58 protein-coding genes (1 of these 58 only partly in view) are annotated in these 55,470 nt (G+C 66.4%); 47 read left to right on the forward strand and 11 right to left on the reverse strand.

Translation table 11 applies throughout. The annotated features are described in order from the left end of the window. From PO605_RS28310 to PO605_RS28330, 5 genes are all read left to right on the forward strand, one after another. Positions 1–678: DUF6973 domain-containing protein (locus tag PO605_RS28310; protein ID WP_272207221.1), on the forward strand; the 678-nt coding region annotated here is incomplete at its 5' end. Next, the gene (locus PO605_RS28315; protein ID WP_156135985.1) at positions 675–992 is read left to right on the forward strand and encodes a hypothetical protein; all 318 of its coding nucleotides are present in this window, start codon (positions 675–677) and stop codon (positions 990–992) included. The genes PO605_RS28310 and PO605_RS28315, both read left to right, overlap by 4 nt. Positions 993–1,358: 366 nt before the next feature. Continuing rightward, complete coding sequence (locus PO605_RS28320; protein WP_272207222.1) at positions 1,359–1,784, forward strand: DUF6896 domain-containing protein; 426 nt, start codon at positions 1,359–1,361, stop codon at positions 1,782–1,784. 126 nt (positions 1,785–1,910) lie between these two features. Beyond that, positions 1,911–2,315 carry an SCO4402 family protein gene (locus PO605_RS28325; protein WP_034400127.1) on the forward strand — a complete coding sequence of 135 codons (405 nt, stop codon included), beginning with the start codon at positions 1,911–1,913 and terminating at the stop codon, positions 2,313–2,315. A gap of 171 nt (positions 2,316–2,486) precedes the next feature. Continuing rightward, positions 2,487–2,888 (forward strand): hypothetical protein, encoded by a 402-nt coding sequence (locus PO605_RS28330; protein WP_047469492.1) that lies wholly within the window; start codon positions 2,487–2,489, stop codon positions 2,886–2,888. 19 nt (positions 2,889–2,907) lie between these two features. On the opposite strand, the gene PO605_RS28335 is transcribed toward PO605_RS28330, so the two are convergent. Together PO605_RS28335 and PO605_RS28340 are read right to left on the reverse strand one after the other, a co-directional pair. Then, the gene (locus PO605_RS28335) at positions 2,908–3,654 is read right to left on the reverse strand and encodes a hypothetical protein (RefSeq protein ID WP_016450628.1); all 747 of its coding nucleotides are present in this window, start codon (positions 3,652–3,654) and stop codon (positions 2,908–2,910) included. A gap of 59 nt (positions 3,655–3,713) precedes the next feature. Further along, positions 3,714–3,932 carry a DUF7661 family protein gene (locus tag PO605_RS28340; protein WP_016450629.1) on the reverse strand — a complete coding sequence of 73 codons (219 nt, stop codon included), beginning with the start codon at positions 3,930–3,932 and terminating at the stop codon, positions 3,714–3,716. Positions 3,933–4,112: 180 nt separating this feature from the next. On the opposite strand from PO605_RS28340, the gene PO605_RS28345 reads away from it, so the two are divergent. The 7 genes from PO605_RS28345 to PO605_RS28375 are packed head-to-tail and all read left to right on the forward strand — an operon-like array spanning position 4,113 to position 11,889. Continuing rightward, the gene (locus PO605_RS28345; RefSeq protein WP_047469495.1) at positions 4,113–6,461 is read left to right on the forward strand and encodes a bifunctional salicylyl-CoA 5-hydroxylase/oxidoreductase; all 2,349 of its coding nucleotides are present in this window, start codon (positions 4,113–4,115) and stop codon (positions 6,459–6,461) included. Further along, positions 6,458–7,261 (forward strand): SDR family NAD(P)-dependent oxidoreductase, encoded by an 804-nt coding sequence (locus PO605_RS28350; RefSeq protein WP_272207223.1) that lies wholly within the window; start codon positions 6,458–6,460, stop codon positions 7,259–7,261. Before PO605_RS28345 ends, PO605_RS28350 begins: the two co-directional genes overlap by 4 nt. Positions 7,262–7,306: 45 nt before the next feature. Then, positions 7,307–8,164: an enoyl-CoA hydratase family protein gene (locus PO605_RS28355; protein ID WP_016450632.1), complete on the forward strand. Its 858-nt coding sequence runs from the start codon at positions 7,307–7,309 to the stop codon at positions 8,162–8,164. Positions 8,165–8,166: 2 nt separating this feature from the next. Continuing rightward, a complete protein-coding gene (locus tag PO605_RS28360; protein WP_013801799.1) occupies positions 8,167–9,336 on the forward strand; it encodes an acyl-CoA dehydrogenase family protein in 1,170 nt (389 codons plus the stop codon). 41 nt (positions 9,337–9,377) lie between these two features. Further along, a complete protein-coding gene (locus PO605_RS28365) occupies positions 9,378–11,018 on the forward strand; it encodes an AMP-binding protein (protein ID WP_272207224.1) in 1,641 nt (546 codons plus the stop codon). A 9-nt stretch (positions 11,019–11,027) separates the two neighbouring features. Then, positions 11,028–11,480 carry an acyl-CoA thioesterase gene (locus PO605_RS28370; RefSeq protein ID WP_016450635.1) on the forward strand — a complete coding sequence of 151 codons (453 nt, stop codon included), beginning with the start codon at positions 11,028–11,030 and terminating at the stop codon, positions 11,478–11,480. A 4-nt stretch (positions 11,481–11,484) separates the two neighbouring features. Next, on the forward strand, positions 11,485–11,889 hold the full coding sequence (locus PO605_RS28375; RefSeq protein ID WP_016450636.1) for a RidA family protein: 405 nt from the start codon (positions 11,485–11,487) through the stop codon (positions 11,887–11,889). A 66-nt stretch (positions 11,890–11,955) separates the two neighbouring features. On the opposite strand, the gene PO605_RS28380 is transcribed toward PO605_RS28375, so the two are convergent. Further along, a complete protein-coding gene (locus PO605_RS28380) occupies positions 11,956–12,234 on the reverse strand; it encodes an H-NS histone family protein (protein WP_016450637.1) in 279 nt (92 codons plus the stop codon). 767 nt (positions 12,235–13,001) lie between these two features. Here PO605_RS28380 and PO605_RS28385 point away from each other — a divergent pair. From PO605_RS28385 to PO605_RS28410, 6 genes are all read left to right on the forward strand, one after another. After that, complete coding sequence (locus PO605_RS28385; RefSeq protein ID WP_016450638.1) at positions 13,002–13,616, forward strand: TetR/AcrR family transcriptional regulator; 615 nt, start codon at positions 13,002–13,004, stop codon at positions 13,614–13,616. 131 nt (positions 13,617–13,747) lie between these two features. Next, a complete protein-coding gene (locus PO605_RS28390) occupies positions 13,748–14,101 on the forward strand; it encodes a hypothetical protein (protein WP_016450639.1) in 354 nt (117 codons plus the stop codon). A gap of 117 nt (positions 14,102–14,218) precedes the next feature. Then, positions 14,219–16,414, forward strand: a complete 2,196-nt coding sequence (locus PO605_RS28395; protein ID WP_026062429.1) for a TonB-dependent siderophore receptor — start codon at positions 14,219–14,221, stop codon at positions 16,412–16,414. 8 nt (positions 16,415–16,422) lie between these two features. After that, a complete protein-coding gene (locus tag PO605_RS28400) occupies positions 16,423–17,250 on the forward strand; it encodes an ABC transporter ATP-binding protein (RefSeq protein ID WP_047469386.1) in 828 nt (275 codons plus the stop codon). Beyond that, on the forward strand, positions 17,247–18,674 hold the full coding sequence (locus PO605_RS28405) for an ABC transporter permease (protein WP_016454676.1): 1,428 nt from the start codon (positions 17,247–17,249) through the stop codon (positions 18,672–18,674). The genes PO605_RS28400 and PO605_RS28405 overlap by 4 nt, the downstream gene beginning before the upstream one ends. Continuing rightward, entirely contained in the window at positions 18,671–20,035 is a 1,365-nt protein-coding gene (locus tag PO605_RS28410) for a DUF3526 domain-containing protein (RefSeq protein ID WP_047219545.1), read from the forward strand. The genes PO605_RS28405 and PO605_RS28410 overlap by 4 nt, the downstream gene beginning before the upstream one ends. 100 nt (positions 20,036–20,135) lie before the next feature. Here the strand turns inward: PO605_RS28410 and PO605_RS28415 are convergent, their stop codons facing one another. The 3 genes from PO605_RS28415 to PO605_RS28425 all read right to left on the reverse strand — a co-directional run bounded on the left by PO605_RS28415 (position 20,136) and on the right by PO605_RS28425 (position 23,062). Continuing rightward, a complete protein-coding gene (locus PO605_RS28415) occupies positions 20,136–20,561 on the reverse strand; it encodes a Fur family transcriptional regulator (RefSeq protein ID WP_047469392.1) in 426 nt (141 codons plus the stop codon). 731 nt (positions 20,562–21,292) lie between these two features. Beyond that, on the reverse strand, positions 21,293–22,069 hold the full coding sequence (locus PO605_RS28420; RefSeq protein ID WP_272207225.1) for an SDR family oxidoreductase: 777 nt from the start codon (positions 22,067–22,069) through the stop codon (positions 21,293–21,295). A 105-nt stretch (positions 22,070–22,174) separates the two neighbouring features. Further along, positions 22,175–23,062: a LysR family transcriptional regulator gene (locus PO605_RS28425; protein WP_016450439.1), complete on the reverse strand. Its 888-nt coding sequence runs from the start codon at positions 23,060–23,062 to the stop codon at positions 22,175–22,177. Positions 23,063–23,185: 123 nt separating this feature from the next. On the opposite strand from PO605_RS28425, the gene PO605_RS28430 reads away from it, so the two are divergent. The 14 genes from PO605_RS28430 (at position 23,186) to PO605_RS28495 (ending at position 36,785) form a co-directional block, all read left to right on the forward strand. After that, the gene (locus tag PO605_RS28430; RefSeq protein WP_047472051.1) at positions 23,186–24,058 is read left to right on the forward strand and encodes an amidohydrolase family protein; all 873 of its coding nucleotides are present in this window, start codon (positions 23,186–23,188) and stop codon (positions 24,056–24,058) included. Next, positions 24,055–25,056: a tripartite tricarboxylate transporter substrate binding protein gene (locus PO605_RS28435; RefSeq protein ID WP_047472052.1), complete on the forward strand. Its 1,002-nt coding sequence runs from the start codon at positions 24,055–24,057 to the stop codon at positions 25,054–25,056. Before PO605_RS28430 ends, PO605_RS28435 begins: the two co-directional genes overlap by 4 nt. A gap of 183 nt (positions 25,057–25,239) precedes the next feature. After that, positions 25,240–25,758 carry a hypothetical protein gene (locus PO605_RS28440; protein WP_047472053.1) on the forward strand — a complete coding sequence of 173 codons (519 nt, stop codon included), beginning with the start codon at positions 25,240–25,242 and terminating at the stop codon, positions 25,756–25,758. A gap of 180 nt (positions 25,759–25,938) precedes the next feature. Next, positions 25,939–27,063 carry a 4-oxalomesaconate tautomerase gene (locus tag PO605_RS28445; RefSeq protein WP_047472054.1) on the forward strand — a complete coding sequence of 375 codons (1,125 nt, stop codon included), beginning with the start codon at positions 25,939–25,941 and terminating at the stop codon, positions 27,061–27,063. 101 nt (positions 27,064–27,164) lie between these two features. Beyond that, positions 27,165–28,541 (forward strand): MFS transporter, encoded by a 1,377-nt coding sequence (locus PO605_RS28450; protein ID WP_016454680.1) that lies wholly within the window; start codon positions 27,165–27,167, stop codon positions 28,539–28,541. Positions 28,542–28,578: 37 nt separating this feature from the next. Continuing rightward, entirely contained in the window at positions 28,579–29,607 is a 1,029-nt protein-coding gene (locus PO605_RS28455; RefSeq protein ID WP_016454681.1) for an amidohydrolase family protein, read from the forward strand. A 32-nt stretch (positions 29,608–29,639) separates the two neighbouring features. Continuing rightward, the gene (gene ligK, locus PO605_RS28460) at positions 29,640–30,323 is read left to right on the forward strand and encodes a 4-carboxy-4-hydroxy-2-oxoadipate aldolase/oxaloacetate decarboxylase (protein WP_012206250.1); all 684 of its coding nucleotides are present in this window, start codon (positions 29,640–29,642) and stop codon (positions 30,321–30,323) included. Between the two features lie 10 nt (positions 30,324–30,333). Further along, complete coding sequence (locus PO605_RS28465; RefSeq protein WP_047472056.1) at positions 30,334–31,251, forward strand: amidohydrolase family protein; 918 nt, start codon at positions 30,334–30,336, stop codon at positions 31,249–31,251. A 48-nt stretch (positions 31,252–31,299) separates the two neighbouring features. After that, on the forward strand, positions 31,300–31,758 hold the full coding sequence (gene ligA / locus PO605_RS28470) for a protocatechuate 4,5-dioxygenase subunit alpha (RefSeq protein WP_016450431.1): 459 nt from the start codon (positions 31,300–31,302) through the stop codon (positions 31,756–31,758). Between the two features lies 1 nt (position 31,759). Further along, positions 31,760–32,629: a class III extradiol dioxygenase subunit beta gene (locus PO605_RS28475; RefSeq protein WP_047472058.1), complete on the forward strand. Its 870-nt coding sequence runs from the start codon at positions 31,760–31,762 to the stop codon at positions 32,627–32,629. Positions 32,630–32,711: 82 nt separating this feature from the next. Further along, the gene (locus PO605_RS28480) at positions 32,712–33,671 is read left to right on the forward strand and encodes a Gfo/Idh/MocA family oxidoreductase (RefSeq protein WP_016450429.1); all 960 of its coding nucleotides are present in this window, start codon (positions 32,712–32,714) and stop codon (positions 33,669–33,671) included. Positions 33,672–33,838: 167 nt separating this feature from the next. Continuing rightward, on the forward strand, positions 33,839–34,723 hold the full coding sequence (locus tag PO605_RS28485) for a 4-hydroxyphenylpyruvate dioxygenase (RefSeq protein ID WP_047472059.1): 885 nt from the start codon (positions 33,839–33,841) through the stop codon (positions 34,721–34,723). 65 nt (positions 34,724–34,788) lie between these two features. Continuing rightward, complete coding sequence (locus tag PO605_RS28490; protein WP_047472060.1) at positions 34,789–35,685, forward strand: sugar phosphate isomerase/epimerase family protein; 897 nt, start codon at positions 34,789–34,791, stop codon at positions 35,683–35,685. Between the two features lie 74 nt (positions 35,686–35,759). Then, positions 35,760–36,785: an aldo/keto reductase gene (locus tag PO605_RS28495; RefSeq protein WP_047472062.1), complete on the forward strand. Its 1,026-nt coding sequence runs from the start codon at positions 35,760–35,762 to the stop codon at positions 36,783–36,785. Between the two features lie 16 nt (positions 36,786–36,801). Here the strand turns inward: PO605_RS28495 and PO605_RS28500 are convergent, their stop codons facing one another. Further along, on the reverse strand, positions 36,802–37,239 hold the full coding sequence (locus PO605_RS28500; RefSeq protein WP_231574418.1) for a nuclear transport factor 2 family protein: 438 nt from the start codon (positions 37,237–37,239) through the stop codon (positions 36,802–36,804). A 17-nt stretch (positions 37,240–37,256) separates the two neighbouring features. Beyond that, entirely contained in the window at positions 37,257–38,027 is a 771-nt protein-coding gene (locus PO605_RS28505) for an IclR family transcriptional regulator domain-containing protein (protein WP_047472064.1), read from the reverse strand. A 186-nt stretch (positions 38,028–38,213) separates the two neighbouring features. On the opposite strand from PO605_RS28505, the gene PO605_RS28510 reads away from it, so the two are divergent. The 6 genes from PO605_RS28510 (at position 38,214) to PO605_RS28535 (ending at position 44,622) form a co-directional block, all read left to right on the forward strand. Continuing rightward, entirely contained in the window at positions 38,214–39,608 is a 1,395-nt protein-coding gene (locus PO605_RS28510) for an MFS transporter (RefSeq protein ID WP_016450424.1), read from the forward strand. Between the two features lie 35 nt (positions 39,609–39,643). Beyond that, positions 39,644–40,477, forward strand: coding sequence for a shikimate dehydrogenase family protein (locus PO605_RS28515; protein WP_047472065.1), 834 nt, complete (start codon positions 39,644–39,646; stop codon positions 40,475–40,477). Positions 40,478–40,568: 91 nt separating this feature from the next. After that, positions 40,569–41,720, forward strand: coding sequence for a porin (locus PO605_RS28520; RefSeq protein WP_047472067.1), 1,152 nt, complete (start codon positions 40,569–40,571; stop codon positions 41,718–41,720). A gap of 11 nt (positions 41,721–41,731) precedes the next feature. Then, the gene (locus PO605_RS28525) at positions 41,732–42,790 is read left to right on the forward strand and encodes a Gfo/Idh/MocA family protein (RefSeq protein ID WP_272207226.1); all 1,059 of its coding nucleotides are present in this window, start codon (positions 41,732–41,734) and stop codon (positions 42,788–42,790) included. A gap of 56 nt (positions 42,791–42,846) precedes the next feature. Beyond that, positions 42,847–43,284, forward strand: coding sequence for a type II 3-dehydroquinate dehydratase (gene aroQ, locus PO605_RS28530; protein WP_013801830.1), 438 nt, complete (start codon positions 42,847–42,849; stop codon positions 43,282–43,284). Between the two features lie 84 nt (positions 43,285–43,368). Beyond that, positions 43,369–44,622 (forward strand): MFS transporter, encoded by a 1,254-nt coding sequence (locus PO605_RS28535; RefSeq protein ID WP_047473993.1) that lies wholly within the window; start codon positions 43,369–43,371, stop codon positions 44,620–44,622. A gap of 6 nt (positions 44,623–44,628) precedes the next feature. On the opposite strand, the gene PO605_RS28540 is transcribed toward PO605_RS28535, so the two are convergent. After that, positions 44,629–45,285, reverse strand: coding sequence for a GntR family transcriptional regulator (locus PO605_RS28540; RefSeq protein WP_047473992.1), 657 nt, complete (start codon positions 45,283–45,285; stop codon positions 44,629–44,631). 188 nt (positions 45,286–45,473) lie between these two features. Here PO605_RS28540 and PO605_RS28545 point away from each other — a divergent pair, with 188 nt between their 5' ends. The 3 genes from PO605_RS28545 to PO605_RS28555 are packed head-to-tail and all read left to right on the forward strand — an operon-like array spanning position 45,474 to position 48,101. Continuing rightward, a complete protein-coding gene (locus PO605_RS28545) occupies positions 45,474–46,352 on the forward strand; it encodes an NAD(P)-dependent oxidoreductase (RefSeq protein ID WP_082001621.1) in 879 nt (292 codons plus the stop codon). A gap of 47 nt (positions 46,353–46,399) precedes the next feature. Further along, on the forward strand, positions 46,400–47,386 hold the full coding sequence (locus tag PO605_RS28550; protein ID WP_016450417.1) for a Bug family tripartite tricarboxylate transporter substrate binding protein: 987 nt from the start codon (positions 46,400–46,402) through the stop codon (positions 47,384–47,386). Positions 47,387–47,426: 40 nt separating this feature from the next. Continuing rightward, entirely contained in the window at positions 47,427–48,101 is a 675-nt protein-coding gene (locus tag PO605_RS28555) for an RraA family protein (RefSeq protein WP_047473990.1), read from the forward strand. Between the two features lie 62 nt (positions 48,102–48,163). Here the strand turns inward: PO605_RS28555 and PO605_RS28560 are convergent, their stop codons facing one another. Beyond that, positions 48,164–48,502 (reverse strand): DUF6616 family protein, encoded by a 339-nt coding sequence (locus tag PO605_RS28560; protein WP_047473989.1) that lies wholly within the window; start codon positions 48,500–48,502, stop codon positions 48,164–48,166. 145 nt (positions 48,503–48,647) lie between these two features. Between PO605_RS28560 and PO605_RS28565 the strand changes: the two genes are divergently transcribed. The 5 genes from PO605_RS28565 (at position 48,648) to PO605_RS28585 (ending at position 54,120) form a co-directional block, all read left to right on the forward strand. After that, entirely contained in the window at positions 48,648–49,763 is a 1,116-nt protein-coding gene (locus PO605_RS28565; protein ID WP_013801836.1) for a saccharopine dehydrogenase family protein, read from the forward strand. After that, positions 49,760–50,335: a DUF4166 domain-containing protein gene (locus PO605_RS28570; protein WP_043821221.1), complete on the forward strand. Its 576-nt coding sequence runs from the start codon at positions 49,760–49,762 to the stop codon at positions 50,333–50,335. The genes PO605_RS28565 and PO605_RS28570 overlap by 4 nt, the downstream gene beginning before the upstream one ends. After that, positions 50,332–50,721 (forward strand): thiol-disulfide oxidoreductase DCC family protein, encoded by a 390-nt coding sequence (locus PO605_RS28575; protein ID WP_013801838.1) that lies wholly within the window; start codon positions 50,332–50,334, stop codon positions 50,719–50,721. The genes PO605_RS28570 and PO605_RS28575 overlap by 4 nt, the downstream gene beginning before the upstream one ends. Before the next feature lie 116 nt (positions 50,722–50,837). Continuing rightward, positions 50,838–52,334 carry a leucyl aminopeptidase family protein gene (locus PO605_RS28580; protein ID WP_272207227.1) on the forward strand — a complete coding sequence of 499 codons (1,497 nt, stop codon included), beginning with the start codon at positions 50,838–50,840 and terminating at the stop codon, positions 52,332–52,334. A 115-nt stretch (positions 52,335–52,449) separates the two neighbouring features. Then, positions 52,450–54,120 carry an ABC transporter substrate-binding protein gene (locus PO605_RS28585; protein WP_047473134.1) on the forward strand — a complete coding sequence of 557 codons (1,671 nt, stop codon included), beginning with the start codon at positions 52,450–52,452 and terminating at the stop codon, positions 54,118–54,120. A 2-nt stretch (positions 54,121–54,122) separates the two neighbouring features. On the opposite strand, the gene dmeF is transcribed toward PO605_RS28585, so the two are convergent. Continuing rightward, the gene (dmeF, locus tag PO605_RS28590) at positions 54,123–55,160 is read right to left on the reverse strand and encodes a CDF family Co(II)/Ni(II) efflux transporter DmeF (RefSeq protein WP_047473132.1); all 1,038 of its coding nucleotides are present in this window, start codon (positions 55,158–55,160) and stop codon (positions 54,123–54,125) included. A gap of 45 nt (positions 55,161–55,205) precedes the next feature. Between dmeF and PO605_RS28595 the strand changes: the two genes are divergently transcribed. Then, a protein-coding gene (locus PO605_RS28595) for a metal/formaldehyde-sensitive transcriptional repressor (RefSeq protein WP_026062191.1) crosses the window boundary here: on the forward strand, positions 55,206–55,470 show its 5' portion. 11 nt of this gene lie beyond the right edge of the window; 265 of the gene's 276 nt are visible here — the first part of the coding sequence; the start codon lies at positions 55,206–55,208; its stop codon lies off the right edge, out of view.

Below are 55,470 nucleotides of genomic sequence, written 5' to 3' on the forward strand. Positions count from 1 at the left end.
CTAGTCGCCTGGGCGGCCAAGCTGGACCCCTGGGGCAATGTGCTGCAGGAGTACAACCCGCAAGGCATCCACCAGGCGATCCGGCTGCCGGGGCAGCACCATGACAGGGAAACGGGGCTGTATTACAACCGGCATCGGTATTACGATCCGGTGGTGGGGAGTTATGTGAATCAGGATCCGATTGGGTTGGCAGGTGGGGTCAATAAGAATATTTATGTCAAAAATCCAAACAAAGGCATAGATCCACTAGGTTTGATGGAAGAGATGAGTCATATATGGAATATCGGGCCATGGGATGCTCTTAGTACAAGATCTGATAATAAAGATGCCCTGTCTACAGCTCAGAGAAAATTTCCAAGAAATGAGTTGCACAATGGAAAGGGCGATGCATTCCGTCATTGTTATTGGTCTTGCATTATGAGCTTAAGGATGGGGGTAGACCAGGCGAAATCTGTTGGCGATACTCACGAGGAGTATGGAACAAAAGCAGGTCAAGCAAAAAAGGAGGAAATAATGGATTTGCACAACAATCAAAAAGGCAGAAATTGCTCGCTATCTTCAAAAACAAAAAATGACTGTGAAAATAAATGCCAAGATAGTCTTGATGATGGCAGTCTATGGTTTATAGATAAAGATTCTGGCGCGCTCACCACAAGCCAAGATTGGCAAATTCCATGAAAATTAAATTAACAGCAATTATTATTATTTCAATAATATTGAGTTGGTATTTCTTTAAAAAAGATGATTTTAGTTATTATATAAATAGAGATTACGATTTTGTTTGCATATTTCCGCCATATGCGCCCAAATTATTTATTATTGAGGATTTGAAGAAATATTCAAATAATATAAAAGATAATATGAAATATAAAGAATCAATGGATGACGGAATTTTTACTTATTTCTTTATAAAAAATAAAGAAATAATTTCTTCTGGTGAAGAAATGGTGATAAATAATTCGATGGGTAAATATGGGTGTTTTGGTAAATAAAATATTACCATGATTTAATATTCCGTGGGATAAAGACTAGTGCCAAGTGGCATAGATTTTTCTTGGCTAATGCACTCATGCAGTTAAGCGAGACTTTTGATATTGCACCTATGCAAAGGTGGGTGTGCACGTCGATCTATAACATTTCAGCAGGCCGGTAACAGCGCTATCCACCACTACCACTGCCATTGCGGCCACTCGGGCACACCAATAGCCCTGACGGACCGGCGAGGGCCAGCCAAGCTGTATCCCTGGAGCAATGCGCTGCAGTAATACAACCCGCAGGGCATCCACAAGGCGATGCGGCTGCTGGGGGCACGCTTAAGACGCCGCCGTTGCTCGTTCAAATAGAACAAGGTATTGATTGTGGTAGATTATTCCCTTATCAAAAATATTGCTTTTGGCATAAAAAAATATGTAGAAAAACAGGAGATTCTACATCTTTCTTTCATGAGAACCCATAGTGATCTTGTGAAGCTATCAAATATAGAATTTCTTCCTCGCAGCGGATTTGTTTTTAATGAGGAGATGAATAAGTGGGAATTTAAAAAGCATGGATGTGGTTATGAGTTCTCTCATGAAGGTGCGGTTATTGATATAAATGATTATTTCCTGTCGAATGGAGATTTTTTTAGCGCAAATAGATTATTCTTCTATTTTGAATCGATTGGATTTAATTTCAAAAACCAATATGCTGATGATGCAATTAAATCAGCCTTGATTTATTTGGAATCTACAGGAGAGATCGTGAAGGTGCTGCCGACGGGGTATTATAAGTTACTTTCATCTTAATGCTGTCATTAATTTAATTGTTAATCTAGTTAATAAAGGGGATAAAATCTTATTGATTTTATAAAATGCATAACAAGCTCCAGGGCTACTCACAATCGGCGGGTAACAGGATAGGAAGATATTGAGATGCCTCGCTTGAAATATCCTGAAATGAGAATGGAATTGCTCGGATATTTGAGGAAACTCAAGGATTTGAAGTATCAGATGAAAGCCTGGGTGAATCAGGACTTTCCTGCAGACGTTCAATACGACCATCTTGATTTGGCCATACATTTCATTTTTGACGATACGGATCTTGGCAGTGATGCTCGTATGGCGATCGGTGAAATTCTTCTCGATGGGCAGGAGGCATCACTGATGGGGCAGTTGGTGGATGCCATCAATGCCGTCTTTGAGGCGTACGGCACGGACATGCCGGAAAGCTTCTACATGCAAGTTGGCGAATGGACGAGAGTGGAGGCCTGTGCCGAAAGGGCGTTCGATTGTCTGGAGGGGAGCAACGCCGCTGGCTGCCCCGAGCCGCTGGATTGACACGGGCATGCCAGACGACTAGCCGGGGAAAGACCATGGCTGATCGTGATGTCCAGTCGATGGTAAAGAGTACCGTAGCGTTGCCAGGTTCGTGGAACAACAAGATGTTTTCCACTGGTAGCCCGCCCCCAAAACCTGCCAGACAATCCATAAAAACCAAGGCACCGTTCCATGACAACTTCAACCCCCCTTCCCGAACCCGAATTGAGAGCCTTCGCAGCGGCGGCGGCCGAGCAGCAGCGATGCGCGGACTGCGCTGTGCTGTGGAGGCCGGGCTGGGAGTCCTTGTCGGGTGCGGACAAGACTTCGCATCTGCAGCAGGTTGGTGCGCTGGACACGCCGGAGACGCGGGAACTGCTCGATGAATATCACCCACAGGGCACGAACCAGTGGTCGCCGGATGCTCCCATCGCCCTGGGCTGGCACCCGTACAACCGCTGCACGCTCTGGCGCTGCCACCATTGCAATGCCGCCTTTCTGCGCTACACGGAGTACGGCGGCTACTACCAGGACGATCGCATCCGGCCGCTGCTGGCGCATCTGATCGTCACGCCCGAGCAGGGCCGCGTCTGAGCGGCGCTGCTCGGCCGGCTCAGGTCCAGTCGAAGGTGAACAGCGCCGTGCGGCTTTCCGGCTCGTAGAACAGCAGGATGCTGTCCGCGCCCGTGGCGCACCAGTTGTAGCCGGCCACGTTGGCCACGTGGAAGAAGGGCTTGCCGTCGCGCGTGATGCGGATGCCGTCGTCTTCCAGTTCATCGCCCATGCCGGCGTTCTCCGCCTCGTCCAGCTGGAAGGCCGGGGGAATGGGCGGGTGGCTGGTCCAGTTGCCGTACCAGATGCCGCCGCCCAGGCTGTCCAGGTAGTCCTGCTCCACGGGCTCGCCCTTGCCGTAGCGCGAGTAGCTGGCCAGTCGGCCATGCTGGGCGTAGTAGGCACTGGCCTTGGCGTGGCTGGCCAGCATTTCGTCGGTGTGCTCGCAGGCGTAGGCGTCCTTGGTGAACTGGCCGCCATGCTGCGGCGCGCGCTGGAAGAAGCCTTCGTTGCCCAGGAAGCGGTAGCGGTTGTCGGGCGTCAGTTCCAGCGCAAACCAGTTGGGGGCGGTGAAGGCGTTGTGGTGGGCTTCGGTCTCATCGCCTATGCAGCCCTCGAAGGGCTCGACGGGGCACAGCATGTGGACCACGGTGCCGGCCAGTTCGGGCCGCACCAGGCCCAGGTCGATGGAGATCAACGGCAGCAGGTGCTCTGCCAGCCAGGGCTGGTCGGCCACAAAGATGTCGGCGGCGGCGGGGAAGGGGGTGAGGCCCGGCTTCAGTTCGCGGACTTCGGTTGGCTGGGACAAGAGGGGCTCCTTGGCGGATAGAGGGGGTTGGGAATGCGGGGGGCGCTGCGGGCCGGGTGTCAGGTGATCTCGAAGATGTCCTGGTCCGATGCGGCTGCGCTCTCGTGATAGATGTCGTACAGGTACTGGGCCAGTTCGGCGTGGGTCACGTCGGCGGGGATGGCCAGCAGGGCAGGGGCACGCTTGCCGTCCGCGCCCACGTTGAAGCAGCGCCAGTGGGCGTCTGCCCGTTCGATGGCGATGATGCGGCCAAAGACATTGAAGCGGTATTTTTCCAAGCGGGTGTCTCCTGGTGAGCGGGCATCGTAACGGGAGCCGGTGGCATATCCGTGTTCTCCCCATGTCCGTGGTGGCGGTTTGTCCATATATTTCAAACCTAAACTATTCAGGCCTAAAGTGATTGGGCACTGTTGCTGAACCTGGGGCGCCTGCCGCCCTGCGAGAAAAGGGTTTGCGGTATGAAGATCGTCTGTATCGGTGGAGGTCCCGCCGGCCTGTACTTCGGCCTGCTGATGAAGCTGCAGGACCCCGCCAACGAGGTCACGGTGGTGGAGCGCAACCGGCCCTACGACACCTTTGGCTGGGGCGTGGTGTTCTCGGACGCCACCATGGACAACCTGCGCGAGGCCGATCCGGTGTCGGCCCGCACCATTGGTGACGCCTTCAACCACTGGGACGATATCGACATCCACTTCAAGGGCCGAAGCCTGCGCAGCAGCGGCCATGGCTTCATCGGCATAGGCCGCAAGAAGCTGCTCAACATCCTGCAGGCGCGCTGCGAGGACGTGGGCGTGAAGCTGGTGTTCGAGAACTTCGTGCAGGACGACCAGGCGATGGCGCGCGAGTACGACGCAGACCTGGTCATCGCCTCGGACGGCATCAACAGCCAGGTGCGCACGCGCTATGCCGATACCTTTCGGCCCGATATCGACCAGCGCCGCTGCCGCTTCGTGTGGCTGGGCACGACCAAGGTGTTCGATGCCTTCACCTTCGCCTTCGTGCAGACCGAGCACGGCTGGTTCCAGGCCCATGCCTACCGCTATGAAGACGGCATGTCCACCTTCATCGTGGAGACGCCCGAGGAGACCTGGCAGGCCGCCGGCATAGAGCAGATGAGCCAGGAAGAGGGCATTGCCTATTGCGAAAAACTGTTCGCCCCCTGGCTGGACGGCCATGCCCTGGTCAGCAATGCCACGCACCTGCGCGGCTCGGCCATCTGGATCCGCTTTCCGCGCGTGATCTGCAATACCTGGGTGCACTGGAATGCGCTGGACACGCTGCGCGGCCCGCGCAGCGTGCCCGTGGTGCTGATGGGCGATGCGGCGCACACGGCGCATTTCTCGATTGGCTCGGGCACCAAGCTGGCGCTGGAGGATGCGATCGAGCTGGCGCGCAGCCTGCGGTCTGCGGGGGGCATCGAGGCCGGCCTGCGCCACTACGAGGAGGTGCGCAGCGTGGAGGTGCTCAAGATCCAGAACGCGGCGCGCAATTCCACGGAATGGTTCGAGAACGTGGAGCGCTATGCGGGCCTGGAGCCGGAGCAGTTCGCCTATTCGCTGCTGACGCGCTCGCAGCGCATCTCGCACGAGAACCTGCGCCTGCGCGATGCCGCCTGGCTGCAGGGCTTCGAGCGCTGGATTGCCGAGCATGCGGGCGAGACCGTGCCCGAAGGCCGCCGCCCGCCCATGCCCATGCTCACGCCCTACCAGGCGCGCGGCCTGCGGCTGAAGAACCGCATCGTGGTCTCGCCCATGGCCATGTATTCCTGCACCGACGGCGTGCCTGGCGACTTCCACCTGGTGCACCTGGGCGCGCGCGCCATGGGCGGCGCGGGCCTGGTGATGGTGGAGATGACCTGCACCTCGCCCGACGCGCGCATCACGCCCGGCTGCCCCGGGCTGTGGAACGACGAGCAGGCGCAGGCCTTTGGGCGCATCGTTGATTTTGTGCACGCGCAGGGCGGGGCGCACATTGGTATGCAGCTGGGGCATGCGGGCCGCAAGGGTTCCACCCAACTGGGCTGGCAGCAGATCGACCATCCGCTGGAGCAGGGCAACTGGCCGCTGCTGTCGGCATCGGCCCTGCCCTATATCGAGGGACTCTCGCAAGTGCCCGCCGCCATGACCCGCGCCGACATGGATCGCGTGCGCGAGGACTTCGTGGCCGCCACGCGGCGCGCCGCGGCAGCGGGCTTTGACTGGCTGGAGCTGCACTGCGCCCACGGCTATCTGCTGTCCAGCTTCATCTCGCCGCTGACCAACCGGCGCGATGACGAATATGGCGGCAGCCTGGACAACCGCCTGCGCTTTCCGCTGGAGGTGTTCGAGGCGGTGCGCGCAGCCTGGCCGCAGGACCGGCCCATGTCGGTGCGCATCTCGGCCCATGACTGGGTGGAGGGCGGCATCACGCCCGACGATGCGGTGGAGATCGCACGCCGCTTCAAGGCGGCGGGCGCCGACATGATCGATTGCTCCTCGGGCCAGGTCAGCCCCGACCAGAAGCCGGTGTACGGCCGCATGTACCAGACGCCGTTTGCTGACCGTGTTCGCAACGAGGCCGGCATACCGACCATTGCCGTGGGCGCCATCTTCGAGGCCGACCATGCCAACGCCATCATCGCCTCGGGCCGGGCCGACCTGTGCGCGCTGGCGCGTCCGCACCTGGCCGATGCCGCCTGGACGCTGCGCGAGGCCGCACGCCTGGGCGCCCACGATGTGGACTGGCCGAACCAGTACCAGCCCGGCAAGCGCCAGTTGGAAACCAACTTCGAACGCGCCGCCGCCATGGCGCAGTTGGATCTCAAATGACCCCAAATTCACGACCCCTGGAAGGGCGCCATGCCCTGGTGACGGGCGGGGCGCGCGGCATAGGCCTGGCCTGCGCGCGGGCGCTGCTGGCGCGCGGCGCGCGGGTCACGCTGCTGGGACGCGATGGTGCGGCGCTGGAGGCTGCCGTGCGCGAGCTGGGCGGCGCGGCCCAGACAGCACAGATGGTGCAGTCCGTGCAGGCGGATATTGCCGACGAGGCCTCGGTGCGCCAGGCCTTCGCGCAGGCCGAGGCGGCCTTCGGCCCCGTGCAGGTCCTGGTCAACAACGCGGGCCAGGCCAGCAGCCAGAAGTTCGAGCGCACCGACGCCGCACTGTGGCAGGCGATGCTGGCCGTCAACCTCACGGGCACCTTCCACTGCATGCAGGCCGCGCTGCCGGGCATGCTGGCTGCGCGCTGGGGCCGCATCATCAATGTGGCCAGCACGGCAGGGCTGATCGGCTATGCCTATGTCAGCGCCTATTGCGCGGCCAAGCATGGCGTGATCGGCCTCACGCGCTCGCTGGCGCTGGAGACGGCGGGCAAGGGCGTGACGGTGAACGCGGTCTGCCCCGGCTATACCGAGACCGACATCGTGCGCGGCGCCGTGGCCAACATCGTGGACAAGACCGGCATGACGGCGGATGAGGCCCGCGCCAGGCTGGCCGAACGCAACCCGCAGGGCCGCCTGGTCCAGCCCGAGGAAGTGGCCGAGACCGTGGCCTGGCTGGCCCTGCCGGCATCGGCCTCGGTCAACGGCCAGTCCATTGCCGTCGATGGCGGCGAGGTGATGACCGGCTGAACCCGGTCCACTCCCCCCGTTTTCTGAATTCTTGATGGAGACACCATGAGCACCCAGCCCGAAGAACACAGCATGAAGCACCACAAGCGCCCCCTGGCCGGCTACGAGGCCAGGACCTTTGTGTGGCAGGTATCGGCCGACGGCAAGATCGGCACCATCACCCTGAACCGGCCCGAGCGCAAGAACCCGCTGACCTTCGGCTCCTACGCCGAGCTGCGCGACCTGTTCCGCGCCCTGGTCTATGCCACCGACATCAAGGCCGTGGTGGTCACGGGCGCGGGCGGCAATTTCTGCTCAGGCGGCGATGTGCACGAGATCATCGGCCCGCTCACCAAGATGAGCATGCCCGAGCTGCTGGACTTCACGCGCATGACGGGCGACCTGATCAAGGCCATGCGCGCCTGCCCGCAGCCCATCGTGGCGGCCGTGGACGGCATCTGCGCGGGCGCGGGCGCCATGGTCGCGCTGGCGGCCGACATGCGCCTGGGCACGCCGGCCGCGCGCACGGCGTTTCTCTTCACCCGCGTAGGCCTGGCCGGTGCCGACATGGGCGCCTGCACGCTGCTGCCGCGCATGATCGGCCAGGGCCGCGCCTCCGAGCTGCTGTACACGGGCCGCGCCATGACGGCCGAGGAGGGCGCTGCCTGGGGCTTCTTCAATGCATTGCACAGCCCCGAGCAGATCGGCGAAGCCGCCCATGCGCTGGCCGCCCAGCTGGCCGCCGGCCCCACCTTTGCCCATGGCGTGACCAAGAAGCTGCTGCACCAGGAATGGAACATGGGTGTGGACGAGGCCATCGAGGCCGAAGCCGAGGCCCAGGCCATCTGCATGCAGACGCGCGACTTCCACCGCGCCTACGAGGCCTTCGTGGCCAAGCAAAAGCCCGTCTTCGAAGGAAACTGAAAATGCGTGATTCCTCCTGGCTGGACTGGCCTTTCTTCGATGACGCCCACCGCACGCTGGCGCATGAGGCCGATGCCTGGTGCGCCCAATCCCTGGGCGATGTGGACCACCACGATGCCGATGCAGCCTGCCGCCAACTGGTGAAGGCCCTGGGCCAGGCCGGCTGGCTGCGCTATGCCGTGCCGTCCGGCCCCGGCGGCGCCTGGGGCGGGGCCTTGCCCGAGGTGGACTCGCGTGCGGTCTGCATCCTGCGCGAGACCCTGGCCCGCCATGAAGGCCTGGCCGACTTCGCCTTTGCCATGCAGGGGCTGGGCAGCGGTGCGATATCGCTCATGGGGTCGGACGCGCTGCGCCAGCGCTACCTGCCACGCGTGGCGCGTGGCGAGGCCATTGCGGCGTTTGCGCTGTCCGAGCCCGATGCCGGCTCCGACGTGGCCGCCATGGCCTGCGAGGCGCGGCTCGAAGGCGACCACTATGTGCTCAACGGTGCCAAGACCTGGATCTCCAACGGCGGCATTGCCGACTTCTACTGCGTGTTCGCCCGCACGGGCGAGGCGCCGGGGGCGCGCGGCATCAGCGCCTTCGTGGTCGATGCGGACACGCCGGGTTTCTCCATTGGCGAGCGCATCGAGCTGATCGCGCCGCACCCGCTGGCCACCATCCGTTTCGACAACTGCCGCATACCCGTGTCGCAGCGCCTGGGCGAGCCGGGGCAGGGCTTCAAGCTGGCCATGATGACGCTGGACATCTTCCGCGCCTCGGTGGCCGCCGCCGCACTGGGCTTTGCGCGCCGCGCGCTGGACGAAGGCCTGGCACGCGCCAAGTCACGCCGCATGTTCGGGCAGACCCTGGGCGACCTGCAACTGACCCAGGCCGCGCTGGGCGACATGGACACGGCCATCGACGCATCGGCCCTGCTGACCTACCGGGCCGCCTGGATGCGCGATGTGAAGAAGACGCGCACCACGCGCGAGGCGGCCATGGCCAAGATGACGGCCACTGAATCGGCCCAGGCCGTGATCGACCGCGCGCTGCAGATGTTCGGTGGGGCGGGCGTGGTCTCGGGCATGCCGGTGGAGACGCTGTACCGCGAGATCCGCGCGCTGCGCATCTACGAGGGCGCGACCGAGGTGCAGAAACTCATCATCGCGCGCGAGCTGCTCAAGGCCTGAGCGGCAGGCTGCCCATTCAACGCAAAGCCAGGGAACATCGCATGCAAGCCTCCGCCCACATCGATACTTTCGCCCGGGACAACCTGCCGCCGCCCGACCAATGGCCCGAGTTCCTGCTCGACGGCCCGGACGTGGCCTATCCCGAACGCCTGAACTGCGCGGCCGAACTGGTCGATGCCATGGTGGCGCGCGGCCATGGCGACCGCGTGGCCCTGCGCTGGAGGCAGGGCGCCGACCAGGCCGCCATGACCTATGCCGAACTGCAGGCGCTGACCAACCGCATCGCCCATGTGCTGGTGGAAGACCTGCAGCTGGTGCCCGGCAACCGGCTGCTGCTGCGCGGCCCCAACAACGCCATGATGGCCGCTTCCTGGCTGGCCGCCATCAAGGCCGGGCTGGTGACGGTGCCCACCATGCCGCTGCTGCGTGCCAAGGAGCTGCAGCAGATCATCGCCAAGGCCCGGGTGCAGGCCGTGCTGTGCGATGTGCGCCTCAAGGACGAGGTGCAGCTGTGCCTGCAGCCCGGCCATGAACACCATTGCCCGGACCTTTCGCGCGTGCTGTATTTCAACGATGGCGCAGCCGACGCGCTGGACGCCCTGGCCGCAGCCAAGCCCGACACCTTTGCCTGCTGCGACACGGCGGCCGACGATGTCTGCCTCATCGCCTTCACCAGCGGCACCACGGGCGCGCCCAAGGGCTGCATGCATTTCCACCGCGACGTGCTGGCCATGTGCGACCTGTTTCCGCGCCATGTGATCCGGCCGGGTCCGGACGACATCTTCTGCGGCACGCCGCCACTGGCCTTCACCTTTGGCCTGGGCGGGCTGCTGTGCTTTCCGCTGCGCGTGGGCGCCAGCACCGTGCTGGCCGAAAAGCTCACGCCCGAAGGGCTGCTGCAGCTGGTGCAGGATTTCCGCGCCACCATCGTCTTCACCGCACCCACCTTCTACCGGCAGATGGCGGCGCAGGCAGCGCGCTTCGACCTGTCGTCACTCAGGAAAAGTGTCTCGGCCGGCGAGGCCCTGCCGGACGCCACGCGCCAGCTGTGGAAGCAGGCCACGGGCATCGAGATGATCGACGGCATCGGCGGCACCGAGCTCATCCACGTCTTCGTGTCCAGCCCGCCCGAGGAGGTGCGTGCGGGCGCCATCGGCAAGGTCGTGCCCGGCTATGTGGCCCAGGTGGTGGACGACGACATGCAGCCCGTGCCCGACGGCACGCCCGGCCGCCTGGCCATCAAGGGGCCGACCGGCTGCCGGTATCTTGCCGACGAGCGCCAGAAGCGCTTTGTGCAAAACGGCTGGAACCTGCCCGGCGACACCTTTGTGCGTGATGCCGACGGCTATCTGTTCTACCAGGCGCGCAATGACGACATGATCATCTCGGCCGGCTACAACATCGCCGGCCCCGAGGTGGAGGACGCACTGCTGCGCCACGAGGCCGTGGCCGAATGCGGCGTGATAGGCGCGGCAGACGACGAGCGCGGCCAGGTGGTCAAGGCCTTTGTGGTGCTCAAGCCCGGCTTTGCGGCCGGCGACGACATGGCCGCCACGCTGCAGGCCTTCGTCAAGGCCAGCATTGCGCCCTACAAGTACCCGCGCGCCATTGTCTTCGTGCCGGCCCTGCCGCGCACCGAGACCGGCAAGCTGCAGCGCTTCGTGCTGCGCAAGATGCCGTGAGCGCGCGCCATGGCCTCCGCCTTCGTCAGCCAGGTGCAGGTGCTGTTTCGCCATTGCGATCCGGCCGGCATCGTCTTTTACCCGCGCTATTTCGAAATGGTCAACGACCTGGTGGAGGAATGGTTCGACAGGGGAATGGGCCTGCCATTCCACACCCTGCATGTACAGCGCCAGGTGGGCACGCCCACGGTGTCGGTGCAATGCGATTTCACGGCGCCCAGCCGCTGGCACGACACGCTGCGCCAGGTATTGGAGGTGCGCCGCATCGGCGGGGCGTCGTTCCAGTTCGATGTGCGTTTCGAGGGGCCGGACGGCCAGCGACGGCTGTCTGCGCGCATGACCATCGTCACCATGGATTTGCGCAGCATGAAGGCCACGCCACTGCCGGCCGATCTGCGCGAGCGCCTGCAGGCCTATCTGGTGCCGCAGGACGGTTTTACGGATTCAACGAGAACAGGATGAAGCAATGAAGACTCTGCAACCCCCGGACTGGCTGGCGCCACGAGGCTATGCCAATGGCATCCTAACCGAAATGACGGTCGGCTCCCGGCTGGTGTTTGTCGGCGGGCAGATTGGCTGGAACGGCCAGCAGCAATTCGAGACGGACGACTTTGCCGGACAGGTGCGGCAGGCGCTGGCCAATATCGTCGCCATCCTCGCCGAAGGCGGCGCCAGGCCCGAGCACATCGTGCGCATGACCTGGTATGTGACCGACAAGCAGGAATACGTGGCGGCCTATCCGGCCATTGGAAAGCACTACCGCGAACTGATCGGGCGGCATTTCCCCGCCATGACGGCGGTGGAGGTGGCGGATCTGGTGGAAGACCGGGCCAAGGTGGAGATCGAGGTCACGGCGGTGGTGCCTGCATGACGCACCTCTGAGCATGTGCCCGCGCATGTGCGCCGCCGTGCGGGCGGGCCCATGCGCGGCAGGGACTCACTTGATTTCGAACAGGGTGCGGTCCTTGCCCAGGATCCAGTTCGGCGGCTTGCCGCGGCCGGTCCAGGTCTTGCCGGACTCGGGGTCCTGGTACTTGGCGGGGGCGCTCTTCTTGCCATCGGGCTTCCAGGGGAAGACCTGCTGTGCCGTAAAGCCAAACTCCCGGACCAGTTCCTGCACCGATGCCAGAGCCGCTTTGGACTCCAGCTTGCGGGCCTCGTCGATTTGCTGGTCGAGCAGTTTTTTCTGGGCAATCAGCTCTTGGTATGTAGTCATCTTGATAGAAGAATTTCTAAGTGCGGCTATTTGTCGAAAACTGCGCAGCAAGAACAACGACCCGGAACTCTTTACGCAATGGTCAAGGTTGGTGCATGTGCAGTGGGGGATGAAGATATCACCGTAAGTATAAATACTGATGATGTGAGCGTTCTATGGGGTGTAGACAGCTTCTTCTCATGCCTGGGCATATTCCGAGGCGATCCGCATTATATCCAGCAACATCTTGATAACCGCCACTTTACAAAAGCTGTTGCGTCTTTGTTACATTTGCAGAGCATTGTGGTTGGCGCTTCCTCCTCTGGAGAGGGCGTGCTGGCATGCTTTTGCAGGGCAGCCGCGACGAGGTGATCGTACAAGTTCCCATTTCAGAACCGGTTGCGGGTGCTGATTTTGTTTCATCAATCGATTTTATTTATCGATTTATAAAATAAATTACATGTGATTCGATTCTGCTATTTAATCTTGCGATTAACACGCGTTGTTTCATTTGTCTTGTCGATTGGCTGGATAGATTTTTTGTATTGCGAGGATTGAATTCCTGGCCGTGGTTTGAAATATCTTCCGCCGATATCGCGGAAAATGCATGAGCCGTTGATTGCCAGGCCATTGCAGTCCCGGGAATGCCTTTGGGGCTGATTCTTCAGGCGCAGTTTCGCGGCCCGGCCATGCCCGCCAGGCAGCGGGCGCGTACCGAACGCTTGATTGGCGTGCCACCAACAGCCTGTTAGCATCGCCGCACTACAACGATCCACACCCTGGCAGACATGGCAAGAAGGCAGACCAGCGCCCACGACGGCAACGAGACCCGCGAGACCCTTCTCAAGCTGGCCGCCCGCACCTTCGGTGAGCAGGGCTACTCTGCCACCACCATGCGCAACATTGCCGAGCAGTCCGGGATAGAGGCCGCCAGCATCTACTACCACTTCGCCTCCAAGGAGGAACTGGTGGACGAGGTCATGGAGCAGGGCGGCAACCGCATCATCAGCCAGCAGCAGGAGCGCCTTGCCGCGCTGGGCGCCGACGCCACGGCCGAGCAGCGTTTCCGCGCAGCCGTGCTGGGCCAGATGGCGGGCCTGATCAAGCATGGGGACTTCGCCCTGGCCCACGGCCGCCTGCTGGGCCAGTTGCCCGACAAGGTGCGCGAACGCCAGATCAAGCGCCGCGAGCGCCACCAGAAATTCTGGAGCGGCCTGCTCGAAGACCTGCGCGCCGAAGGCCGCCTGCGGGCCGATGCCGACATCCACCTGGCGCGCATCATGATCCTGGGCAGCATCAACTCCATACAGTCCTGGTTCAACCCCCGCAAGGGCTCGCTGGAGAAGGTGGCGGACCAGATCTGCGACATGTTCTTCCGGGGCGTGGGGCCCGCAGATCAATAGGCACAATGCGGGAAATCGCCAGTCGGCTGTCACATGCCTGTGCCATATTGCCGCGCTGTCTCCGGGCCCGTGCTGAAAATGCCGGCGGATAGTTAACGATATTGAATTGTCAATAGTAAGATCGCCGTCTTATGCGCCTGCTTGTTTTGCGCCTGCTATTGCTGGCCGTGTTCTTCAACACGGCCATTGGCATGCCCCTGCACGGCGCAACGCATATCCGGCAGGCGGCGGCAGCGCCCGGCCAGGCGTTTGCCGGCCTGAACGGCTGCGAGGACAAGGCGCCGGCCGGTGAAAAGGCGGAAGCCGCGGAAGCCGTCTGCGTCTGGTGCATGGGCCATGCACCGCATGCGGCGGCCTGGCTGCCGCACTTCGGCCTGCCGCTGGCCGTGGCCGCACCGCCTGAGAGGGTGCCGCCGCGCACCGTGGGCGGCGCTATCCCCTCGCAGAACCGCTGGGCCTTTGCATCGCGCGACCCGCCGCGCTGAATCCGCAAGCACTTTTCTCCTTCTCTGCCGCCGGCACCCGTTGGTGCTGGCGGCATGTCCGTGTTTGCGCGCGCCGGCTTCTGATGCCGGCGGCATGCGCCCGTGCCCGTTTTCATCATGACTGCCTTCTCCATCCTCGCGAAGCCGCTCCCCGGCCTTCGCCCGCTGCCGCTTGCTCTGAGCGCTGCCGCTTTCTTCTCCACGCCCGTGCTGGCCCAGGGCCAGGAACAACCTGCGGCATCCGTGCCGTCAGCGCCGTCGCCCCAGGAGCAGACCCTGCTGCCTGCCGTGGAAGTCGTGGGCCGCACGGCCTCGGGCGCCTATCACACCGATGAGGCGGCAGGCGCCAAGACCGACCTGCCGCTGCGCGAGCTGCCGCAGTCGGTGCGCGTGATCACGCGCCAGGCCATGGACGACCTGGGAGCCACCAAGCTCGACGATGTGCTGGACTATGTGGGCGGCGTCTCGCGCCAGAACAACTTTGGCGGCCTGTGGGACAACATCGTCATTCGCGGCCTGCCCGGCGATCAGAACGTGGGCATGGCCACCTTGTTCAACGGCTTTTCCTCGGGGCGCGGCTTCAACGCGCCGCGTGATCTGGCCGGCGTGGAGCGCATCGAGTTCCTCAAGGGCACGGCCGCTGCGCTCTATGGCAGCAGCGAGCCGGGCGGCACGCTGAACGTCGTCTCCAAGCGTCCGCTGTGGACGCCTTCGCATTCCGTGGAAGCCTATGCGGGCAGCTACGGGCTGCGGCGCGGCGCGCTCGACAGCACGGGACCGATTGGCGAGAACTTTGCCTACCGGCTCAACATCGCCGTGGAGGACCGCGACAGCTTCCGCGACTTCGTGGGCGCCAGCCGCCAGGTGATTGCGCCGGCCTTCACCTGGAAGCTGGGGCGCGATACGGTGCTGGAGTACTCGGGCGAGCTGCTGCGCCACAAGACGCCGCTGGACCGTGGCGTGGTGGCCGTGGGCGACCGCCTGGGCGCCATCTCGCGCAGCCGCTTCCTGGGCGACCCGCGCGACGGCGATGTGACGGTGGAAAACCGCACGCACCAGTTCATCCTCTCGCATGAGTGGAGCGCGCAGTGGCGCAGCCGCCTGGGTCTGTCCTACCGCGAGACCTCGATCAACGGCTTTTCCACCGAACCCCATGCGCTGCTGGCCAATGGCGACCTGACGCGCCAGCGGCGTTTCCGCGACTACCAGTCCGACGATATCGCCGTGCAGGCCGAGCTGCAGGGTACGGTGAAAACGGGCACCGTCGAACACGAGCTGCTGCTGGGCCTGGAGAGCTTTCGCTTCGACATGGATACGGTGATGCTGCGCGCCAACCCCACGGCGGCCAATCCCTATGCCATCAATATCTACAACCCCGTCTATGGAGGCACGCAGCCCGTGCCCACGGCCAATACCGATACCTTCGAGCGCCAGCGCAACACGGCCTTCTACCTGCAGGACGCCATCAAGCTCTCGCCCCAGTGGCGCGTGGTGGCCGGCCTGCGCATGGACCGCTATGACCAGTCGCTGCACAACCGCCGCACGGGCGCGACCACGCAGCAGGACCCGACCTCGACCTCTCCGCGCCTGGGCCTGAGCTGGCTGCCGCTGCCGCAATGGACCTTCTATGCCAACGTGGGCCGCTCGTTCCGGCCCAACGTGGGCGTCGATGTGGCCGGCGCGGGCTTCAGTCCCGAATCCGGCCGCTCCATGGAGCTGGGCGCCAAGTGGGAAAGCGCCGACCGGCGCATGGGTGCCACGGCCGCGCTGTTCGACATCCGCAAGCGCAACGTGCTGACGGCCGACCCGGGCAACGCCGGCTACTCGGTCTCGGCCGGCGAGATCCGCAGCCGGGGGCTGGAGTTCGACTTTGCCGGCCAGGTCACGCAGCGTTGGCGCCTGAATGCGAGCCTGGTGCTCAACGACGTGGAGATCTCGCGCGACAACACGCTGGAAGTGGGCGGGCGCTTGCTCAACGTGCCCAAGGTCAACGGCAGCGTGCTGGCGGTCTACGAGAACGCCTTCTCCAACGGCCAGCGCTACGGCATTGGCGGCGGCGTCACCCGCGTGGGCAAGCGCCTGGGCCAGGCCCGCACGCAGGCCGAGGCCGACGCGGGCAAGGCGGCCTTCGATCTGCCCGGCTACACCACCGCCAAGCTGGTGGCCTACTGGCGCATCAGCCCCACGCTGCGCCTGACGCTGGACGTGGACAACCTCTTTGACAAGACCTACTACACCAGCTCGTACAGCCGGCTGTGGGTGACGCCGGGCACCGCCCGCACCGTCACCGTAGGCCTTCAAGCCAAGTTCTGAGCCCCGCCATGCATCCATCCCTTCCTGTTTCTTCCAACCCCACTTCTGCCTCCACGCCCGTGCTCCAAGCGCTGGGCGCCGTGGTGGACTATGGCGAGCGCACCATCCTCCAGGGCCTGGACCTGGCCGTGCATGCCGGCGAGATCTATGCGCTGCTGGGCGCCAACGGCGCGGGCAAGACCACCACGCTGAGCCTGTTCCTGGGCTTTGTGCGGCCGCGCAGCGGCCAGGTGCGCGTGCAGGGCGTGGACCCGGTGACGGCTGCCGCGCAGGCGCGCGGCCTGATCGCCTATATCCCCGAGAACGTGGCGCTGTACGAGCACCTGAGCGCGCGCGAGAACGTGGCCTATCTGCTGGACCTGGCGGGCCAGCCCGCCAGCAGGGATGCCATCGGCCAGGCCTTGTCCGCTGCAGGGCTGGATGCGGCCGCGCATGACCGGCGCGTCTCGGGCTTTTCCAAGGGCATGCGGCAGAAGGTGGCCATTGCGCTGGCGCTGGCACGCAAGGTGCCGGCACTGCTGCTGGACGAACCCACTTCGGGCCTGGACCCGCAGGCCACGGCCGAATTCAGCCGGCTCATCACGCAGCTGCGCGGCCAGGGCGTGGCCATTCTCATGGTCACGCACGACCTGCTGGGGGCGGCCGATGTGGCCGACCGCATGGGCTTCATCGCGGGCGGCAGGCTGGTGGAGGAGGTGGCGGCCCGTGGGGAAGAGCGCTTTGACGTGCGGGCACTGCACCGCCACTACGCGGGTACAGGTTCGGGTGCGAGTGCGAGTGCAGACGCACACGCAGACGCAGACGCAGACGCAGGCGTGCAGGGGGCCGCGGCATGAGCACGGCCTGGACCATTGCACGCGAGGAATGGCGCCTGCTGCTGCGCGACCGCGTGGCCGTGCTGGGCATGGTGCTGTGGCTGCTGCTCGGTGCTACTGCCGCCTTCACCGCCTGGGACCAGCGCAGCGCGGCCCAGGCCCAGCGCGAACGCCACCAGTCGCAGGTGGACCATGAGTTCGAGGCCCAGCCCGACCGCCATCCGCACCGCATGGTGCACTACGGCCATTTCGTGTTCCGCCCGCTCAATCCGCTGGCGGCCTTCGATGCGGGCATAGACGCCTACACCGGCCACACGCTGTTTCTCGAAGGCCACCGCCAGAACAGCGCCAACTTCGGCGATGTGCGCCAGTCGTCGCTGCTGCTGCGCTTCGGCCAGCTCACGCCGGCCTTTGTGCTGCAGGTGCTGGCACCGCTGCTGCTGATCTTCGTGGGCCATGCCTGCATCGCGCGAGAGCGCGAGGCCGGCACCTTGCGCGTGCTGCTGGCCCAGGGCGTGGGCATGCGGCAGTTCGTGGCCGGCAAGCTGCTGGCGCTGACGGGCGTGGCGGCCCTGGTGCTGCTGCCCGCCTTGCTGGCCCTGGCCTGGATGGCGGTGGCCACGCCCGTGCCCATCAGCCTGGTGGCCGCGCTGGCGGCTGGCCATGTGCTGTGGCTGCTGCTGTGGGCCGTGGGCATCACCGCGGTCTCGGCCCTCATGCGGCGCGGGCGCGATGCCTTGCTGGCCCTGCTGGCCGCGTGGGCCATTGGCGTGGTGCTGGTGCCCCGGCTGGCGCCGGAGCTGGTGGGCGCGGCCCTGGCATTGCCCACGCGCTTCGAGACCGACATCGCCACGGCGCGCGAGCTGGCGGCGCTGGGCGACAGCCACAATCCCGACGATCCCTACTTCGCCGCCTTTCGCGCCAAAGTGCTTGCGCAGTACGGCGTGTCGCGTGTGGAGGATCTGCCCGTCAACTACAAGGGCCTGGTCGGCATGGAGGGCGAGCGGCTGACCAGCGAGCTCTTCAGGCGCCATGCCGAGGCCAGCTTCGATCTGCAGGCCCGGCAACTGCGCAGCGCCGACGGCTTTGCCCTGGTCAGCCCCTTGATTGCGCTGCGCCGCCTGTCCATGGCCGTGGCCGGCACCGACCTGCAAGGCTATCGGCGCTTTCTGGAGCAGGCCGAGCAGCATCGCTACCGCATGGTGCAGGCGCTCAACCAGCTGCAGGTGGACAAGCTCAGCTACGCGGGTGACCGTTCCAGCCGAGACAACCGCATCAGCCACGAGCACTGGCGCGGCGTCTCCGACTTCCATCACGAGCCCGATCCGCCGCTGGCGGCCTTGCGCCGCGCGGCACCCGCAGCCTGCGTGCTGTTGGGATGGCTGGCGGCGCTGGCGGCCGCCTTGCTGGTGGCCACGCAACGTCTGGGGAGGGTGGTGCGATGAGCTGGCTACGACATGAATGGCGTCTTCTGACGCGCTCGCGCCTGGCGCTGTGCGCCCTGGCCCTGCTGCTGTTGCTGTCCACGCTGGCAGTGCTGTCGGGCCTGCGCGAGATCTCGTCGCAGCGCCAGACCCTGGACCGTCTGGCCCAAATGCAGCAGCAGGAAATGGCGGCCCAGGCAGGTCGGCATGCACAGCCCGGCGATGCGGGCTCGGTGGCCTACTACGGCTTTCACAGCACCTGGGATGCACCGTCGTCCACGGCCTTCCTCGCCCTGGGCCTGCGCGATGCCGCGCCCTATGTGCTGCGCGTGCGTGCCCTGGCGCTGCAGGCGCAGCTGCATGAAGGCGAGAGCTTCAACCCCGAACTGGCGCTGGCGGGCCGCTTCGACTTCGCCTTTGTGCTGGTCTACCTGGCGCCGCTGTTCCTGATTGCACTGCTCTACGACCTGGTCTCGGGCGAGCGCGAATCGGGACGCCTGGGCACGCTTCAGGCCATGCCCGGCAGCGGGCGCCGGCTGTGGCTGCGCCGTGCGGGCCTGCGTTCGGTGCTGTTGCTGGCATGCCTGGCGCTGCCGGCCCTGGCAGGGGCATTGGCCAGCGGGGCGCAGGCGGGCGCCATCGCCTCCGTGCTGCTGAGCGCCACGGCCTATGTGGCCTTCTGGAGCGGGCTGTGCCTGGTGGTCGCCACGCTGGGCGGCAGTTCGGTGGCCAACGCCATGGCCCTCATGGGCTGCTGGGCCGTGCTGACCCTGGTGCTGCCCACGCTGGCCAATGCCGCGCTGTCGCGCGCCGTGCCCGTGAGCCAGGGCGTGGAGCTGATGCTGGCCCAGCGCCAGACCGTGCATGGTGCCTGGGACCTGCCGCGCGAGCAGACCATGGAGCGCTTCTTCCGCAACCACCCCGAATGGCGCAACACCGCGCCGCTGCCTGCGGGCTTTCACTGGAAGTGGTACTACGCCTTCCAGCAGCTCGGTGATGAAAGCGTCGCCCCCCAGTTCGCCGCCTATCGGGAAGGCCTGCAGGCGCGCCAGGCCTGGACCGGGCGCCTGGGCTGGCTGCTGCCCGGCGTGGGCGTGCAGGCCGCATTGCACCGCCAGGCCGGCACCGACCTGCTGGCGCAGCTGGCCTACCAGGACGACATTGCCGCCTTCCATGCGCGGCTGCGGACTTTCTTCTATCCCTATCTGTTCGAGGACCGTCCATTCGGCGCGAAGGACTTTGCAGCGCAGCCGGTCTTCACGGCCAGTCCGCGCCATGCGCCGCAGACCTGGGGTCAGGTGGCGATGCTCTGGGCGGTGGCTGCGCTGGCCTTGCTCGCCGGGGGCGTTGCCGCAGGCCGCGTGCGGCCGGGCAGGCGCTGAGGCAGCGGACCGGGGAAAAAGAAACAGCCATGGCGCAGGGAAGGCCTGCGCCATGGCTGTCGGCTTGCCGATGCCTGGGCCTGAGGCCCGGGGCCCGCCGCTACTGCACGTTCTGGTGGCAGTCGCTGCAGACGCCGTACATCGTCATCTCATGGCGTTCCACCACAAAGCCTTCGGGCACGATGCGCTGCATGTCACCAAGGCAACCGGGCACGTTGAACACGCGGTTGCAGCTCATGCAGCGGAAATGGTGGTGATGGGCGCGGCCGCTGAGTTCGTAGCGCGTGGCCTCGCCGGGCAGGTCCACGGCCTGCACCTCACCGGCTTCCATCAATTGCTTGATGTTGCGGTACACCGTGGCCAGACCGATGGCCGGCACTTCGCGCTGCGCTGCACCCAGGATTTCAGCGGGGAGCAGGGGGCGCCCGGCCTCTTCCATGACCGTGCGTATCGAACTGCGCTGGCGGGTCGAGCGTTCCATTGGCCTGAACAAGCGCTCCACGATGGGCTGAGTGTGTCTAGTCATGGTAGTTCCGTTATTTACTATAACAATCTCGAAGCGATTAATCAGTGTTCACGAACGCTCACAGCCGAAATGGAACTGTGCCTGCCTGTAGCTCCTGCGAGCATGGGGATGCAATCCCTGCAACGGTTCTTTTCTTCAAAGAGAAAAAATCACATCGGACGGACAACAGGTATTCCATTCTTGCGGTTTTGCGCGAGTATATGTCGTGAGCATTCGATGGGCCTTGTGCGAAGGTTAAATACCATAGCCGTCCACAATGCTGTAATGGGATGTAATTGATCTATTGTCTGAAGAATGCTTGAAACAAGGGTTGTGCGGCATTTTGCGCAGGTCCTGCATCCGACGGTAGTTGCTGGAGACGCGATGCAATGGATTGCATGGGCAGTGTATTACCGATTCAAGCAGATTGCCTCAATGCACCTCGTTTGTCCATCATCCATTCCCTGGAAGAAAGGTGCGGCCATCCCGTAATGGTTCATGTCACCCCATGTCGATTCAGCATCCGGGCACCATTTGCCGCAGTTGCTTCGTCGTGAATTGCGTGGTCAGAAAACATCAGCCAGCTCCTTGGCCACGATGCGGGAATGAACAGCGAAGGCACAAGCATCGTTTCCAGGGGAATTATTGGGGCAGGAATGCCACTTTCAAAACTCCCCTGATAAAGCCGCCGCAGGCGACCGGAAGATCCGAGCGGGCCGCCATTGCCGCGACGGCTTTGGCGGGGCTCTGCTTCAAGTCCGTTGGATGGACACACCGCCATCGACCACCATGGCCGTTCCCGTGACGAAGCTGGATGCATCCGACGCCAGGAACAGCGCTGCCGCTGCAATCTCCGCCGGTGTGGCCAGGCGCTTGAGGGCGTGCAGGTTTTCGACAAAGGCGCGTGCCTCGGGCGTGGGGGTGCTGGCGCGGCCCATGGGCGTGTCGGTGCCGCCGGGCAGCAGGGCGTTGGCCCGCAGGCCGCGGGGGCCGTATTCAGCCGCGATGACCTGGGTGAGGCCGACGAGGCCGGCCTTGCTGGCGGCATAGGCGCCCATGCCGGGCAGGCCCGCCGTGTAGCCCACGAAGGTGGAGGTGAAGATCAGCGAGCCGCCGCCGCGTGCCAGCAGGGCCGGTATCTGGTGCTTGGCGCCCAGAAAGGCGCTGGTGAGATTGGTGGCGATGGCCTCCTGCCAGGCCTGCAGCGACAGGTCGGGCAGGGCGCAGGGATCGCCCGTCATGCCGGCATTGTTGAAGGCGATGTCCAGGCCGCCAAAGCGCGCCGTGGCGGTTTCGACCAGGGCCCGGGCCAGCGGCTCGTCCCGCACGTCGCCGGCCAGCGCGATGGCCTGGCCGCCGTCCTGCTCTATCTCCGCCACCAGGGCCTGCAGTTCCGGCTGGCGGCGGGCCGTGAGCACCAGCTTGGCGCCGTGGCGTGCGAACAGCGTGGCGGCTTCGCGGCCTATGCCTGAGCTGGCGCCCGTGATGAGGGCGACTTTTCCGTGGAGTTGCTGTGACGATGGCTGCATCTGGCACCTTTTCTTTCCGTGAATGAGGGAAAGCGGTTTGTAGTGCGGCGCAGGCGCGGGCGCATCCCGTTTCTTGCACCGGTGCGGCGCCAATGCGGGCCGCACTCAGTCTTTGCCCAGGTCCAGGTGTGCGAACAGGTCGGCCAGCGTGGGCGTGGAGCGTGCGGGCCAGATGGCGCTGAGGTCCAGGCTGGGCAGGGACCGGCCATCGCGCACTTCGCAAAATCGCACGCCGCGAAAGTCCATGGAGCGTATCCAGCTGGGCAGCAGTGCCACGCCGCAGCCGCCGGCCACGCAGGCCAGCACGGTGAGGGTCCGGTTGGCCTCCTGCGCCACATGGGCTTCGTGGCCTGCCTTGCGCAGCGCGTCGAGGATGCCGGCATGCAGCACGGGCAGCTGGGCCTGCGGGTACATGACCAGCCCGGCCTCGGCGATCTGCGCCAGGCTGACCTGGCCGTCCTCGCCGATCTGGAATTCGTCGGGCACGGCGGCCACCAGACGCTCGCGCAGCAGCTGGCGCTCGCGCATGCGCCCGCCCACGGCCACGGGTGTGTGCATGAGGCCGATGTCGATGGCGCCGGTCTGCAGAGCCTCGGCCTGCTCGGCATTGCTCATCTCGCGCAGGATGACGCGCACGCCGGGCGCCTGCTGCCGCAGCGCGCGCAGGGCGCGGGGCAGGGTGCCGAACAGCGCCGAAGACACCAGGCCCACGGTGAGCTGGCCTGCACTGCCCCTGGCGATCTCGCGCGCGCGGCTGGCGGCGGCATCTATGCGGGCCACGCTGGTGCGCACGTCATCCAGCATGGCCAGGGCGGCCGGCGTGGGCAGGGCGCCCTGGCGCGAGCGCTGGAACAGCTGCACGCCCAGGTCTTTCTCCATGCGGGCCAGGGTCTGGCTCAGCGCGGGCTGGGCAATGCCCAGCCAGTCGGCTGCGCGGCTGACGCTGCCCTGGTCCACCACCGCCAGAAAGTAGCGCAGATGCCGGGTTTCCATATCGATCCAGTATGAATAAATCCATTTTGAAGAATGGAAATATATATCCCTCGTTCCTAGAATCCGGCCGCATACCCCCTGCGCCGCATCCTGTGCCGCGCCACCCGCAAGGAGTTTTTCCCCGTGTCTGCCCTGCCCAGGTTCGCCATTGCGTCCAGCGTCGATACCCATGCCCATGTCTTCGAGCGCGGCCTGCCCATGCCCGATGTGCGCCGCTACGCGCCCGACGCAGATGCGGCCCTGGCCACGTATCTGCAGCACCTGGACACGCACGGCCTGGCCTATGGCGTGCTCGTGCAGCCCAGCTTCCTGGGCACGGACAACCGCTACATGCTCCAGGCCCTGCGCGCCCGGCCGCAGCGCCTGCGCGGCGTGGCCGTGGTCGATGACAACACGGGCGAGGACCACCTGCAGGCCCTGGCCGATGCCGGCGTGGTGGGCATGCGCCTGAACCTGATCGGCCTGCCTTTGCCTGATCTGAATGCCCCCGGTTGGCGCCGCGTGCTGGAGCAGGCCAACACCCTGGGCTGGCATGTGGAGCTGCACCTGCAGGCCGGGCGCTTGACTGACCTGCTGCCCACCCTGCTGGCGGCCGGCTGCCGCGTGGTGGTCGATCACTTCGGGCGTCCTGACCCGGCCCTGGGCGTGCGCGACCCTGGCTTTGGCTATCTGCTGCAACAGGCCGGCAGCGGCCGTGTGTGGGTCAAGCTGTCCGCGCCCTACCGCATCTGGCCCGCCGCCGACTGCGCCGCCTCGGGGCGGCAGGCCACCGCGCAGTTGCTGCAGGCCTTTGCGGCCGAGCGATTGCTCTGGGGCAGCGACTGGCCGCACACCCAGCACGCGGGCCAGGCCAGCTATCCGGCGGCCGTGCGCTGGATGCACGACTGGCTGGACCCGCTGGACGATGCCGCCTCGCTGCAGGCCGTGCTGGGCCGCAGCGCCGTCGAGCTGTTCCGATTTCCGAGCCCGATTCAAACCCAAGGAGACACACCATGAAATCCCTGTCCAGACGCACCGCCGGCCTGTGGGCGGCCGCAGGCCTGATCTCGGCCGTTGCCGGCATGGCCGCGCCAGCCGCTGCGGCTGCAGCGGCCAACTACCCCGAGCGCCCCGTCACCCTGGTCGTGACCTATCCGCCGGGCGGCACCGTCGATGTGGTGGCGCGCCTGATCGGCCCCCGTCTGTCTGCCGAGCTGGGCCAGCCCGTGGTGATCGAGAACCGGGGCGGGGCAGGCGGCATGATCGGCGGCGCCCAGGTGGCCAAGGCCCAGCCCGACGGCTACACGCTGATGCTCGATGCCTCCAACCACGCGCAGAATCCCGCCATCCACGCGCGCATGCAGTTCGATACGCTCAAGGCCTTCGCGCCGGTCTCGCTGCTGCTGCGCGTGCCCAATGTGCTGGTGGTGGCGCCTTCGTCCCCCATCAAGAGCGTGCAGGACCTGATCCAGGCCGGCCGCTCCGAAGCGGGCGGGCATCTGTACTTTGCGTCGGCAGGCCCGGGCTCGGCCCAGCACCTGGCGGGCGAGCTGTTCAACCTGCTGGCCAGGACGCAGCTGCACCATGTGGCCTACAAGGGCGGCGGCCCGGCCATGATGGACGTGATGTCGGGCCAGGTGCCGCTGATGTTTGCCAGCATGGGCTCGGCCTGGCAGCACGTGAAGACCGGCAAGCTGCGCGCGGTGGCCGTGGGCGGGCTGGAGCGCTCCAAGGCCGCCCCCGAGCTGCCGACCATTGCCGAGTCGGGCGTGCCCAGCTACGAGACCTACGAGTGGAACGCCATCTTTGCGCCGGCCGGCACGCCGCCCGCCATCGTGAACCGGCTGTCCACGGTGCTGGCCAAGGTGCTGCGCGAACCCGCCATCGTGGAGCGGCTCGCTGGCATAGGTGCCGAGCCCATAGGCTCCACGCCGGCCGAGCTGGAGACATTCCGCCGCGCCGAGATCGCCAAATGGCAGAAGGTGGTGAAGGATTCGCGGCTCAAGCTGGACTGAGCGCGTGCAGGCCAGAAAGCGGACCATTGCGGTTTGCTGTACACCGCGGGCAGCCTTGGCGCGTTGAGCAGGAACGGGCGCTGGCTTGAACGGGTTCTTACACCTTTTCAGGCGCAACGGCCCATGCGGCCCCAGGCGCTTGGTAGAAACGGGGCCTTTCCTGTTTCACCCCTTCAAAAGAACATGGCCATGCTTACCTTGCGATCCACCTTGCGCGCCGCGGCCGCCCTTGCGCTGGCCTGCTCGGCCCTTGCGGCCCAGGCGCAGACCTATATCAGCGGCTCGGTCTCGGGCCAGCTGGCTCCGGGTGTCTACGGCACCGTGGACATAGGCAATGCCCCGCCTCCGCCGCTGCTGTACCAGCGGCCCGTCATCATCGCGCCGGCGCCCATGGCCCCGCCGCCGGTCTACATGTGGGTGCCGCCCGGCCATGCCAAGCACTGGGGCAAGCACTGCGCACGCTACGGTGCCTGCGGCCGCCCGGTGTACTTCCTGCGCAATCCGCCGCCGCACTGGCGCGCCGGGCCGCCGCGCCACGATCCTCGCTGGCGCGAGGAGCGCCGCCACCGCGAATGGGAGCACCGCCGCGATGACCGCCGCTGGGACCGTGACGACCGCCACGATCGCCATGGCGGGCGTGGTGATGACCACCGTGGCCCCGGGCATGGCCATGATCGCGGCCGAGGCCATGGCCGCGATTGAGCAGCACCGCACAAAAATAAGTTGTATCAAGCAGTTGCGGCGCACGGGCGCCGCAACCCGCAGCGCAAGCCTGGCACTGAGCTATGCCGGTTTGCTATAGCTGCTAGCGGGCTTGCTCAGTAGTGCCTGACCCGCGCCATGCTCACAATAGCTGTCATACCCATACTGATAGAGACAGCCATGCAAACGGCCATTCCCTGCCTGCTGATGCGGGGCGGTACTTCCAAGGGCCCCTTCTTCCGGGCCACCGATCTTCCCTCCGACCTGCCCACGCGTGACCGCGTGCTGCTCGCGGCCATGGGCTCGCCCGACAAGCGGCAGATCGACGGCGTGGGTGGCGCGCATCCGCTGACCAGCAAGGTCGGCATCGTCAGCCTCTCCGACAAGGAAGGCATCGACCTCGAATTCCTCTTCGCCCAGCTGCAGCCCGACAAGGACACGGTGGACACCACGCCCAACTGCGGCAACATGCTGGCCGGCGTGGTTCCCTTTGCGCTGGAGACCGGCATGGTGCAGCCGCGTGGCGAGACCAGCACCTTCCGCGTGCTGACGCTGAACACCGGCATGGCGGCCGACATCACGGTGCAGACGCCCGGCGGCCAGGTGGAGTACGAAGGCTCGGCCCGCATCGACGGCGCGCCCGGCAGCTCGGCACCCATCGAAATCAGTTTCCTGGACACGGCCGGCTCGGTCTGCTCGGGCCTGCTGCCCACGGGCAAGCCCCGGGACACGGTCACGGTGACGGGCGAGGGGTTCGAAGATTTCACGCTTGACGTCACCTGCATAGACAACGGCATGCCGCTGGTGATCTTCAAGGCCGCCGACGTGGGCGCCACCGGCCTGGAGACCGTGGCCGAGCTCAACGCCGACACCGACCTCAAGCGCCGCATCGAGGCGCTGCGCCTGCAGATCTCGCAGACCATGGGCCTGGGCGATGTCTCGGCCAAGAACTATCCCAAGATGACCCTGATCGCGCCGCCCCAGCATGGCGGCGCGCTGACCACGCGCAGCTTCATCCCCCATGTCTGCCATGACGCCATCGGCGTGCTGGCGGCCGTCACCGTGGGCACGGCGGTGAAGATGCCGGGCACCGTGTGCGAGGGCGTGGCACAGCTGCAGCAGGGCACGGGTCCGCTCACCGTCTCGGTGGAGCATCCCACGGGCGAGTTCAGCGTCACGCTGGACAGCGACCCGGCCCATCCCGACGTAGTGACCAAGGCGGCCCTGCTGCGCACGGCGCGCCTGCTGATGCGTGGCGAGGTCATGGTGCCGCGCTCGGTCTGGGACGGCCGCAGGCAGGACTGAAGAAACAGCGCAGGGGCTTGCCGGCCCCTGCGGTGCAAGGGGCGGGCCGCGCGCGCAGATGCGGTATCCGCCAGGCTGAGAGACAGTGGAAGAGACAAGTCATGACATCCGTCCAGAAGGACGCCGCAGCAACCGGCGTCAATGTGCAGACCCTGCTCAACGAGCACCCGTTCTCGGGATTCCAGTGGGTGATCTTTGCGCTGTGTTTCCTGATCGTTCTGCTCGATGGCTTTGATACGGCGGCCATCGGCTATATCGCGCCCTCGCTGATCACCGAGTGGGGCGTGAGCAAGCCCGCGCTGGCGCCCGTGCTCAGCGCTGCGCTGTTCGGCCTGGCCGCAGGCGCGATCTTCTCGGGCCCGCTGGCCGACCGCCTGGGCCGCAAGACCGTGCTCGTGGGCTCGGTCGCGGTGTTTGCCGTGGCCTGCCTGGGTTCCGGCTTTTCCCCCGACATCTGGACCCTGGCCGTGCTGCGCTTCGTCACCGGCCTGGGCCTGGGCGCCGCCATGCCCAATGCCGTCACGCTGATGAGCGAGTACTGCCCTGATTCGCGCCGTGCCACGCTGACCAACGCCATGTTTTGCGGATTTCCGCTGGGCGCGGCCTTCGGTGGCTTTCTGGCGGCCTGGATGATCCCGCATTTCGGCTGGCGCAGCGTGCTCATCCTGGGCGGTGCCGCGCCGCTGCTGCTGCTGGTGGCCCTGGTCGTGCTGCTGCCGGAGTCGGTGCGCCACATGGTGGCCAACAACTACCCGGCCGATCGCATCCGCAAGGTTCTGGCGCGCATTGCCGGTGATGCCGTGCAGGGCGTGCAGCGTTTCGTGCTGACCGAGGCCAGGCCCGAGGCCCAGGCCGGCAGCGGCATGGGCGTGGTGCTCTCGCGCCAGTACCGCGTGGGCTCGGTGATGCTGTGGATCGCCTACTTCATGGGCCTGGTCATCTTCTACGCGCTGATGAACTGGATGCCCGTGCTGTTCAAGGAAGCGGGCCTGGACCCCAAGACCGGCACCCTGGTGGCGGCGCTGTTCCCGCTGGGCGGCGTGGGCGCCGTGCTGTTCGGCTGGCTCATGGACCGCTTCAATGCCAACCGCATCATCGCCATCGGCTATGCGCTGACGGCGGCCTCCATCTGGTGGATAGGCCAGACGGCCGGCCACCTGGGCTGGCTGGTGGTGGCCGTCTTCCTGGCCGGCACCATCATGAACACCGCCCAGTCGTCCATGCCGGCGCTGGCCGCCGCCTTCTATCCGACACGCGGCCGCGCCACGGGCGTGGCCTGGATGCTGGGCATCGGGCGCTTCGGCGGCATCGCGGGCTCCTTCCTGGTGGCCGAGCTGTCGGCGCGCCACATGGCCTTCAGCGAGATCTTTGCCGTGGTGGCCATTCCTGGCGTGATCGCCATGGCCGCCCTCATCATCAAGCAGTACAGCAGTCCCGAGCCGCAGGGCGGCGCGGTGCCTGCCACGCCCCTTCATTGACACATTCCCACCCCATAAAGACGCAGGAGACCCTCCGATGATCATCGACGTACACGGCCACTACACCACCGCGCCCGCGGCCCTGGGCGCCTGGCGCGACCTGCAGATCGCGGGACTCAAGGACCCGTCCAAGGCCCCGCGGGCCAGCGAGCTGAAGATCAGCGACGACGAGATCCGCGAGACCATCGAGACCAACCAGCTCAAGCTGATGAAGCAGCGCGGCTCCGATCTCACCATCTTCAGCCCGCGCGCCAGCTTCATGGCGCACCACATCGGCGACTTCGAGACATCGAGCACCTGGGCCGCCATCTGCAACGAGCTGTGCTACCGCGTCAGCCAGCTGTTCCCCGATCACTTCATCCCGGCCGCCATGCTGCCGCAGTCGCCCGGGGTGGACCCCAAGACCTGCATTCCCGAGCTGGTCAAGTGCGTGGAGCAGTACGGCAACGTGGGCATCAACCTGAACCCCGATCCGTCAGGCGGCCACTGGACCTCGCCCCCGCTGTCGGACCGCTCCTGGTACCCCATCTACGAAAAGATGGTGGAGTACGACATCCCGGCCATGGTCCACGTCTCCACCAGCTGCAACGCGTGCTTCCACACCACGGGCGCCCACTATCTGAATGCCGACACCACGGCCTTCATGCAGTGCCTGACCAGCGACCTGTTCAAGGACTTCCCCACGCTCAAGTTCCTGATCCCCCATGGCGGCGGTGCCGTGCCCTACCACTGGGGCCGTTTCCGCGGCCTGGCGCAGGAACTCAAGAAGCCGCTGCTGGACGAGCACCTGCTCAACAACATCTTCTTCGACACCTGCGTCTACCACCAGCCGGGCATCGACCTGCTGACCAAGGTGATCCCGGTCAAGAACATCCTGTTCGCCAGCGAGATGATCGGCGCCGTGCGCGGCATCGATCCGACCACGGGCCACTACTACGACGACACCAAGCGCTACATCGAGGCCACGGCCAACCTCACCGAAGAAGAGCGCTACCAGGTCTACGAAGGCAACGCGCGCCGCGTGTTCCCGCGCCTGGACGCCGCCCTCAAGCAAAAGGGCCTGTAAGCAGGCCGCCACCACAGATCAAGGAGAACACCATGTACGAACTCGGTGTGGTTTACCGCAACATCCAGCGCGCCGACCGCGCGGCCGCCGACGGCCTGGCCGCCCTGGGCTCGGCCACCGTCCACGAGGCCATGGGCCGCGTGGGCCTGCTCAAGCCCTATATGCGTCCCATCTACGCGGGCCAGCAGGTCTCGGGCACGGCCGTCACCGTGCTGCTGCAGCCCGGCGACAACTGGATGATGCATGTGGCCGCAGAGCAGATCCAGCCCGGCGACATCGTGGTCGCGGCCGTGACCTCGGAATGCACGGACGGCTACTTCGGCGACCTGCTGGCCACCAGCTTCCAGGCGCGCGGCGCGCGTGCGCTGATCATCGACGCCGGCGTGCGCGACGTGAAGACGCTGCAGGAAATGAACTTCCCCGTGTGGAGCCGCGCCATCTCCTCCAAGGGCACGATCAAGGCCACGCTGGGCTCGGTCAACATCCCCGTGGTCTGCGCAGGCATGTGGGTCACGCCCGGCGACGTGATCGTGGCCGACGATGACGGCGTGGTCTGCGTGCCCGCCGCCAAGGCCGCCGAAACCCTGGCTGCCGCGCAAAAGCGAGAGAGCTTCGAGGGCGAGAAGCGCGCCAAGCTGGCTTCCGGCGTGCTGGGCCTGGACATGTACAAGATGCGCGAGCCGCTCGAAAAGGCCGGCCTTCGTTACATCGATTGAAGGAGGGAACATGAGCGCTTTTGAAAAGACCCCCGGCTGGCTGGACTGGTACGCCGGCCCCTCCAAGCCCAAGTTCCGGGTGCCCGCAGGCGCCGTCGATGCGCATTGCCACGTCTTCGGCCCTGGCGATGAATTCCCGTTCGCGCCCGAGCGCAAGTACACGCCCTGCGATGCCAGCAAGCAGCAGCTGTTCGCGCTGCGCGACCACCTGGGCTTTGCGCGCAACGTCATCGTGCAGGCCACCTGCCACGGCGCCGACAACCGCGCCATGGTCGATGCCTGCAAGGCCGCCGGCGGCAAGGCGCGCGGCGTGGCCACGGTGCGCCGCAGCGTGACCGACGAGGAACTGCAGGAACTGCACGCCGCCGGCGTGCGCGGCGTGCGCTTCAACTTCGTCAAGCGCCTGGTGGACTTCACGCCCAAGGACGAGCTGATGGAGATCGCGGGCCGCATCGCCAAGCTCGGCTGGCATGTGGTCATCTACTTCGAGGCCGTGGACCTGCCCGAGCTGTGGGATTTCTTCACCAGCCTGCCCACCACCGTGGTCGTGGACCACATGGGCCGCCCCGACGTGAGCAAGCCCGTGGACGGGCCCGAGTTCGAGCTGTTTCTCAAGTTCATGCGCGAGCACCAGAACGTCTGGAGCAAGGTCAGCTGCCCAGAGCGCCTGTCCGTCACCGGCCCCAAGGCGCTGGACGGCGAGCAAAATGCCTACCGTGACGTGGTGCCCTTCGCCCGCCGCGTGGTCGAGGAATTCCCCGACCGCGTGCTGTGGGGAACCGACTGGCCCCACCCCAATCTGAAGGACCACATGCCCGACGACGGCCTGCTGGTCGATTTCATCCCGCACATTGCACCGACTGCCGAGCTGCAGAAGAAGCTGCTGGTCGACAACCCCATGCGTCTGTACTGGCCCGAAGAAGCCTGATGGCGACCATGTCCGGCCTGGGTGCCGGACATATTCAAGGAGATATCCATGGCATTGGACAAACCCTATCTGGACGTGCCCGGCACCATCATTTTTGATGCCGAGCAGTCCCGCAAAGGCTACTGGCTCAACCAGTTCTGCATGTCGCTGATGAAGGCCGAGAACCGCGAGCGCTTCAAGGCCGACGAGCGTGCCTACCTGGACGAATGGGCCATGAGCGAGGAGCAGAAGCAGGCCGTCCTGGCCCGCGATCTGAACTGGTGCATGCGCACGGGCGGCAACATCTACTTCCTGGCCAAGATCGGCGCCACGGATGGCAAGAGCTTCCAGCAAATGGCCGGCTCCATGACCGGCATGTCGGAAGAGGAATACCGCAACATGATGGTGAGCGGAGGCCGTTCGGCCGAAGGCAACCGCCGCGTGGGCGAGGAGGGCGATGCCCAGGCCCACCGCCAGCCGCAGGGCAAGGCCGGCAGCGTGGACAAGAACAACAAGGAAGGCAACTGACATGGCGCGCATCACCGCATCCGTCTACACCTCGCATGTGCCCGCCATCGGCGCGGCCATGGACCTGGGCAAGGTGGGCGACCCCTATTGGCAGCCGCTGTTCAAGGGCTTCGAGCACTCGCGCCAATGGCTCAAGGACAACAAGCCCGACGTGATCTTCCTGGTCTACAACGACCACGCGACCGCGTTCAGCCTGGACTTCATTCCGACGTTTGCCATCGGCACGGCCGCTGAATACCAGCCCGCCGACGAAGGCTGGGGCCCGCGCCCCGTGCCCAAGGTCATCGGCCATCCGGAACTGGCCAGCCACATTGCGCAGTCGGTGATCCAGCAGGACTTCGACCTGACCATCGTCAACAAGATGGACGTGGACCACGGCCTGACCGTGCCGCTGTCGCTGATGTGCGGCGAGCAGGACGCGCGCACGGGCGCCTGGCCCTGCCCGGTGATTCCGTTTGCCGTCAACGTGGTGCAGTACCCCGTGCCGTCGGGCCAGCGCTGCTTCAACCTGGGCCGCGCCATCCGCCGCGCCGTGGAAAGCTTCGACGAAGACCTGAACGTGCAGATCTGGGGCACGGGCGGCATGAGCCACCAGCTGCAGGGCGCGCGTGCGGGCCTGATCAACAAGGAGTGGGACAACCGCTTCCTGGACCTGCTGATCGAGAACCCTGCCGGCCTGGCCAAGATGCCGCATATCGACTACGTGCGCGAGGCTGGCTCCGAAGGCATCGAGCTCGTGATGTGGCTGATCGCGCGCGGCGCCATGGCCGATGTGGACGGCCCCGCGCCGCTGCCCAAGGTCAACCACCGCTTCTACCATGTGCCCGCGTCCAATACGGCCGTGGGACATCTCATCCTGGAGAACGGCTGAGGCCCCCACGTTCATCACTGCGTGTATTCACTGCCCCCCGAGGGGGCCTTCGCCTCCTTGAGGCGGCTCTACGGAGACTCATATGAGCAACAAGACCATCAAAGTCGCCCTGGCGGGCGCCGGTGCCTTCGGCATCAAGCACCTGGACGGCATCAAGAACATCGACGGCGTGGAAGTCGTCTCCCTGGTGGGCCGCGAGCTGGCCAAGACCCAGGAAGTGGCCGACAAGTACGGCATCCAGCATGTGACCACCGAGCTGGCCGACAGCCTGGCCCTGCCCGAGGTGGACGCCGTCATCCTGTGCACGCCCACGCAAATGCACGCCGCCCAGGCCATCGAATGCCTGAAGGCCGGCAAGCATGTGCAGGTGGAGATCCCGCTGGCCGACAGCCTCAAGGACGCGCAGGCCGTGGCCGATCTGCAAAAGCAGACCGGCCTGGTGGCCATGTGCGGCCATACGCGCCGCTTCAACCCCAGCCACCAGTGGGTGCACAAGAAGATCGCGGCCGGCGAGTTCAACATCCAGCAGATGGATGTGCAGACCTACTTCTTCCGCCGCACCAACATGAACGCGCTGGGCCAGGCCCGCAGCTGGACCGACCACCTGCTGTGGCACCACGCTGCCCACACCGTGGACCTGTTCGCCTACCAGGCCGGCAGCCCCATCGTGAAGGCCAACGCCGTGCAAGGCCCCATCCACCCGGAACTGGGCATTGCCATGGACATGAGCATCCAGCTCAAGGCCGCCAATGGCGCCATCTGCACGCTGAGCCTGTCGTTCAACAACGACGGCCCGCTGGGCACCTTCTTCCGCTACATCGGCGACACCGGCACCTACATCGCGCGCTATGACGACCTCGTCAACGGCAAGGAAGAGAAGATCGACGTTTCCAAGGTCGACGTGTCCATGAACGGCATCGAGCTGCAGGACCGCGAGTTCTTCGCCGCCATCCGCGAAGGCCGCGAGCCCAATTCCAGCGTGGCCCAGGTGCTGCCCTGCTATCAGGTCCTGCACGATCTGGAAAAACAGCTCACCCCCTGAGCCGCTTCGCGTCTTCCCCCTGAAAGGGGGACGACACCCTCGGTGCGGGGCGGCCCTTCCTCGGTGTCTCTGAGTTGGGCCGCGCCAGTTTTACGCGTATTTGATCGTAGGAGAGCGATGCCACTTGGGCGTGGCACGACGATCATGTTTCCACCCGGAGTACCGCAATGACCGATTCCTCCTCCAGCAGCCGGGAAGACGTGCCCGAGGCGTCCAATCGCCTCGGGATCGACGGCATAGAGTTCATCGAGTACACGACCAGCCAGCCCCAGGCCCTGGGCCAGGTGCTGGAGGGGCTGGGCTTTCGCCCCGTGGCGCGGCACCGCTCGCGCGAGGTGACGCTGTACCGGCAGGGGGACATGAACCTGGTGGTCAATGCGGGCGCCGCCGATGTGCTGGCCCATGCCGCCTCGGACGGGCAGCCCGTCATCTCGGCCGTGGCGCTGCGCGTGCAGGATGCCCTGCAGGCGCATACGCGCTGCATCGAGCTGGGAGCCTGGGCGGCGCCCAGCCAGGCCCAGGCGATGGAGCTGCACATCCCGGCCATCCACGGCCCGGGTGGCAGCCGCTTCTACTTTGTCGATCGATGGCAGGAGTTCTCCATCTACGACATTGATTTCAAGCCCATCGCCGGGGCCGATTCCCATCCACCGGCGCTGGCCGGCCTGGGCTATTTCGGCGTGGTCCAGTACATAGGGCGTGGCCGCAGCGCCGACTGGATCACCTACTTCGAACGCATGTTCGACTTCCACCTGCTGCCCGACGCGCAGCGCTTCGGCATCCTGCCCAAGGGCAAGCTCATGCGCAGCCCCTGCAAGCGCTTCCTGTGGCAGCTCATCGAGCCCGATCCGGGCCTGGAGTGGGACGACATGCCCGAGCGCCTGCAGCGCATCGGGCTGGGCACCACCGACGTGCCTGGCGCCGTGCAGGCGCTGCGCCAGCGCGGCGTGGAGTTCGTGGAATCGAGCCGCCTGCACCCCGATGACCGCGGCGCGCTCACGCGCAACGCCATGGGCACCGTGGTGTTCGAGCTGGTGCACCGCGACGCCTAGCGCAAAGCCTGGCGCGCCGCCGTCCGATTCAACCGCCGATACACACAACGATCCTGGAGGGCAACATGGGCTTGCTGGACAGCTATGGCATGGACACCATCACTCTGAATGGCTCGCTGGAGGCCAAGCTCGACGCCATCCGGCGCGCGGGCTTCACCCAGGTCATGCTCAGTGCGCGCGACCTGGCCGGCCACCCCGGCGGCGTCAAGGCGGCTGCGGCGGCGGTGCGCGCCAGCGGCCTGCGGCCCACGGGCTTTCAGGTGCTGCGCGACTTCGAGGGCCTGTCCGACCACCTGCACCACTACAAGGTGGACATCGCCAAATCCATGCTGGAGATGTGCGCCGAGATCGGCAGCCCCGTGCTGCTGGCCTGCTCGTCCACCTCGCGCCATGCCACGGGCGACCTCGACGTGATTGCGCGCGACCTGCGCAAGCTGGCCATGCTCGGCATTCCGCTGGGCGTGAAGATCGCCTACGAGGGCCTGTCCTGGGGCCGCAACGTCAACGAATTCACCACCAGCTGGGACGTGGTCTGCCGCGCCGACATGTCCAACCTGGGCATCGGCCTGGACTCCTTCCACATCCTGGCCGCCAAGACGCCGCTGGATGCGCTGGAGCTGATCGACCGCGACAAGATCTTCCTGGTGCAGCTGTCCGACTTCATGTGGCATGACGCGCCCACCTTCGAGGAACGCATGACCACGGCGCGCACCTTCCGCGTGTTTCCGGGCGAGGGCGTGCACAGCGAGCGCCTGGCCGACCTGGTGCTGCGCCTGGACCGCTTGGGCTACCGTGGCGACTACAGCTTCGAGGTCTTCAACGACGACTACCAGCAACTGCCGCTGGACACCGTGGCCGAGCGCGCGCGCCGCAGCGCGCAGTGGCTCAACGACGACGTGCTGCACCGGCCCGTGCCGCTGCCGGCCTGGGCGCGCACAGGCGTGCGGGGCGCTGCGGTTTGACGGCAAAATCGTTGTGCGAATGCACTGCAAGGGAGCGCCGGCCGCTCCCTTTCTTCTTTTCCCTGTGAGCCACCATGACCAACCTGTCCACACGAAACCTGGGTCCCTTCTCCGTCAGCGCCGTCGGCCTGGGCTGCATGAACCTCAGCCACGCCTATGGCCATCCGCCGTCGCCCGAGCAGGGCAGGGCCGTGCTGCATGCGGCGCTGGACGCCGGTATCACGCTGTTCGACACGGCGGCGCTGTATGGCTTCGGCGCCAATGAATCCCTGGTCGGCCCCGTGCTCAAGTCCCACCGCAACCACATCACCCTGGCCAGCAAATGCGGCATGGCTGGCGTGCGCGGCGACGACGGCGTGGTGCGCCGCGTGATCGATGGCCACCCCAGGACCCTGCGCCGCAATTGCGAAGACAGCCTGCAGCGCCTGGGCACCGATGTCATCGACCTCTACTACCTGCACCGCTGGGACCGCCGCGTGCCCATCGAGGAATCGGTGGGCGAGATGTCGCGCCTGGTGGAAGAGGGCAAGGTGCGCGCCCTGGGCCTGTCCGAGATCGGCGCCGACGCGCTGCGCCGCGCCCATGCCACCTTCCCCATCGCCGCGCTGCAAAGCGAGTATTCGCTGTGGTCGCGCAATGCCGAGCTGGGCACGCTGCAGGCCTGCAAGGAACTGGGCATTGCCTACGTGGCCTTCAGCCCGCTGGGCCGCGCCTTCCTCACCGGCAAGCTCCAGAAGGTCGAGGGCCTGGTCAAGGGCGATATCCGCGCCGCCATGCCGCGCTTCGCGCCCGAGGCCTATGCGAAGAACCTGCAGCTGCTCGCGCCCATGCAGTCCATTGCCGAGCGCGCCGACTGCACGCTGGCCGAGCTGGCCATCGCCTGGGTGCTGCATCAGGGCGAGCATGTGATTGCCCTGCCGGGCACCACCAGCGTGGACCACCTGCACGAAGACCTGCGCGGCGGCGCCGTGCGCCTGGATGCGGCCCTGCTGGCCGAACTGGACGACCTCTTCAAGCCCGAGCGCATCCAGGGCGACCGCTATGCCGTGGCCTCGCAGCGCGAGGTGGATACGGAAAAGTACGCGTTCGAGACCGTCTGAACACGCCGCAGGCCGCTCATGGCATGGATGCGGCCAGGTCGAATGGCGCCGTGGGCGTGCCCTGGTGGAAGCGCATCTGCCAGCCCCGCGCCGTGCGCAGCCAGACCGAAGAGCGCAGCGTATGCCGGCCGGCCGTTCCATCCTCGGCCACGCTGGCCGAGCGGTAGGTCAGCAGCGCGCTGTCCGGTCCCAGGCGCGCCAGCGCAAAGCCGCCTGACACCAGCCGGGCAGGAGCCTGTGCTGGCAAGGCGTCCGCCAGGCTGTCCACGGTGGCGGCCCGGTCGTGCACGCCGCCCGATCGGCCGAATTCCAGAAAGTCTTCATGCAGCAGCGCCTGCAGCTGGCCTGCGTCCGATCGCACCTGCGGATCGTGCAGCTGCACTTCCAGTGCCTGCAGATGCTGCAGCAGATGGTCGTCGCCGCCATGCATGTCCAGGTCAGGAAGTTGCGCCATGGCCATGTCGTTCACCATCAGATCAGATCCCGCATGGCCTGCGCCGTCTCGCGCAGCATGGGCAGCACGCGCGCCACGGCGTCCTTGCCGGTTTCGCGGCCCATGGGCATGGTGATGTTGAGGGCGCCGGCCAGCGCGCCGTGGCGGTCGCGCAGCGGCACGGCAATGCCGCGCGAGTCCAGGTTCAGCTGCTGCTCGCACAGGGCCCAGTCCTGGGTGCGGATCAAGGCCAGCTCGCGGCGCATTTCGGCGGGGCAGGTGATGGTGTGCGAGGTGAAGACCGTCAGCGCGCGGTTGTCCAGCCAGTGCTCCAGCTCGGCGTCGCTGCGCATGGACAGCATCAGCATGCCGGCCGCCGTGACCTGGGCCGGCACGCGCGCGCCCAGCACGTAGCCGGTGTTCATGTTGCGGTTGGGTCCGTTGCGCGCGATGTAGACCACCTCGTCGTCGTCCAGCACCGCCAGGTAGGCGGTTTCATGGGTGCCGGCGGCCACGCGCTGCAGGAACGGCTGGACGATGCGCGGCAGCCGCGCCGACTCCAGGTACGACTGCCCCAGCCGCAGTACGCGCGGCGTGAGCCAGAACAGCTTGCCGTCCCCCGCCACATAGCCCATGTGCTGCAGCGTCAGCAGGTAGCGCCGCGCGGCGGTGCGCGCCATGCCCGTGCGCTGGCCGGCCTCGGCGGCCGTCATGCGCGGGTGGGCGTCGTCAAAGGCTTCGATGATCGATACGCCGCGTTCCAGTCCGGCAATCCAGTCGCGCTGGGCGAGGGTGGAAGGTGTTGTCATGACGGTTTTGATTTTTCCGGATTAACCCTGGGTGCGTGCGATTATCGAACAGCGCCGTGCGATCAGCGCACATGCCTTTCGAAATTGGCTTGGGCGCATCCATAGGCGGGAACTACATTTTTTACATCCCGCCGGCCTGGCCGCAAGCATCGGGCAGGGGCCTTTTCTACATGGAGGAGACAACACATGAGCGCAACCCCGATACACACACAGCCCACCGGGCACCAGCCGCGCAAGGCCGCCACCAGCGGCTGGATAGGCTCGGCCCTGGAGTACTACGACTTCTTCATCTACGCCACGGCGGCTGCGCTGATCTTTCCGCAGATCTTCTTTCCGCAGGGTGATCCGGCGATTGCCATCATCGCCTCGCTGGCCACCTATGGCGTGGGCTATGTGGCGCGGCCCATCGGCGCCTTCGTGCTGGGCCATCTGGGCGATACGCACGGGCGCAAGCAGGTGCTGGTGTGGTGCATGTTCCTGATGGGCTTTTCCACCATCGCCGTGGGCCTGCTGCCCACCTATGACCAGGTCGGCCTGTGGGCGCCCGCGCTGCTGGTGCTGATGCGGCTGATACAGGGCTTTGCGGTGGCCGGCGAGATCTCGGGCGCCAGCTCCATGATCCTGGAGCATGCCCCGTTCGGGCGGCGCGGCTTCTTCGCCAGCTTCACGCTGCAGGGCGTGCAGGCCGGCCAGATCCTGGCAGCGGCTGTGTTCCTGCCGCTGGCGCACTACATGCCTCCCGAGCAGTTCAACAGCTGGGGCTGGCGCATTCCCTTCATCCTGAGCTTCGTCGTCATCATCGCGGGCTGGATCATCCGCCGCGAGGTCAACGAGACCCCGGCCTTCACCGCCGCAGGCCGCAGCGAGGCGCGTCCGCGTTCGCCCGTGGTCGAGGCCTTCCGCCACCATTCGCCCGACATGCTGCGCGTGGTCTGCATGGCGCTGATGAACGTGATCCCGGTGGTGGCCACCATCTTCGGCGCGGCCTACGCCGTGCAGCCCGCCTACGGCATCGGCTTCGCCAAGGACATGTACCTGTGGATTCCCGTGGTGGGCAACATCGTCGCGGTGCTGGTGATCCCCATGGTGGGCAACCTGTCCGACCGCATCGGCCGGCGCCCGCCCATCATCTTCGGCGCGCTGCTGTCGGGCCTGCTGGCCATCGGCTACCTCTACGCCATCAGCGAACGCAACATGCCGCTGGCCTTCGCCATGTCCATCCTGATGTGGGGCGTGGTCTACCAGGGCTACAACGCGGTGTTCCCCAGCTTCTACCCCGAGCTGTTCCCCACCCGCACCCGCGTCTCGGCCATGGCCATCTCGCAGAACGTGGGCACGGCCATCACCGCCATGCTGCCCGCGCTGTTCACGGCCGTGGCGCCTCCGGGTGCGCACAACATCTGGCTGACCGTGGGCCTGATCGCCTTCGGCATCACCGTGGTGGCCGCCCTGGCCGCGTGGAGCGCCCGCGAGACCTACCGCGTGCGCATGGAAGACCTGGGCGAGGCCGGTGCGCAGCCCGTGGCAGCTGCCGAGTACGACCGCCTGCGCAACCAGGCCCTGGCCCAGTCCGGCCGCTGAATCCTGCAACCCAAGGCATCCGAAGGCCCCAGGAAATGATTTCCGGAAAAACCACCCTCATCGCCCACATCGGCGACCCGACCGAGACCTTCAAGTCGCCCATGATCTACAACCCGTGGTTCGACGGCCGGGGCATAGACGCCTGCGTCGTGCCCATGGGCGTGAAGGCGGCGCATTTCGCCGGCGACTTTGCCGCCATCATGCGTTTCACCAACCTGCGCGGCGCGCTGATCACCATGCCGCACAAGGTGTCCGTGGTGGACCTGGTGCACGAGGTCACGCCCGCCGTGCACATTGCAGGCGCCTGCAATGCCGTGCTGCGGCGCGAGGACGGCACGCTGCTGGGCGACCAGTTCGACGGCGCGGGCTTTGTGCGCGGCGTGCTGCGCAAGGGGCGGCAGTTGCAGGGCGCGCGGGTGCTGATTTCCGGGGCGGGTGGAGTGGGCTCGGCGATTGCCGCCTCGCTGGCGGCGGCCGGCGTGGGCGAGCTGATGCTGTTCGACACGCGGGACGAGAGCGCGCAGGCCCTGGCCGGTCGGCTCGCTGCCTACTACCCGAGGATGAAGGTGGGCACGGGCTCCAGGGACCCGCAGGGCTTTGACGTGGTCGTCAACGCCACGCCGCTGGGCATGAAGGACGATGACCCGCTGCCGTTCGATGTGCAGCGCATCGCACCCACCGCCTTTGTGGGCGAGGTGGTGATGAAGTCCGAGTTCACGCCGCTGCTGCGCGCCGTGCGCGACAAGGGCTGCGACTTCCAGGTGGGCACGGACATGCTGTTCGAGATGATTCCCGCCTACCTGGAATTCTTCGGCTTCGGCAGCGCCACGCCCGACGAGCTGCGCGCCACCGCCCACATCTCCTACTGATCCAGCCAACAGACAACCGGCCCTGGATGCGTCCGGGGCAGGGCGCAGCCACGCCCGAAAAAGCATTTTTCACAGAGAAGGAGACAAGAACATGCAACAGCAAATGCACCAGACACCGCGAGTGCCGCAGCGCGGGGCCCTTCGCATCCTGGCCCTGGCCACCGTGCTGGGCGCCTGGGGAGCGGGCGCCCAAGCCCAGTCCTCGGTCACCATCTACGGCAGCGTGGACCAGTACATCAACCACATGCGCAGCAGCTCGGGCGCATCCATGACCACGCTGGAGGACGGTGCCCTGCTGCGCAGCCGCCTGGGCTTTCGCGGTCAGGAAGACCTGGGTGGCGGCCTGTACGCGAAGTTCCAGCTGGAGATGGGCATCAACGCCGACAACGGCACGCAGGCCGACAGCACGCGCGGCTTCGACCGCCAAAGCTGGGTGGGCCTGGGCGGCGGCTGGGGCGAGGTGCGGCTGGGCCGGCAGAACACCGTGATCTTCGGGCGCGGCGACTACATCGACTTCACCTCGCGCACCTTGGGATCGATGGTCAACAACTTCGGCGTGCCCTCGCGCTTCGAAAACGACATCTCCTACACCTCGCCGCGCATGGCCGGCTTCCTGTTCGAGGCCCACTACGCCATGGCCGAGACCGGTGCTCCAGCGCGCCAGGCCATCTACCAGCTGGGCCTGGACTACCTGAACGGCCCCTACCGCGTCGGCTATGCCGGGCTGTATGCGCGTGCGCCGCAGAGCGCGGCCTATACCGACGCGGTCCGCTACGACAACCTCTACGCCAACTACGACTACGGCAAGGGCAAGGTCCAGCTGGCCTTTGTGCGGTCCAACAACAGCACGGCGGGCTCGGCGGGCAACAACACGGGCACGGTGCTGGGCAATGTGGGCGGGTTGGTGGCGGGCACGAACGCCGACGTGCGCCGCTTCTACCGCGTCTGGCAGCTGTCGGCCGACTACCGCGTGACGCCGCAGCTGCGCGTGGGCGCACTGTGGGGCCGCATACAGGATGGCTCGGACAGCGGGCGCGGCGCATCGGGCGGCGCGGTCGCGGCCTACTACGACCTGTCCAAGCGCACCATGCTCTACGCGGTGGCCGAGCAGTTGAAGAACGACCGCAATGCGGGCTTTAGGCTGGCGGCCTCGGGCGGCATGAAGCCCAACTTCACATCGGCCGACGACGTCAACGGCCGCACCATCAAGGGCGTGCAGCTGGGCGTGCTGCACCGCTTCTGAGGGGGCATGCCATGGCACAGCTGCACCCGCTTCGCATTGCCGTGGCCGGCGCCGGCGCGATCGGCCAGGCCCATATCGCCGCCATCGGGGCCCAGGCGGATTGCCACCTGTCCGCCATCGTGGACCCGGCGCCCGCAGCCCGGGAGCTTGCCCAAAGGGCCGGGGTGCCGCTGTGGCGCGACCTGGGCGAGCTGATCGCCCATGACCGGCCCGACGCCGTGGTGCTGGCCACGCCCAACCGCCTGCATGCCCCGCAGGCGGCCCAGTGCATGCATGCGCGCCTGCCCGTGCTGCTGGAAAAACCCGTGACCGCCACCGTGGCCGAGGCCCAGCGGCTGGCCGCGCTGGCCGATCGCTGCGGCGCCCGGCTGCTGGTGGGCCACCACCGCGCCCACAGCCCGATCATGGCGCGGGCCGCAGCCCTCATCGCCCAGGGGCGGCTGGGCCGCCTGGTGGCCGTGACCGGTGCGGCCCTGTTCTACAAGCCGGACGCCTATTTCGAGGAAGGCTCCTGGCGTCGCGAGGCCGGTGGCGGCCCCATCCTGCTCAACATGATCCACGAGGTCCACAACCTGCGCATGCTGTGCGGCGACATCGTGGCCGTGCAGGCCTTTGCCTCGCATGCCACGCGCGGTTTTGCCGTGGAAGACACGGTGGCCATCAACCTGCGCTTTGCCAGCGGCGCGCTGGGCAGCTTTGTGCTTTCGGACACGGCCGCCAGCGCGCGCAGCTGGGAGCAGACCTCGCAGGAGAACAAGGCCTATGCCAGCTATGAGGACGAAGACTGCTACCTGGTGGCGGGCACCTTCGGCTCGCTGGCCATACCGAGCATGCGGCTGAAGACCTATGCATCGGCCGGCCAGCGCTCCTGGAATGAGCCCTTCGACCTGGATGTGGCCGCCATGGAGCGCGAAGACCCGCTGGTGCGCCAGATGGCGCATTTCGCGCAGGTGGCGCGCGGCCTGGCGCAGCCTCTGGTCAGCGTGCACGACGGCCTGCGCAACCTGCAGATCACCGAGGCCATTGCAGAGGCTGCCCGCATGGGCGCCGCCATCGACACCACGGCGTGACCCGGACATCACCGGCGCGCCATCCTCCATCCATGACATCAAGCCACGGAGCCTCCATGAAAAAGATCCTGATGCTGCACGGCATCAACCACAACATGTTCGGCCAGCGCGACCCCGCCCAATACGGCACGGTCACGCTGGCCGAGATCGACGCCTCGCTGCGCAGCCTGGGCAGCCAGCTGGGCTGCGAGGTGGACAGCTTCCAGACCAATTGCGAAGGCGCCATGTGCGATCGCATCCACCAGGGCTTTCGGGACGGCGTCGATGGCGTGCTCATCAACGCCGGCGCCTGGACGCACTACAGCTACGGCATCCGCGACGCGCTGGCCATGCTCACCGTGCCCGTGGTGGAGATCCACATGAGCAACATCCATGCGCGCGAGCCCTTCCGCCACCACTCGGTGTTTGCCGACATCGTCCGGGGCCAGATCTGCGGCTTCGGCGCGGACAGCTATCTGCTGGGCCTGCGGGCCGTGCTGTCCGCCGTCGCATAGGATGCATGGCGCGCAACTGGCCATGTATCGTCCTTCGAACTCCCTCGCTCGACGCGCCGCATGCCGTGACCAGGCTTCATTGAGATGAACTTCGCTGATCCCGGCCCGCGCCGCTCCGTTTCCTTTCTCCTGCTGCTGCCGCTGCTGCTGGCCGCGCAGCCGGTCGCCACCGATGGCTATCTGCCGGCGTTGCCCGAGATCGCGCGCGACCTGGGCTCGGCCAGCAGCAGCCTGACCGTGTTCATGCTGGCCTTCGGTGTCGCCCAGCTGGTGTGCGGACCGCTGTCCGACCGCTTAGGGCGCCGGCCCGTGCTGCTGACGGGGCTGGCCTGCTACACGGCAGCGGCGGCAGGCTGTGCGCTGGCGGGCAGCGCGGACGCACTGGTGGCCTGGCGCGCCGTGCAGGGCGCGGCCATGGCGGCCATCCTGGTGTGCGCACGGGCTGCGGTGCGCGACCTGTATCCGGCCCATGAAGGGCCGCGCATCATGGCCCGCGGCCTGATGGGCCTGGGGCTGGTGGCCCTGGTGGCGCCGATTGCCGGTGCATGGGGCGTCCAGGCCACCGGCTGGCGCTGGGTGCTGGTGGCGATGGGCGTCTACTCGCTGGCTTTGCTGGCACTGTGCTGGCGCACTTTCAGCGAGACGCGGCAAGTGCCAGCGGAGTCTGCCCCGGTCCTCGCATCCGTACCCGTATCCGTATCCGCTGGCGGTGTGCGCCAGGTGATCGCCGACCCCGGCTTTTGCGCCTGGACGGCACTGGCCGCAGCCACCTACGGCGGCATCTTCTGCTTTTTGCTGCTGTCGCCGATGGTGTACGTCGACCTGTTCGGCCTGTCGCCCGTGCTCTACGGCTGGATTCCAGCGGGCGGCTCGCTGGTCTACATCCTCGGCATCACATGGTGCCGGCGCCTGCTGTCGCGCCACGGGCCGGTGCGCACGGTGCAGCTGGGCGCTACGCTCAGTCTGCTGGGGCCGTGCATCCAGATCGCCGGCTGCGTGCTGGCGCCGACCTCGCCCTTTCCACTGCTGCTGGGGCACGCGGTGTATGCACTGGGCCATGGCCTGCACCAGCCTTGCGGCCAGGCGGGCGCGGTGGGTGGCCTGCCGCCGCAGCTGGCTGGGCGGGCCGTGTCGTGTTCGGGCTTTGCGATCATGTGCGTGGCCTTCTGCGCCGGCCAGCTGGCGGCGCAATTTGTCGATCCGACCATGCGCCACGGTGCCTGGCCGATGGTGTTGCCCATGGCGCTGGCGGGCGTTGTGCTGGTCCTCATCGCCTTTGTCTGGCTGCCGTGGCTGTACCGGGTGCCGTCAGCGCAAAGGGTTCAGCCCCGGTCATGACACTGTTCATGCATCCGCGCGGTATTCCCCCCGATGCTTCATGAACCGGTGGTAGGACATGCGCAGGTGCAGCTGCATCACCTGGCGTGCCAGCTCCCCGTCCCTGGCACGTATGGCGATCACCAGGTCGCAGTGGTGGTGCAGGCTTTGCACCAGCTCTTCGGGCGTGTAGATGTAGAACGACCGCTTGATGATCGGCATGTCGATCATCGTCGCCAGCATGGTCTTGAGGCGCGGCGAGCCCGATGCCTCGATCAGCGCGTGGTGAAAATCCCGGTTGGCTGACTGCACCTCGCCAATGCCGTCGTGGCCAGCGGCAATGCCGGCCTCCATGCGCTGGTTGCTGGCCGCCAGCTCATCGGCCAGCCCCTCGCCGCCGCGTGTGGCCGCGAGGAACGAGGCGTACGGCTCCAGCAGCATGCGCAGCTGGAAGGTCTCCTCCACATCCCAGTCGCTCCACTCCGACACGCGGATACCCTGGCCCGCGCCATCGGTGGCCAGGCCATCTTCCACCAGGCGGTGCAGCGCATTGCGCACCGGCGTGCGGCTCAGTCCCAGGTCGCGGGCAATGGGTTCCTCCTTGAGCTGTTCGCCGGGTCGGTAGTGGCCGCCGATGAGCCGCTGCCGCAGAACCTCGTACGCCTTGTCTTTCACGTTTTGCACTGTGTTTGCACCAGGTGGGTGGGGATGGTGCGCCGATTCTAGGTGACGACGGAAGGGCTCGCTGCGGTGCTCTTCATCCAGAAAAGTACAAAATAAGTACAAAAATTCGCAGTTCTACGGGAAATCTCTATGAATGGATCTGGGGTGCACTCCATAGACTGCGATCAATGTTTTAAATTTGTACTTTTATGAAGTTCGCAATACTGGGTGGTGGAATGGTCGGCGCCTGCTACATGCAGGCCTTTTTGGAGCAGGGGCACAGCCTGGTGGGCCTGTGCGACCTGCAGCCCAACGCTGCGGTGGCCGACGCCGTGCAGGCCGCTGGCGCGCAGGTGCATGCCGCGCCCGGCGCCTGGCTGGCCGAGGCCGACGTGGTGGTGAGCGCCGTGTTCGGCACCGTGGCGCGCAGCCTGTTCGAGGCCTGCCTGCCCCATCTGCGCGATGGCGTGGTCTATGTGGACATGACCACGGCCGACCCGCAGGAGATGCGCGAATGCGGCGAGCTGGCCCGGCGCGTCGCCCAGGGCAGGGCGGTGCACTTCGTGGACGTGGCTATCACCGGCGCGGTCAACCTGGGCGGCAGCAAGACGCCGCTGCTCGTGGCCGGTGGCAAGGCCGGTTTTGTACAGGAATTGTTCTTGCCCTTTGGCGGCTCCGTTCGCGTGGTGGGCGGACAGCCGGGCGATGCCGCCGCGCTCAAGCTCCTGCGCAGCATCTACACCAAGGGGGCCGAGGCGCTGGCCGTGGAGTGCCTGGTGACGGCCCAGCAGATGGGCCTGCGCGAGCAACTGCATGCCGTGCTGCAGGACATCGACGAGACACCGCTGCGCACGCTGATGGAGTCCATGGTGCGCACGCACATCCCGCATTCCGCACGCCGCCGCAACGAGGTGGCCGAGGCCCGGCAGCAGATGGCCCGCAACGGCCTGACGCCCATCGCCTTGACCGCCGTCGAGGCGCTGTTCGCCGACACGGCCCGGGCGCATGCGGTGCAGCCCTTCACCGGCACCTCCACCGACGAGGCCATCGATTGGCTGGGCAGCCACGTGCTCGCCAGCCAAGCCTGATCAACGTACCCCTGCGCCAACCGACACCACCAAAGGAGACATCCGCAATGACGACCCCGACCCGACGCCGCCTGGCCCTCGCCGGCCTGCTGGCACTGACCGCTGCCGCCATGGCTCCGGCCCATGCCCAGGGCACCTATCCGCAGCGCCCCATCAGGTTCATCGTGCCCTTTCCGGCCGGTGGCGGCACCGACAACCTCACGCGGCTGGTCGGCACCAAGCTCACCGAGGCCCATGGGTGGGCCATCGTGGTGGAGAACAAGCCCGGGGCCGGTGGCAACCTGGCTCTGGACCAGGTGGCCAAGGCCCCCGCCGACGGCCTGACCCTGGTGATGGCGCAGACCGACAACGTGGTGCTCAACCCGCTGCTGTACTCCAAGCTCACCTACAACCCCGACAAGGACCTGCGCGCCGTGGCCCTGGTCGCAGCCGGCCCGGCCGTGCTCGTGGTGAATGCCGATTCCCCGTACAAGTCCCTGGACGACATCATCCAGGCGGCGAAGAAGGAACCCGGGCGCCTGAGCTTTGCCACGCCGGGCACCGGCACCATTTCGCACCTCATCAGCGAGGCCTGGCAGAAAAGCTCGAATGTGAAGTTCACCCACGTGCCGTTTCGCGGCATGGCGCAGGCCATGCCCGACCTGCTGGGCGGGCGCATCGACATGTACATGGGCTCCATCCCCACGCTGCTGTCGCACATCCAGTCGGGCAAGGTGCGCGCCATCGGCGTGACCACCGCGAGCCGCTCCAAGCTGCTGCCCGACGTGCCGACCTACACCGAATCCGGCATCAAGGGCGTGGAGCTGGCCAGCGTGTGGGGCGTGATGGCCCCGGCCGGCACCTCCGACGCCATCGTCAGGCAGCTCAACGAAGCCATCAACAAGGTGGTGAACGCACCCGACACGGCCAGGAAGATCGCCGACTCCGGCGCCGAACTCATCACCGGCACACCGCAGGACATGGCCAGGCTCTACGCCAGCGACCGCGCACGCCTGGCACCCATCGTCAAGAGCTCTGGCACCACGCTCGATTGAGCGGCACGGCTTTCATTCCATCCACTCTGAGCACCACACCATGATCGGTCTTCAAATTCTGAAGCGGCAACGCGCTGTCAGCCTGGATATTGCCAGGCGCTATCTCGACGTGCCTGTCGCCAACGTCAGCGACTGCATGGCCCGCATGACGGCTGGCGGCGCGCGGCTGCGCCCCATGCACGGCGGCGGGCGCATGGCCGGCCCCGCGTTGACCATCAAGACACGCCCGGGCGACAACCTCATGCTCCACAAGGCACTTCAACTGGCCAGCCCAGGTGACGTGATCGTGGTGGATGCGGGCGGCGACGTCACCAACGCACTCATCGGAGAAATCATGGTCGGAGACGCCATGCGTCGCCAGCTGGGCGGGATCGTGATCAATGGCGCGATCCGCGACGCGGCATGGATTCGTGCAGGCAGCTTCCCGGTATTCGCCGCGGGCGTCACGCACCGCGGACCCTACAAGGATGGCCCGGGCGAAATCAATGTGCCTATCGCCATCGATGGCATGGTGATCGAGCCCGGTGACCTCATGATTGGCGATGACGATGGCTTGCTGTGCGTACCCTATGCGCAGGCGCAGACCTTGCTGGATGCAGCACACGGAAAGCAGATGGTTGAGGCCAAGATGGTGGCCGACATTGCTGCCGGTACCTACAGCGCGCCATGGATCGACGAGACGCTCAAGCGTCTGGGCTGCCCGATTCAGCCGTAGCGCCGGCGCTGCAGCATCCATCCTGCACCCATCCATCACCCATCACCCATCACCCGTCCGCCTCAGGCCTCGGCCAGCGCCTTCAGATGGCTTTCCAGGCCACCCGTGCCGCTGGCCGCGTTCACATGGTCGAAGTAGCCGTACCAGCCGCTGGCCTTGATGCCCGCCAGCAGGGCATCGCGCGCGGCAGTATCGGGAAAGCGCCAGATGCCCAGGAAGCGGTGCGGGCTGGCCTGGTCCAGGCCGCGCTCGGTCTCGGCCAGGGCCAGCACCTGCACGCCCATGGCAGCCAGGCTGCCCATGGCGCTGGCAACCCCTTCCAGAAACTGCTGGCGCTGCGCGGCGGGCAGGGCCAGCCAGGCGGGGTTGGGGGAATAGAGCTCGACCAGATAGTGGGACATGGTGTTTCCTGGGGTTGAGGCGCTGTGCGCCAGGTGTGTTGTCGGCATATTGTATGGTGGCTAATCATATATTTTCCTGATGAAACACCTTGGAGGGAAATGCTGCCACCGCCGTCCTGGCGACCGGTCGGCCCTACACTGGCGCATGCACGAATTCAGGGTGATGGTTGTCGGGGGATATGGCTTTTTCGGCAGCCGGCTGGTGCGCCGGCTGGCACGGCAGAAGGCGCTGCACATCGTGGTGGTGGGCCGCTCGGGCGCCAAGGCACAGGCCTTGGTCGATGCGCTTTTGCCCGATGCCCATGCCGGGCTGTCCGCCGTGGCGGTGGACGCCATGGACCCGGGGCTGCAGGCCCGGCTCCAGGAGCATGGTATCCATCTCCTCATCCATACCTCAGGCCCTTTCCAGGGGCAGGACCATCGCGTGGCACAGGCCTGCGCCCATGCGGGTGTGCACTACGTGGACCTGGCCGATGGCCGCGACTTCGTCGGCGGCATCACCGCCCTGCAAGCCGCTGCGCTGGCCCGGGGCGTGCTGCTGACCAGCGGGGCCAGTTCCGTCCCCGCACTGTCCACGGCGGTGGCCGATCGGCTGGCAGGCGGCATGGCCTGCGTGGATTCCATCGACATAGGCATCAGCCCCGGCAACCGCACGGAGCGCGGCCTGTCCACGGTGGCCGGCATCCTGAGCTACTGCGGCAAGCGCCTCGCGTCCGCTGGCCCGCAGCCGGTGTTCGGCTGGTCGGGCAGCTGGCGCCACCGCTATCCCGAGCCTGTGGGGGCGCGGCTGCTGTCGCCCTGCGATGTGCCTGATCTGGTACTGCTGGCACCCCGGTATGCGGGCAAGCCTGGCGTGCGTTTTGGCGCGGGGCTGGAGTTGGCATTTCTGCACAGGGGCATGAATGCCATGGCCTGGCTGGCGCGCCTGGGCCTGGTGCGCGACTGGTCGGTGCACGCCGCGTGGCTCAAGCGCGCGGCGGACTGCTTCAAGGACTGGGGCAGCGATGCGGGTGCCATGCATGTGTGCGTGCGTGGGCGGGACGCACAGGGCTTCGTGCAGGAGCGCCTCTGGGTGCTGGTCGCCGGGTCGGGCGACGGCCCCTATGTGCCCACGCTTGCCGCCTCGGCCCTGGCGCGGAAGCTGGCGGCAGGCCAACTGCCCGCTGTGGGCGCCATGCCCTGCATGGGCCTGCTGACCCTGGAGGATTTCGAGCAGGAGGCCCGTGGCCTGGACATCCGCATGAGGGAGATCCATCCATGAGTCGGAGGCTGTCCATGTACGAGCAGGCCATGGGCGAGCGCTTTGCCCGGCTGGACCCCGCCGTGCAGGCCTTCCACCGCCTGACGGGCCGCCATGAGCTCCATGGCTGGGTCCGCACCCAGGCGCCGCAGTCCCTGGCGGCCCGGCTGCTGGCGCTGTGTCTGGGCACGCCGCTGCGCGCCAGCGAGGGGCCCATCCGCTTCGCGCTGCATGCCCAGCCCCAGCGTGAGGTCTGGACCCGCCACTTTCCCGCGCAGACCATGCGTTCCAGCCTGCGCCTGCAGGACGGGCAGATCATCGAATCCCTGGGCGCAGCGCGGCTGAGCTTCGGGTTGGAGGCCGATGGCAATCGGCTGGTGATGCGCCTGCGCAAGTTGCGCTTTCTGGGCATGGCCTGCCCGGCCTGGCTGGAGCCGCGCATCGTGGCCGAGGAGCGCGGCGAGGGGGATCGCCTGCATTTCCACATCGAGGCAGCCGTGCCCTGGGTGGGCGTGGTCGCCAGCTACAGCGGGCATCTGCAATTGCCCACGGTGCGGCAAGACACTTCAGTGCCCAAGGAGGGCGAATCATGATTGTGGTGTTCGACGGCCAATGCCTGCTGTGCAATGGCTGGGTGCAGTTTCTGCTGAGGCACGACAGGCGCGGCAGGTTCCGCTTTGCCTCCATCCAGGGCGAGGCCGGCGGCAGGATGCTGGCCGATGCAGGCCTGCGGGTCGAAGGTCTGCAGACGCTGCTGCTGGTGGATGGGGACCGTTCCTGGCAGCACACGGACGCCATCCTGCGCGTGCTCCATGGCCTGGGCTGGCCCTGGCGGCTGGCATGGGCGGCGTGGCTGATTCCCCGCCCCCTGCGCGATGGGCTGTACCGCTGGCTGGCCCGCAACCGCTACCGCTGGTTTGGCCGCAGCGCGCAGTGCATGGTGCCCGATCCGCAGGTGGCCGCGCGCTTTCTGGACTGAGCGGCTGCGGCCCGCCTGCATGCAGACGTCCACCAATCATTTCTGCTTTGCATATGCGGCAGGCGTGTTTGCGCCAAGCGGAGTCGGCCCTTAGGCTGGCGCGCTTTGCCAGCACCATGTCCAGCCCTGCCACAAGCTCCCCTTCCCAATCCGGCGCATTCGCCACTTCCCCCCAACCCGCCACGGCGTTGCACCGTGCCACGCCCGCCACGCTGGCGGCCGTGCTGGAGCAACTGCCCCCGGCCCAGGCCCGATGGGCGCGCGCCGCAGGCTTTGATGCGCAGCCGGGCCGCATCCTGCTGTTGCCTGGCATGCAGGCTGAAGTGCAGAGGGAAGGGCAGAGCGAGGGCACTGCCCTCGCTGGCGTGCTGGTCGGCGTGGACCCGGACCAGCTGCTGTGGCAGCTGGCCGGCCTGCCGGCGGCGCTGCCGCCCGGCACCTATGCGCTCGCCGATGCGGATGAGGCTCAGAGGCCGCATCTGCTGCTGGGTTGGGCACTGGGCGCGCTGCCATCGACCCGCCAGGCGCGGCAGTCGGATGCGGCAACCGCTCCATCACTCGCTCTATCACTCGCTCGGTTGGTGGCAAGCCCCGATGAGCAGGCCGCCGTCGCGCCAATGGCTGCCGCCATTGGCGAGGTGCGGCGGCTGGTCAACCTGCCTGCCAACCAGCTGGGTCCCGAACAGCTGGCCCAGGCCGTGGCCGACCTGGCCGCGCGCCATGGCGCGCGCTACCGGCAATGGGTGGGCGACGAACTGCCTGCCGCAGGCTTTGCCCTGGTGCACGCCGTGGGCCGGGCGGCGCCCCGGGCGGCCCAGGCGCCGCGCGTGGCCGAGCTGACCTGGGGCGATGCCGCGCTGCCCCATGTGGTGCTCATCGGCAAGGGCGTGTGCTTTGACTCCGGCGGGCTGGACCTCAAGCCCGCCGCAGGCATGCGCTGGATGAAGAAGGACATGGGCGGTGCCGCACACGCCCTGGCCCTGGCCGATCTGCTGATGCAGGCGGGCCTGCCCATCCACCTGAAGCTGCTGGTGCCTGCGGTGGAGAACGCCGTGGGTGCCGGTGCTCTGCGGCCCGGCGACATCATCGAGGCCGGTGACGGCCGGCGCGTGGAGATCGAGAACACCGATGCCGAAGGCCGGCTCCTGCTGGCCGATGCGCTGCACCACGCCATTCGCAGCGCGCCCACGCCGCCCGCGCTGCTGATCGACCTGGCCACGCTCACGGGCGCTGCGCGCACGGCGCTGGGGCCGGACCTGCCCGCGCTGTTCAGCAACCATGACGGCTGGGCCGATGCCCTGCTGGCCCAGGGCCGCGCGCAGGCCGACCCGCTGTGGCGCCTGCCCCTGTGGGCGCCGTACCGCCGCATGCTGCGCTCCGACCAGGCCGACCTGCTCAACGCCGCCAGCACGCCGCAGGGCGGTGCCATCACGGCTGCGCTGTTCCTGGAGAGCTTTGTGCCGCCCGAGCTGCCCTGGCTGCACCTGGACCTGTTCGCCTGGAATCTGGAGGAGCGCCCCGGCCGGCCCAAGGGCGGCGAGGCCCAGGGCCTGCGCGCGCTGTACGCCCTGCTGTCGCAGCGCTTTGCATCTGCGCGCAGCGCATTTGCATAGGCGCAATCGGGCTTTGCGGCGGGCTGGTGGCTCCACACAATCGGCCGTCTGGTGCAGCCGGCGCGGCACCCGCCGCCGCCTTCCTGCGATCTTGTTCCGGCTGCCAGGACACTTCATGACCCAAAGACGCTTCCTGCCTCGCCTTTCCCTGCTGCGCACCCACTTGCGCACCCTGCGAACCTCCGCACTGCTTCCCGCCCTGGCCGCAGCCCTGCTGTGCGCACCGCCCGCCCAGGCCGAAACCCTGCGCTGGGCGCGCTCCACCGACGCATCCACGCTGGACCCGCACGCGCTGAACAACGGCCCCAACCACAACCTGCTGCACCAGATCTACGAGCCGCTGATCATCCGCACGGCCGATGGCAAGCTGCTGCCCACCCTGGCCACGTCCTGGGCGCTGACTGCCGACCCCTCGGTCTGGGAGTTCAAGCTGCGCAAGGGCGTGAAGTTCCATGACGGCAGCCTGTTCACGGCCGACGACGTGCTGTTCTCGCTGCGCCGCGCGCGCTCGGCCACCTCGGACATGCGCTCGCTGCTGACCTCGATCACCGACGTGACCAAGGTCGATGCCTTCACCGTGCACATCAGGACCAACGGGCCCAACCCGCTGCTGCCGGCCAGCCTCATCAACATCCAGATCCTGAGCGCCGCCTGGGCCAAGGCCCATGGTGCCGAGCAGCCGCAGAACGCGCTGGCCAAGGAAGAGAACTACGCCACGCGCAACGCCAACGGCACGGGGCCCTACGTCATCGCCTCGCGCGAGCAGGACACGCGCACCGTGCTGCGGCAGTTTCCCGGCTACTGGGGCAAGGGGCTGTTCCCGCTGGAGATCGACGAACTGGTCTACCTGCCCATCAAGTCCCAGGCCACGCGCGTGGCGGCGCTGCTGTCGGGCGAGGTGGACTTCGTGCAGGACCTGCCCATCCAGGACATTGCGCGCCTGAGCGCCGACCCGCGCTTTCGCATCAACCAGGCCGCCGAGAACCGCTCCATCTTCCTGGGCCTGAACGTGGGCGCCGCCCCGCTGTCGCATTCCGATGTGAAGGACAAGAACCCGCTGGCCGACCTGCGCGTGCGCCAGGCCTTCCAGCTGGCCATCGACCGGCAGGCCATACAGCGCGCCGTGATGCGCGGCCTGTCCGTGCCCACCAACATCATTGCGCCGCCCTTTGTGCACGGCTACGAGAAATCCTTTGGCGCCGTGGGCAAGGCCGACCTTGTCCAGGCCAGGAAACTGCTGGCCGAGGCCGGCTACCCCAACGGCTTCGGCATCACCCTGCATTGCACGAACGACCGCTATCTGAACGACGAGGCCATCTGCCAGGCCATCGCCGGCTTTTTGGGCCGCATCGGCGTGAAGACCGCCGTGTCGTCGCGGCCGCTGGCCATCCAGACGGCGGCCATCAACAACCAGGAGACGGATTTCTACCTCTACGGCTGGGGCGTGCCCACCTATGACTCGGCCTATGTCTTCGACTACCTGGTGCACACGCGCGGCAAGAACGGCCGGGGCAACACCAATGCCACGCGCTACAGCAATGCCGAGCTGGACAGCCAGATCGTCTCCCTGGCCTCGGAGGGCGATGCGCGCAAGCGCGACGCCACCATCCACTCCATCTGGAGCACGGTGCAAAAGCAGCTGATCTACCTGCCGCTGCACGACCAGATCCAGACCTATGCCATGGTGCGCAAGTTCGACATCCCCGTGAACCCGTCGAACACGCCGTACTTCAAGCTGTTCAAGCAGCCCGGTGCGCGCCAGGCTGCGGTGGCCGGCGCGCAATAGGCTCAGTGTGTCGCAGCCGGCTGCGGCCGGTTGACCTCCACCGTGACGTGGACCAGTTCCTCATGCACGCCAAGCAACTGGCGCACGGCATCGGGGTCCACGCCTGCGGGCGCGTCCAGTGCCACGATGCAGGCGTAGCGCGCCTTGCCCACGCGCCAGACATGCAGGTCGGAGATCTGCGCGGCAAACGGCGCCTGGGCGATGGCCTCACGCACCTCGCTGACCACGGGGGCGTGCATCTCGGCGTCCAGCAGCACGCGGCTGCTGTCGCGCAGCAGGCCCATGGCCCATGCCGCCACCAGCACGGCGCCGGCCAGGCCCATGGCCGGGTCCAGCCATCCCAGGCCCCAGGCCATGCCGCCGAACAGGGCGGCGATGGCCATCACCGAGGTGGCGGCATCGGCCAGCACATGCAGGTAGGCCGAGCGCAGGTTGAGATCGCTGTGGTCGCCATGGTCGCCGTGATGGCGGTCGCCCGCGTGGCCGCCGTGCGCATGCCTGCCGTGCCCGTGGTGATGTCCGTGGTCGTGACCGTGACCGTGACCGTGACCATGGTGATGCCCGTGCCCGCCCTTCAGCAGCCAGGCGCAGACAAGGTTGACCAGCAGGCCCAGCGCGGCCACGCCCAGTGCCTGCTCGTAATGGATGGGCGAGGGCGAGAACAGGCGCTGCACCGACTGCCAGGCCATGCCGCCCGCCACCAGCAGCAGCAAGATGGCGCTGGTGTAGCCGGCCAGCACCTCGATCTTCCAGGTGCCGAAGGCAAAGCGCGTATCTCCCGCCAATCTGCGCGCGGCCGCATAGGCGCCAGCTGAGAGCCCCAGCGCCAGCGCGTGCGATCCCATGTGCCAGCCATCGGCCAGCAGCGCCATGGAGTTGAATCCGTACCCGCCTGCGATCTCCCCGACCATCATGGCCGCCGTCAGCCCCGCAGCCAGCATGGCACGGCGCTCGCCCAGCGGGTTGCCTTCGTCGAAACGGTGTGAATGCTGCCTGGGGCTGGCGCCGCCAGCGGTCGAGAGGGATGGAATGCTGCGCATGCAGATACTGTACCCCAGTATATGCAGGCGCCTAGAATGGCCATCATGGCACATACGATTCAGAACAAGAAGCGCTTGCTCACGCGCATCCGCCGCATCCAGGGCCAGGCCCAGGCGCTGGAGCGCGCGCTCGAGGCCGAGCACGACTGCGCGGCCATCCTCCAGCAACTGGCAGCCGTGCGCGGCGCCGTCAACGGCATGATCTTCGAGGTGCTCGAGGGCCATGTGCGCACCCATCTGGCCGATGGCACGGCCGGCGGCCAGGCCCGTGATGACGACGTGGACCTTGTGCTGTCGGTGATGCGCTCGT

The sequence above is a fragment of the Delftia sp. DT-2 genome (genome assembly GCF_028401915.1).
Lineage (GTDB): Bacteria > Pseudomonadota > Gammaproteobacteria > Burkholderiales > Burkholderiaceae_C > Comamonas > Comamonas tsuruhatensis.

Excerpts from the sequence above, each read along its gene's own strand:
- PO605_RS28315 (WP_156135985.1), top strand. The coding sequence starts at position 675 with ATGAAAATTAAATTAACAGCAATTATTATTATTTCAATAATATTGAGT.
- PO605_RS28325 (WP_034400127.1), top strand. The coding sequence starts at position 1,911 with ATGCCTCGCTTGAAATATCCTGAAATGAGAATGGAATTGCTCGGATAT.
- PO605_RS28330 (WP_047469492.1), top strand. The coding sequence starts at position 2,487 with ATGACAACTTCAACCCCCCTTCCCGAACCCGAATTGAGAGCCTTCGCA.
- PO605_RS28345 (WP_047469495.1), top strand. The coding sequence starts at position 4,113 with ATGAAGATCGTCTGTATCGGTGGAGGTCCCGCCGGCCTGTACTTCGGC.
- PO605_RS28350 (WP_272207223.1), top strand. The coding sequence starts at position 6,458 with ATGACCCCAAATTCACGACCCCTGGAAGGGCGCCATGCCCTGGTGACG.
- PO605_RS28355 (WP_016450632.1), top strand. The coding sequence starts at position 7,307 with ATGAGCACCCAGCCCGAAGAACACAGCATGAAGCACCACAAGCGCCCC.
- PO605_RS28360 (WP_013801799.1), top strand. The coding sequence starts at position 8,167 with ATGCGTGATTCCTCCTGGCTGGACTGGCCTTTCTTCGATGACGCCCAC.
- PO605_RS28365 (WP_272207224.1), top strand. The coding sequence starts at position 9,378 with ATGCAAGCCTCCGCCCACATCGATACTTTCGCCCGGGACAACCTGCCG.
- PO605_RS28370 (WP_016450635.1), top strand. The coding sequence starts at position 11,028 with ATGGCCTCCGCCTTCGTCAGCCAGGTGCAGGTGCTGTTTCGCCATTGC.
- PO605_RS28375 (WP_016450636.1), top strand. The coding sequence starts at position 11,485 with ATGAAGACTCTGCAACCCCCGGACTGGCTGGCGCCACGAGGCTATGCC.
- PO605_RS28380 (WP_016450637.1), bottom strand. The coding sequence starts at position 12,234 with ATGACTACATACCAAGAGCTGATTGCCCAGAAAAAACTGCTCGACCAG.
- PO605_RS28385 (WP_016450638.1), top strand. The coding sequence starts at position 13,002 with ATGGCAAGAAGGCAGACCAGCGCCCACGACGGCAACGAGACCCGCGAG.
- PO605_RS28390 (WP_016450639.1), top strand. The coding sequence starts at position 13,748 with ATGCGCCTGCTTGTTTTGCGCCTGCTATTGCTGGCCGTGTTCTTCAAC.
- PO605_RS28395 (WP_026062429.1), top strand. The coding sequence starts at position 14,219 with ATGACTGCCTTCTCCATCCTCGCGAAGCCGCTCCCCGGCCTTCGCCCG.
- PO605_RS28400 (WP_047469386.1), top strand. The coding sequence starts at position 16,423 with ATGCATCCATCCCTTCCTGTTTCTTCCAACCCCACTTCTGCCTCCACG.
- PO605_RS28405 (WP_016454676.1), top strand. The coding sequence starts at position 17,247 with ATGAGCACGGCCTGGACCATTGCACGCGAGGAATGGCGCCTGCTGCTG.
- PO605_RS28410 (WP_047219545.1), top strand. The coding sequence starts at position 18,671 with ATGAGCTGGCTACGACATGAATGGCGTCTTCTGACGCGCTCGCGCCTG.
- PO605_RS28415 (WP_047469392.1), bottom strand. The coding sequence starts at position 20,561 with ATGACTAGACACACTCAGCCCATCGTGGAGCGCTTGTTCAGGCCAATG.
- PO605_RS28420 (WP_272207225.1), bottom strand. The coding sequence starts at position 22,069 with ATGCAGCCATCGTCACAGCAACTCCACGGAAAAGTCGCCCTCATCACG.
- PO605_RS28425 (WP_016450439.1), bottom strand. The coding sequence starts at position 23,062 with ATGGAAACCCGGCATCTGCGCTACTTTCTGGCGGTGGTGGACCAGGGC.
- PO605_RS28435 (WP_047472052.1), top strand. The coding sequence starts at position 24,055 with ATGAAATCCCTGTCCAGACGCACCGCCGGCCTGTGGGCGGCCGCAGGC.
- PO605_RS28440 (WP_047472053.1), top strand. The coding sequence starts at position 25,240 with ATGGCCATGCTTACCTTGCGATCCACCTTGCGCGCCGCGGCCGCCCTT.
- PO605_RS28445 (WP_047472054.1), top strand. The coding sequence starts at position 25,939 with ATGCAAACGGCCATTCCCTGCCTGCTGATGCGGGGCGGTACTTCCAAG.
- PO605_RS28450 (WP_016454680.1), top strand. The coding sequence starts at position 27,165 with ATGACATCCGTCCAGAAGGACGCCGCAGCAACCGGCGTCAATGTGCAG.
- PO605_RS28455 (WP_016454681.1), top strand. The coding sequence starts at position 28,579 with ATGATCATCGACGTACACGGCCACTACACCACCGCGCCCGCGGCCCTG.
- ligK (WP_012206250.1), top strand. The coding sequence starts at position 29,640 with ATGTACGAACTCGGTGTGGTTTACCGCAACATCCAGCGCGCCGACCGC.
- PO605_RS28465 (WP_047472056.1), top strand. The coding sequence starts at position 30,334 with ATGAGCGCTTTTGAAAAGACCCCCGGCTGGCTGGACTGGTACGCCGGC.
- ligA (WP_016450431.1), top strand. The coding sequence starts at position 31,300 with ATGGCATTGGACAAACCCTATCTGGACGTGCCCGGCACCATCATTTTT.
- PO605_RS28475 (WP_047472058.1), top strand. The coding sequence starts at position 31,760 with ATGGCGCGCATCACCGCATCCGTCTACACCTCGCATGTGCCCGCCATC.
- PO605_RS28480 (WP_016450429.1), top strand. The coding sequence starts at position 32,712 with ATGAGCAACAAGACCATCAAAGTCGCCCTGGCGGGCGCCGGTGCCTTC.
- PO605_RS28485 (WP_047472059.1), top strand. The coding sequence starts at position 33,839 with ATGACCGATTCCTCCTCCAGCAGCCGGGAAGACGTGCCCGAGGCGTCC.
- PO605_RS28490 (WP_047472060.1), top strand. The coding sequence starts at position 34,789 with ATGGGCTTGCTGGACAGCTATGGCATGGACACCATCACTCTGAATGGC.
- PO605_RS28495 (WP_047472062.1), top strand. The coding sequence starts at position 35,760 with ATGACCAACCTGTCCACACGAAACCTGGGTCCCTTCTCCGTCAGCGCC.
- PO605_RS28500 (WP_231574418.1), bottom strand. The coding sequence starts at position 37,239 with ATGGCGCAACTTCCTGACCTGGACATGCATGGCGGCGACGACCATCTG.
- PO605_RS28505 (WP_047472064.1), bottom strand. The coding sequence starts at position 38,027 with ATGACAACACCTTCCACCCTCGCCCAGCGCGACTGGATTGCCGGACTG.
- PO605_RS28510 (WP_016450424.1), top strand. The coding sequence starts at position 38,214 with ATGAGCGCAACCCCGATACACACACAGCCCACCGGGCACCAGCCGCGC.
- PO605_RS28515 (WP_047472065.1), top strand. The coding sequence starts at position 39,644 with ATGATTTCCGGAAAAACCACCCTCATCGCCCACATCGGCGACCCGACC.
- PO605_RS28520 (WP_047472067.1), top strand. The coding sequence starts at position 40,569 with ATGCAACAGCAAATGCACCAGACACCGCGAGTGCCGCAGCGCGGGGCC.
- PO605_RS28525 (WP_272207226.1), top strand. The coding sequence starts at position 41,732 with ATGGCACAGCTGCACCCGCTTCGCATTGCCGTGGCCGGCGCCGGCGCG.
- aroQ (WP_013801830.1), top strand. The coding sequence starts at position 42,847 with ATGAAAAAGATCCTGATGCTGCACGGCATCAACCACAACATGTTCGGC.
- PO605_RS28535 (WP_047473993.1), top strand. The coding sequence starts at position 43,369 with ATGAACTTCGCTGATCCCGGCCCGCGCCGCTCCGTTTCCTTTCTCCTG.
- PO605_RS28545 (WP_082001621.1), top strand. The coding sequence starts at position 45,474 with ATGAAGTTCGCAATACTGGGTGGTGGAATGGTCGGCGCCTGCTACATG.
- PO605_RS28550 (WP_016450417.1), top strand. The coding sequence starts at position 46,400 with ATGACGACCCCGACCCGACGCCGCCTGGCCCTCGCCGGCCTGCTGGCA.
- PO605_RS28555 (WP_047473990.1), top strand. The coding sequence starts at position 47,427 with ATGATCGGTCTTCAAATTCTGAAGCGGCAACGCGCTGTCAGCCTGGAT.
- PO605_RS28560 (WP_047473989.1), bottom strand. The coding sequence starts at position 48,502 with ATGTCCCACTATCTGGTCGAGCTCTATTCCCCCAACCCCGCCTGGCTG.
- PO605_RS28565 (WP_013801836.1), top strand. The coding sequence starts at position 48,648 with ATGCACGAATTCAGGGTGATGGTTGTCGGGGGATATGGCTTTTTCGGC.
- PO605_RS28570 (WP_043821221.1), top strand. The coding sequence starts at position 49,760 with ATGAGTCGGAGGCTGTCCATGTACGAGCAGGCCATGGGCGAGCGCTTT.
- PO605_RS28575 (WP_013801838.1), top strand. The coding sequence starts at position 50,332 with ATGATTGTGGTGTTCGACGGCCAATGCCTGCTGTGCAATGGCTGGGTG.
- PO605_RS28580 (WP_272207227.1), top strand. The coding sequence starts at position 50,838 with ATGTCCAGCCCTGCCACAAGCTCCCCTTCCCAATCCGGCGCATTCGCC.
- PO605_RS28585 (WP_047473134.1), top strand. The coding sequence starts at position 52,450 with ATGACCCAAAGACGCTTCCTGCCTCGCCTTTCCCTGCTGCGCACCCAC.
- dmeF (WP_047473132.1), bottom strand. The coding sequence starts at position 55,160 with ATGCGCAGCATTCCATCCCTCTCGACCGCTGGCGGCGCCAGCCCCAGG.